The 52811-nt window shown below is 72.4% G+C and carries 47 protein-coding genes, 7 tRNA genes and 1 pseudogene; 37 read left to right on the top strand and 18 right to left on the bottom strand.

The features are described from left to right. Positions 1-159: 159 nt before the first annotated feature. Positions 160-831 carry a 1-acyl-sn-glycerol-3-phosphate acyltransferase gene (locus tag ACFW9Z_RS19440; RefSeq protein WP_028420049.1) on the bottom strand — a complete coding sequence of 224 codons (672 nt, stop codon included), beginning with the start codon at positions 829-831 and terminating at the stop codon, positions 160-162. Positions 832-1107: 276 nt separating this feature from the next. On the opposite strand from ACFW9Z_RS19440, the gene ACFW9Z_RS19435 reads away from it, so the two are divergent. From ACFW9Z_RS19435 to ACFW9Z_RS19425, 3 genes are all read left to right on the top strand, one after another. Beyond that, positions 1108-2277, top strand: a complete 1170-nt coding sequence (locus tag ACFW9Z_RS19435; protein ID WP_384642091.1) for a glycerophosphodiester phosphodiesterase — start codon at positions 1108-1110, stop codon at positions 2275-2277. Positions 2278-2478: 201 nt separating this feature from the next. Further along, positions 2479-3033, top strand: a complete 555-nt coding sequence (locus ACFW9Z_RS19430) for a sigma-70 family RNA polymerase sigma factor (RefSeq protein ID WP_384642089.1) — start codon at positions 2479-2481, stop codon at positions 3031-3033. A gap of 37 nt (positions 3034-3070) precedes the next feature. Further along, positions 3071-3574 (top strand): GNAT family N-acetyltransferase, encoded by a 504-nt coding sequence (locus ACFW9Z_RS19425; RefSeq protein ID WP_384642087.1) that lies wholly within the window; start codon positions 3071-3073, stop codon positions 3572-3574. 33 nt (positions 3575-3607) lie between these two features. Here the strand turns inward: ACFW9Z_RS19425 and ACFW9Z_RS19420 are convergent, their stop codons facing one another. Continuing rightward, on the bottom strand, positions 3608-4042 hold the full coding sequence (locus ACFW9Z_RS19420; RefSeq protein ID WP_384642084.1) for a hypothetical protein: 435 nt from the start codon (positions 4040-4042) through the stop codon (positions 3608-3610). Position 4043: 1 nt separating this feature from the next. Beyond that, the gene (locus ACFW9Z_RS19415; protein ID WP_384642081.1) at positions 4044-4403 is read right to left on the bottom strand and encodes a hypothetical protein; all 360 of its coding nucleotides are present in this window, start codon (positions 4401-4403) and stop codon (positions 4044-4046) included. A 612-nt stretch (positions 4404-5015) separates the two neighbouring features. Between ACFW9Z_RS19415 and ACFW9Z_RS19410 the strand changes: the two genes are divergently transcribed. The 8 genes from ACFW9Z_RS19410 to ACFW9Z_RS19375 all read left to right on the top strand — a co-directional run bounded on the left by ACFW9Z_RS19410 (position 5016) and on the right by ACFW9Z_RS19375 (position 16722). After that, the gene (locus ACFW9Z_RS19410; protein ID WP_384642079.1) at positions 5016-6098 is read left to right on the top strand and encodes a methionine ABC transporter ATP-binding protein; all 1083 of its coding nucleotides are present in this window, start codon (positions 5016-5018) and stop codon (positions 6096-6098) included. Beyond that, the gene (locus tag ACFW9Z_RS19405) at positions 6095-6763 is read left to right on the top strand and encodes a methionine ABC transporter permease (protein WP_093687472.1); all 669 of its coding nucleotides are present in this window, start codon (positions 6095-6097) and stop codon (positions 6761-6763) included. The genes ACFW9Z_RS19410 and ACFW9Z_RS19405 overlap by 4 nt, the downstream gene beginning before the upstream one ends. 86 nt (positions 6764-6849) lie before the next feature. Further along, a complete protein-coding gene (locus ACFW9Z_RS19400) occupies positions 6850-7713 on the top strand; it encodes a MetQ/NlpA family ABC transporter substrate-binding protein (RefSeq protein WP_384642075.1) in 864 nt (287 codons plus the stop codon). A 201-nt stretch (positions 7714-7914) separates the two neighbouring features. Next, entirely contained in the window at positions 7915-8553 is a 639-nt protein-coding gene (locus ACFW9Z_RS19395; protein ID WP_384642072.1) for a GNAT family N-acetyltransferase, read from the top strand. A gap of 147 nt (positions 8554-8700) precedes the next feature. Beyond that, positions 8701-9939 carry a precorrin-6y C5,15-methyltransferase (decarboxylating) subunit CbiE gene (cbiE, locus tag ACFW9Z_RS19390; protein ID WP_384642070.1) on the top strand — a complete coding sequence of 413 codons (1239 nt, stop codon included), beginning with the start codon at positions 8701-8703 and terminating at the stop codon, positions 9937-9939. Positions 9940-10273: 334 nt separating this feature from the next. Next, on the top strand, positions 10274-13990 hold the full coding sequence (gene cobT, locus ACFW9Z_RS19385) for a nicotinate-nucleotide--dimethylbenzimidazole phosphoribosyltransferase (protein ID WP_384642067.1): 3717 nt from the start codon (positions 10274-10276) through the stop codon (positions 13988-13990). A gap of 450 nt (positions 13991-14440) precedes the next feature. Next, a complete protein-coding gene (cobA, locus tag ACFW9Z_RS19380) occupies positions 14441-15769 on the top strand; it encodes a uroporphyrinogen-III C-methyltransferase (protein WP_384642065.1) in 1329 nt (442 codons plus the stop codon). A gap of 134 nt (positions 15770-15903) precedes the next feature. Then, positions 15904-16722, top strand: coding sequence for a TrmH family RNA methyltransferase (locus ACFW9Z_RS19375; RefSeq protein WP_384642061.1), 819 nt, complete (start codon positions 15904-15906; stop codon positions 16720-16722). Positions 16723-16797: 75 nt separating this feature from the next. On the opposite strand, the gene ACFW9Z_RS19370 is transcribed toward ACFW9Z_RS19375, so the two are convergent. After that, positions 16798-18186 carry a protein kinase gene (locus ACFW9Z_RS19370; RefSeq protein WP_384642057.1) on the bottom strand — a complete coding sequence of 463 codons (1389 nt, stop codon included), beginning with the start codon at positions 18184-18186 and terminating at the stop codon, positions 16798-16800. A gap of 593 nt (positions 18187-18779) precedes the next feature. Between ACFW9Z_RS19370 and ACFW9Z_RS19365 the strand changes: the two genes are divergently transcribed. The 3 genes from ACFW9Z_RS19365 to ACFW9Z_RS19355 all read left to right on the top strand — a co-directional run bounded on the left by ACFW9Z_RS19365 (position 18780) and on the right by ACFW9Z_RS19355 (position 21096). Continuing rightward, the gene (locus ACFW9Z_RS19365; RefSeq protein ID WP_384642054.1) at positions 18780-18986 is read left to right on the top strand and encodes a hypothetical protein; all 207 of its coding nucleotides are present in this window, start codon (positions 18780-18782) and stop codon (positions 18984-18986) included. Positions 18987-19643: 657 nt separating this feature from the next. Next, positions 19644-20723 carry a phosphotransferase gene (locus ACFW9Z_RS19360; protein ID WP_384642102.1) on the top strand — a complete coding sequence of 360 codons (1080 nt, stop codon included), beginning with the start codon at positions 19644-19646 and terminating at the stop codon, positions 20721-20723. 64 nt (positions 20724-20787) lie between these two features. Continuing rightward, entirely contained in the window at positions 20788-21096 is a 309-nt protein-coding gene (locus tag ACFW9Z_RS19355) for a zf-TFIIB domain-containing protein (RefSeq protein WP_384642052.1), read from the top strand. Between the two features lie 70 nt (positions 21097-21166). On the opposite strand, the gene ACFW9Z_RS19350 is transcribed toward ACFW9Z_RS19355, so the two are convergent. The 5 genes from ACFW9Z_RS19350 to ACFW9Z_RS19330 all read right to left on the bottom strand — a co-directional run bounded on the left by ACFW9Z_RS19350 (position 21167) and on the right by ACFW9Z_RS19330 (position 21655). Then, positions 21167-21241 (bottom strand) — tRNA-Val (locus ACFW9Z_RS19350). A gap of 48 nt (positions 21242-21289) precedes the next feature. Then, a tRNA-Val gene (locus ACFW9Z_RS19345) sits at positions 21290-21361 on the bottom strand. A 36-nt stretch (positions 21362-21397) separates the two neighbouring features. Beyond that, positions 21398-21469: transfer RNA gene (locus ACFW9Z_RS19340), tRNA-Val, on the bottom strand. A 1-nt stretch (position 21470) separates the two neighbouring features. Then, positions 21471-21544, bottom strand: a tRNA-Cys gene (locus ACFW9Z_RS19335). A gap of 38 nt (positions 21545-21582) precedes the next feature. Continuing rightward, a tRNA-Gly gene (locus tag ACFW9Z_RS19330) sits at positions 21583-21655 on the bottom strand. A gap of 174 nt (positions 21656-21829) precedes the next feature. Here ACFW9Z_RS19330 and ACFW9Z_RS19325 point away from each other — a divergent pair. The 3 genes from ACFW9Z_RS19325 (at position 21830) to ACFW9Z_RS19315 (ending at position 24653) form a co-directional block, all read left to right on the top strand. Then, entirely contained in the window at positions 21830-22882 is a 1053-nt protein-coding gene (locus tag ACFW9Z_RS19325) for a chorismate-binding protein (protein ID WP_384642100.1), read from the top strand. Further along, a complete protein-coding gene (locus ACFW9Z_RS19320; protein WP_384642049.1) occupies positions 22879-23700 on the top strand; it encodes an aminotransferase class IV in 822 nt (273 codons plus the stop codon). The genes ACFW9Z_RS19325 and ACFW9Z_RS19320 overlap by 4 nt, the downstream gene beginning before the upstream one ends. Positions 23701-23816: 116 nt before the next feature. Continuing rightward, positions 23817-24653 carry a GNAT family N-acetyltransferase gene (locus tag ACFW9Z_RS19315; protein ID WP_384642046.1) on the top strand — a complete coding sequence of 279 codons (837 nt, stop codon included), beginning with the start codon at positions 23817-23819 and terminating at the stop codon, positions 24651-24653. Positions 24654-24851: 198 nt separating this feature from the next. Here ACFW9Z_RS19315 and ACFW9Z_RS19310 read toward each other — a convergent pair whose 3' ends face one another. After that, the gene (locus ACFW9Z_RS19310) at positions 24852-25367 is read right to left on the bottom strand and encodes a DsbA family protein (RefSeq protein WP_384642043.1); all 516 of its coding nucleotides are present in this window, start codon (positions 25365-25367) and stop codon (positions 24852-24854) included. Between the two features lie 216 nt (positions 25368-25583). Between ACFW9Z_RS19310 and ACFW9Z_RS19305 the strand changes: the two genes are divergently transcribed. Both ACFW9Z_RS19305 and ACFW9Z_RS19300 read left to right on the top strand, forming a co-directional pair. Continuing rightward, entirely contained in the window at positions 25584-26054 is a 471-nt protein-coding gene (locus ACFW9Z_RS19305; protein WP_384642040.1) for a hypothetical protein, read from the top strand. Positions 26055-26205: 151 nt separating this feature from the next. Further along, on the top strand, positions 26206-26361 hold the full coding sequence (locus ACFW9Z_RS19300) for a hypothetical protein (RefSeq protein ID WP_164711272.1): 156 nt from the start codon (positions 26206-26208) through the stop codon (positions 26359-26361). A 40-nt stretch (positions 26362-26401) separates the two neighbouring features. On the opposite strand, the gene ACFW9Z_RS19295 is transcribed toward ACFW9Z_RS19300, so the two are convergent. Both ACFW9Z_RS19295 and ACFW9Z_RS19290 read right to left on the bottom strand, forming a co-directional pair. Beyond that, complete coding sequence (locus ACFW9Z_RS19295) at positions 26402-26998, bottom strand: CGNR zinc finger domain-containing protein (protein ID WP_384642037.1); 597 nt, start codon at positions 26996-26998, stop codon at positions 26402-26404. A 269-nt stretch (positions 26999-27267) separates the two neighbouring features. Continuing rightward, entirely contained in the window at positions 27268-27681 is a 414-nt protein-coding gene (locus tag ACFW9Z_RS19290) for an SsgA family sporulation/cell division regulator (protein WP_003959770.1), read from the bottom strand. Between the two features lie 190 nt (positions 27682-27871). Between ACFW9Z_RS19290 and ACFW9Z_RS19285 the strand changes: the two genes are divergently transcribed. Beyond that, positions 27872-28327 (top strand): TIGR02611 family protein, encoded by a 456-nt coding sequence (locus tag ACFW9Z_RS19285; protein ID WP_384642034.1) that lies wholly within the window; start codon positions 27872-27874, stop codon positions 28325-28327. 79 nt (positions 28328-28406) lie between these two features. Beyond that, positions 28407-28478: transfer RNA gene (locus ACFW9Z_RS19280), tRNA-Val, on the top strand. A gap of 63 nt (positions 28479-28541) precedes the next feature. On the opposite strand, the gene ACFW9Z_RS19275 is transcribed toward ACFW9Z_RS19280, so the two are convergent. Beyond that, a complete protein-coding gene (locus ACFW9Z_RS19275) occupies positions 28542-31211 on the bottom strand; it encodes an SCO7613 C-terminal domain-containing membrane protein (RefSeq protein WP_384642031.1) in 2670 nt (889 codons plus the stop codon). A gap of 201 nt (positions 31212-31412) precedes the next feature. Here ACFW9Z_RS19275 and ACFW9Z_RS19270 point away from each other — a divergent pair. Continuing rightward, positions 31413-31484 (top strand) — tRNA-Val (locus tag ACFW9Z_RS19270). A gap of 64 nt (positions 31485-31548) precedes the next feature. On the opposite strand, the gene ACFW9Z_RS19265 is transcribed toward ACFW9Z_RS19270, so the two are convergent. After that, the gene (locus tag ACFW9Z_RS19265) at positions 31549-32274 is read right to left on the bottom strand and encodes a 3'-5' exonuclease (RefSeq protein ID WP_384642029.1); all 726 of its coding nucleotides are present in this window, start codon (positions 32272-32274) and stop codon (positions 31549-31551) included. 194 nt (positions 32275-32468) lie between these two features. Here ACFW9Z_RS19265 and ACFW9Z_RS19260 point away from each other — a divergent pair, with 194 nt between their 5' ends. The 3 genes from ACFW9Z_RS19260 to thrS all read left to right on the top strand — a co-directional run bounded on the left by ACFW9Z_RS19260 (position 32469) and on the right by thrS (position 36389). Then, positions 32469-33062 (top strand): DUF4365 domain-containing protein, encoded by a 594-nt coding sequence (locus ACFW9Z_RS19260; RefSeq protein ID WP_384642026.1) that lies wholly within the window; start codon positions 32469-32471, stop codon positions 33060-33062. Beyond that, positions 33062-34312 (top strand): hypothetical protein, encoded by a 1251-nt coding sequence (locus tag ACFW9Z_RS19255; RefSeq protein WP_384642023.1) that lies wholly within the window; start codon positions 33062-33064, stop codon positions 34310-34312. The genes ACFW9Z_RS19260 and ACFW9Z_RS19255 overlap by 1 nt, the downstream gene beginning before the upstream one ends. Before the next feature lie 100 nt (positions 34313-34412). Then, a complete protein-coding gene (thrS, locus tag ACFW9Z_RS19250; RefSeq protein ID WP_384642021.1) occupies positions 34413-36389 on the top strand; it encodes a threonine--tRNA ligase in 1977 nt (658 codons plus the stop codon). A gap of 76 nt (positions 36390-36465) precedes the next feature. Here the strand turns inward: thrS and ACFW9Z_RS19245 are convergent, their stop codons facing one another. Continuing rightward, the gene (locus tag ACFW9Z_RS19245; protein WP_384642018.1) at positions 36466-37143 is read right to left on the bottom strand and encodes a potassium channel family protein; all 678 of its coding nucleotides are present in this window, start codon (positions 37141-37143) and stop codon (positions 36466-36468) included. Positions 37144-37209: 66 nt separating this feature from the next. On the opposite strand from ACFW9Z_RS19245, the gene ACFW9Z_RS19240 reads away from it, so the two are divergent. Then, complete coding sequence (locus tag ACFW9Z_RS19240; protein ID WP_384642015.1) at positions 37210-37770, top strand: HIT family protein; 561 nt, start codon at positions 37210-37212, stop codon at positions 37768-37770. 54 nt (positions 37771-37824) lie between these two features. Here ACFW9Z_RS19240 and ACFW9Z_RS19235 read toward each other — a convergent pair whose 3' ends face one another. The 3 genes from ACFW9Z_RS19235 to ACFW9Z_RS19225 all read right to left on the bottom strand — a co-directional run bounded on the left by ACFW9Z_RS19235 (position 37825) and on the right by ACFW9Z_RS19225 (position 42978). Further along, positions 37825-38859 (bottom strand): phosphotransferase family protein, encoded by a 1035-nt coding sequence (locus ACFW9Z_RS19235; protein WP_384642012.1) that lies wholly within the window; start codon positions 38857-38859, stop codon positions 37825-37827. A 56-nt stretch (positions 38860-38915) separates the two neighbouring features. Then, positions 38916-40586, bottom strand: a complete 1671-nt coding sequence (locus ACFW9Z_RS19230) for a hypothetical protein (RefSeq protein WP_384642009.1) — start codon at positions 40584-40586, stop codon at positions 38916-38918. A gap of 157 nt (positions 40587-40743) precedes the next feature. After that, complete coding sequence (locus tag ACFW9Z_RS19225) at positions 40744-42978, bottom strand: elongation factor G-like protein EF-G2 (RefSeq protein ID WP_384642007.1); 2235 nt, start codon at positions 42976-42978, stop codon at positions 40744-40746. A gap of 271 nt (positions 42979-43249) precedes the next feature. Here ACFW9Z_RS19225 and pgsA point away from each other — a divergent pair, with 271 nt between their 5' ends. The 11 genes and pseudogenes from pgsA to yajC all read left to right on the top strand — a co-directional run bounded on the left by pgsA (position 43250) and on the right by yajC (position 52662). Then, positions 43250-43912 carry a phosphatidylinositol phosphate synthase gene (gene pgsA, locus ACFW9Z_RS19220; protein WP_384642004.1) on the top strand — a complete coding sequence of 221 codons (663 nt, stop codon included), beginning with the start codon at positions 43250-43252 and terminating at the stop codon, positions 43910-43912. Further along, positions 43909-44820 (top strand): phosphatidylinositol mannoside acyltransferase, encoded by a 912-nt coding sequence (locus ACFW9Z_RS19215; RefSeq protein WP_384642001.1) that lies wholly within the window; start codon positions 43909-43911, stop codon positions 44818-44820. The genes pgsA and ACFW9Z_RS19215 overlap by 4 nt, the downstream gene beginning before the upstream one ends. A gap of 161 nt (positions 44821-44981) precedes the next feature. Continuing rightward, positions 44982-46142: a glycosyltransferase family 4 protein gene (locus ACFW9Z_RS19210; protein ID WP_384641999.1), complete on the top strand. Its 1161-nt coding sequence runs from the start codon at positions 44982-44984 to the stop codon at positions 46140-46142. A 111-nt stretch (positions 46143-46253) separates the two neighbouring features. Then, on the top strand, positions 46254-46802 hold the full coding sequence (locus ACFW9Z_RS19205; protein ID WP_356835664.1) for a hypothetical protein: 549 nt from the start codon (positions 46254-46256) through the stop codon (positions 46800-46802). Positions 46803-46934: 132 nt separating this feature from the next. Then, positions 46935-47855: a pyridoxal 5'-phosphate synthase lyase subunit PdxS gene (gene pdxS / locus ACFW9Z_RS19200; RefSeq protein WP_019765392.1), complete on the top strand. Its 921-nt coding sequence runs from the start codon at positions 46935-46937 to the stop codon at positions 47853-47855. 6 nt (positions 47856-47861) lie between these two features. Next, entirely contained in the window at positions 47862-48455 is a 594-nt protein-coding gene (pdxT, locus tag ACFW9Z_RS19195; RefSeq protein WP_384641995.1) for a pyridoxal 5'-phosphate synthase glutaminase subunit PdxT, read from the top strand. A 61-nt stretch (positions 48456-48516) separates the two neighbouring features. Then, positions 48517-49269 carry a YebC/PmpR family DNA-binding transcriptional regulator gene (locus ACFW9Z_RS19190; RefSeq protein WP_359145608.1) on the top strand — a complete coding sequence of 251 codons (753 nt, stop codon included), beginning with the start codon at positions 48517-48519 and terminating at the stop codon, positions 49267-49269. A 162-nt stretch (positions 49270-49431) separates the two neighbouring features. Next, positions 49432-50043, top strand: a pseudogene (ruvC, locus tag ACFW9Z_RS19185) (crossover junction endodeoxyribonuclease RuvC); the annotation flags it as partial. 215 nt (positions 50044-50258) lie between these two features. Then, positions 50259-50885 carry a Holliday junction branch migration protein RuvA gene (gene ruvA / locus ACFW9Z_RS19180; protein ID WP_384641992.1) on the top strand — a complete coding sequence of 209 codons (627 nt, stop codon included), beginning with the start codon at positions 50259-50261 and terminating at the stop codon, positions 50883-50885. Between the two features lie 29 nt (positions 50886-50914). After that, complete coding sequence (gene ruvB / locus ACFW9Z_RS19175) at positions 50915-52000, top strand: Holliday junction branch migration DNA helicase RuvB (RefSeq protein WP_384641990.1); 1086 nt, start codon at positions 50915-50917, stop codon at positions 51998-52000. 167 nt (positions 52001-52167) lie between these two features. After that, positions 52168-52662 carry a preprotein translocase subunit YajC gene (gene yajC / locus ACFW9Z_RS19170; protein WP_384641987.1) on the top strand — a complete coding sequence of 165 codons (495 nt, stop codon included), beginning with the start codon at positions 52168-52170 and terminating at the stop codon, positions 52660-52662. Positions 52663-52811 lie beyond the last annotated feature (149 nt).

Raw genomic sequence — 52811 nt, 5'->3', positions numbered from 1 at the left:
GTCCTGGGGGGGGCTGCGGTCGCCGCCTGGTACCTGCTTACGGCCCAGACGCTGGTGGCGGGGGCCGCGCCCCCTTAGTCCTTACTGGGGTCCGGGCCCGCCCCCCGCCCGCGGGGGTGCGGGCCCTTCCCCGTAACAGGCGTATCAGGCTCTACGGGCTCAGGCCGCCTTGGCCTTCGTCGCGTACATGTCCACGTACTCCTGGCCGGAGAGCCGCATCACCTCGGACATCACCGAGTCGGTCACCGCCCGCAGCACATAGCGGTCGCGGTCCATGCCCTCGTACCGGGAGAACTCCATCGGCTCCCCGAAGCGGACCGTGACCTTGCCCGGCCGGGGCAGTCCGGCGCCGCCCGGCTGGAGCTTGTCGGTGCCGATCATCGCGAACGGGACCACCGGGGCGCCCGTCATCAGCGTCAGCCGCGCGATCCCCGTACGGCCCCGGTAGAGCCGGCCGTCGGGGGAGCGGGTGCCCTCCGGGTAGATCGCGAAGGCCTGGCCCTCCTCCAGCACCCGGCGCCCGGTCATCAGCGCCGCGACCCCGCCCCGGCCGCCGTCCCGGTCCACCGGGATCATTCCGGCGCCCGTGAAGAACCAGGCCATCAGGCGGCCCTTGAAGCCCTTGCCGGTCACGTACTCGTCCTTGCCGATGTAGAACACCGGCCGGTCGACGCAGACCGGCATGACCATCGAGTCGATGAAGGTGAGGTGGTTGCCCGCGAGGATCACCGGCCCGGTCCCGGGGATGTTCTCCACGCCCTCCACCTGGGGGCGGAACATCAGGCGCAGAATCGGTCCGAGCACTGCCTTGAAGACCGTGAGACGGGACAACGGGTTCCTCCGGTGTCATGGCCGGGCCGGCCGGGGTCGGGTGAGGTGGTGCGGGGTGATGTCCGGTGGTGCGCGTGTTGGACTGTGCAGGTGAGGACGATACTCGCGGGTATGCACTGATCGCACATCGGGTTCACGGAGCGGATACGTGGTGTTGACGTGTGTTTCCGCCGTGTTCGCCCCGGAGCCGCTCCCCGGACCCGCCCGCCTGCCTACGATCGGCCCCGCCCGACGGAGCGCGGGACCGTCCAGGACAGTACCGAGCGAGGAGTATTCATGACGGAGCGTGTGACCGGCAGTCCCGGCCGACGGACCCTTCTGGGCGCCGCCGTCCTCTCCGCGGCGGCCCTCGGCCTGACCGGCACCGCCGCCCAGGCCGCCCAGGCCACCGAGCGGGGGCGCGGCGGGCACGGCGGCCACGGCTCGCTGCGGGACCTCCCCGTGCCGACGGTGATCGGCCACCGGGGGGCCAGCGGCTACCGGCCCGAGCACACCCTCGGCTCCTACCAGCTCGCGCTGGACCTGGGGGCGCACATCGTCGAGCAGGACCTCGTCCCCACCAAGGACGGCCACCTCGTCTGCCGCCACGAGAACGACATCACCGCCACCACGGACGTCGCCGACCACCCCGAGTTCGCCGGCCGCAGGGCCACCAAGAGCATCGACGGCGTCTCCTACACCGGCTGGTTCACCGAGGACTTCACCCTCGCCGAGCTCAAGACCCTGCGGGCCAAGGAGCGCATCCCCGGCAACCGCCCGGACAACACCCTCTACGACGGCCGCTGGACGGTCCCCACCTTCGAGGAGGTCCTGCGCTGGGCCGACAAGGAGGGCCGCAGGCGCGGAAAGCCCGTCTGGCTGTACGTGGAGACCAAGCACCCCACCTATTTCCGGAAGCTGGGCCTCGGCCTGGAGGAGCCGCTGGCCCGGCTGCTGCGCCGCTACGGCCGGGACCGCAAGAACTCCCCACTGATCCTCCAGTCCTTCGAGCCCAGCTCCGTCCAGCGCCTGGCCCGGCTGGTCGACACCTCGCGCATCGTCCTGCTCTCCGGCCCCACCAGCCGCCCCTGGGACTTCGTCGAGTCGGGCGACCCGCGCACGGTGGCCGACCTCGTGAAGCCCGCCGGGCTGAAGTGGATCGCCTCCTACGCCCAGGGCATCGGCCCCACGCTCGACCTGGTCATCCCCAAGGACGCCGCGGGCCGGCTCACCACGCCGACCACCCTGGTGAAGGACGCGCACGCCCGTGGCCTGCGCCTCCACCCGTACACCCTGCGGAACGAGAACAGCTTCCTGCCCGCCGACTTCCGGCGCGGCACCGACCCCAACGCCTACGGTGACGTGTTCGGCGCCTACGCCGCGTACTTCGCCACCGGTATCGACGGCATCTTCACCGACCACCCGGACACCGCGCTCCTCGCGGCGGCGGACTTCAACGGGCGCTGAGCCCTTCTCCGTACGGGCCCGGTGACCGCTGCGTCGGCCACCGGGCCCGTACGCGATCAGACACCGCGCGGCGGGCGCGTGAGCCGCGTCGGGCGCGTTGGCCGTGTCAGCAGCGTCAGCCACCGGGCCTGCACGTGCTCCGGTCGGGTGGTGCGGTACGCCGGGGGCAACCGGTCGCGCCACCACCACGTTTGCCGGGGCATGACGCTTCTCGATCATGAACCCGACCGGGCCGCCGCCACCGCGCTCGCCGTCCGCGCCTTACAACCCCTGGTGCGCGCGGAGGCGAGAGCCGAGGCCCCGGCCGCCGGACTCGACCCCGCCGACCTCGAACAGAGCGTGTGGCTCCGGCTGCTGGAGCGTCCCGCCGGGGCCGTGCCGCCCCGCGACCCGGCCCGCTGGGTGCGTGACACCGTACGGGCGGAAGCCCGTCGGGGGCGCCGCACGGTCCGGCGGGAACGCCCGTACGCCGGAACGGAACCCGCGGCTCCGCCCACCGCCGGACCGGAACGGATCGTGCTCGGGGCCGCCGAACGCCGGGCGTTGCGCGCCGCGGTGGCCCGGCTGCCGGAGCGCTGCTCCCGGCTGCTGGAGGCGATGCTGGCGCCCACCGACCCGACGTACCGAGAAATCGCAGGGGAGTTGGGTATGTCACAGGGGAGTTTGGGCCCGATCCGTTCCCGTTGCCTTGGATGTCTGCGCAGAATGCTCGCGGCGGAGGTTGCCGTCCCTGAACTGCGGGGAAGAGGGCGATAGGCAACCGGGCGGACAGGTGAGCGGGAGGCGTGCACACATGGGCATGAGCGTGATCATCTCGGCGGCGACGGCACAGGACGTGGAGCAGATCTTCCGGCTCCAGTACCTCTGCTTCCAGCGCGAGGCCGAGCTGTACGACAACTACCGGATCGACCCGCTCGTCCAGACTCTCGACGCGGTACGCGACGAAGTCGCCGACGACCTGGTGTTCGTGGCCCGCCTCGGCGACGAAGTCGTCGGCTCGGTACGCGGTTTCACCGATCCGGACGGTACGGGACAGATCGGCAAGCTCTGTGTGCACCCCAGGCTCCAGGGCCACGGGCTCGGCACCCGGCTGCTGAACGCGGCGGAGGCGGCCCTCGCGGCCGACCGCGCGGCCACCCGCTTCCGGCTGCACACCGGACACCGCAGCGAGAGCAACCTCCGGCTCTACCGGCGGGCCGGATACGCCCAGGTCGGAGATGTGACGGGGACGGACGGCGTCCGGCTCATCCTGCTGGAGAAGGAAGCGGCGGCCCAGGAGTTCGTGACCAGCGCCTGACCGGACCTGCCCGGGCCTCCGACCTGCCCGGGCTCAGGCCTTCTTGGCGCGGCGCAGCCAGATCATCCCGGTGACCGGCAGGATCACCGGGATGAACAGGTACCCCATCCCGAAGTCCGACCAGACGGTGGAGTCGGGGAAGGCGGACGGCTCGGCGAGCGTCCAGGCCCCGACGACCAGGACCCCGAGCAGCTCGGCGGCGCAGCACACCAGCGCCGCCCGGCGCGCCTTCTCGCCGCCGCGCACCAGCGAGTACGTGATGAAGCCGTATACGACGGCGGCGAAGGCCGAGAGCGTGTACGCGAGCGGCGCCTTGTCGAAGCCCCGGACCACCTCGACGATCGAGCGCGAGGCCGCCGCCACCGTGAACACCCCGTAGAACCAGACGAGCACCCGGCCCGGACCGGTACCCAGCTCGAAGGACGGCTTGGCCGCCGTGTCCACCTCGGGGCGGTCGGTGTCACTCACGTCAGTTTCCCCAGATGTCGTAGAGCCGTACTTCGAGGACCGCCAGCACGAGAGCGCCCGCCGCCACCGTCACCGAGCCCCAGCGGGTCCGCTCGGACAGCGACAGGACGCCGGCCGCCGGTACGGCCGCGAACGCGCCGATCAGATAGGCGACGAACACCGTCGTGCCCTGCTCCGGCCGCTCCCCGCGAGCCAGCTGCACGATGCCCACCACCAACTGGGCCAGGGCCAGGACGGTCACGACGGCCATCCCGATGAAGTGCCAGTCCTTCGTCGGCTGGTCCTTGTAGGCGGCGTGTCCGCACCAGGCGGCGAGGGCGAGCGCGGTCACGGCGACCGCGACCGTCAGGGCGTCAAGCATGAAGCGAGGGTATTACGGCGGGACCTCCCGCCCGCGTGCGGCCCCTTCCGCCCGCGTCCGGCGCCGTACCCGTCCCGCCGGGCGGCCGTGATCGTGGCCTTGGCCACAGCGAACGCCCGGACCGGACCCGCGGGCCGCCGCCCCCAGGGCCGTACGACCTCCCCGGTGACCCCTGTAAGTGCAGGTCAGAACCTTGCGGTCGTACGTCGGCGAGGTGGCCCGGACCGTCGCCGCAGACCATCCACGGCTGTCCGCTATTCGGACAGCCGGGTTCGCGCCCAGGTGGACGTCTGTTTTACTTGGCCCATGACCACGACGAGCAGCCGCACCCTTGCGACCGAGGCGATCAGTACGCCCGGTGCTCGTTGTATGTGTCGAATGCGCGCCTTCTGAGGGCCCCCGCCTGAGTCTCACGCCCCGAAGCGAGACCGAGCCTGAGCCGTTCGCCCCCTGTGGAACGAGCCGCCCGAGCATGCGCTGTTCCCGGCCGACCGCCGTACACAGCCGTGCTGAGACGTAAACCGGCCGACCAGCCCGCATCAGTCTCTTCAGACGTTTGCCCCGTGCCCGGCGGACACCGCGCCGCGCACTCGACAGTGACGGAAAACCCCTGTGATCACCACGACGGGCCTCACGAAGGTCTACCAGTCGCGCGACCGTGAGGTCACCGCACTCGACGGAGTCGACCTCCACGTCCGCGAGGGCGAGATATACGGCGTCATCGGACAGAGCGGCGCCGGGAAGTCCTCCCTGATCCGCTGCGTCAACCTGCTGGAGCGCCCCACCTCCGGCACGGTCACCGTGGCCGGGCAGGACCTCACGGCCCTCGCCGGGCGGGGGCGGCGGGCGAGCGCGGAGCTGCGCGCGGCCCGCACCCGGATCGGCATGGTCTTCCAGCACTTCAACCTGCTGGACTCGCGCACCGTCCTGGACAACGTGGAACTCCCGCTGGAGATCCTCGGAGTCTCCGGCCAGGAGCGCACCCGTAAGGCCAAGGAGCTCCTCGACCTGGTCGGCCTCGCCGACAAAGGCAAGTCCTACCCCAAGCAGCTCTCCGGCGGCCAGAAGCAGCGCGTGGGCATCGCCCGCGCCCTGGCGGGCGACCCCAAGGTGCTGCTCTCGGACGAGGCGACCTCCGCCCTCGACCCGGAGACCACCCGCTCGATCCTCCAGCTGCTGCGCGACCTCAACCAGCAGCTCGGCCTGACCATCCTGCTGATCACCCACGAGATGGACGTCGTCAAGACGATCTGCGACTCCGCCGCCCTCATGCAGCGGGGCCGGATCGTGGAGTCCGGCACGGTCGGCGGACTGCTCGCCACCCCCGGCTCCGAGCTGGCGGGCGAGCTGTTCCCGGTCGGCGGGACCGCCTCCGGGCCCGACCGTACGGTCGTGGACGTCACCTTCCACGGGGAGGCCGCCACCCAGCCGGTGATCTCCCAGCTCTCGCGTACGTACAACATCGACATCTCGATCCTCGGCGCGGCGATGGACACCGTCGGCGGCAAGCAGATCGGCCGGATGCGCATCGAGCTGCCCGGCCGGTTCGAGGAGAACGTCGTCCCCATCGGCTTCCTGCGCGAACAGGGCCTCCAGGCCGAGGTCGTCGAGGACGAGAACGGCCCCCGGGCCCGTACCGCCGTGACCGTTCCCGAGCAGACGCCCGCCGCGATCACCAAGGAGGTCGTCAAGTGACCTGGTCCGAAATGCAGCCCCTGCTGACCCAGGGCACCTTCGACACCCTCTACATGGTGCTGTGGTCGGCGCTGGTCACCGTCATCGGCGGACTGCCGCTCGGTGTCCTGCTGGTCCTCACGGACAAGGGCGGACTGCTCCAGAACACCGTGGTGAACAAGGTCATCGGCGTGATCGTGAACATCGGCCGCTCGCTGCCGTTCATCATCCTGCTGATCGCCCTGATCCCCTTCACCACCTGGGTCGTCGGCACCTTCATCGGCCCCACCGCGATGATCGTCCCGCTCGCCGTCGGCGCCATCCCGTTCTTCGCCCGGCTCGTCGAGACGGCGATCCGGGAGGTCGACCACGGGCTCGTCGAGGCGGTGCAGTCGATGGGCGGCTCCATCCCCACCATCGTCCGCAAGGTGCTCCTGCCGCAGGCCCTGCCCTCGCTGGTCTCGGGCGTCACCACCACCCTCATCGTGCTCATCGGCTACTCCGCGATGGCCGGTGCGGTCGGCGGCGAAGGGCTCGGCTCCAAGGCCGTCACCTACGGATTCCAGCGCTTCGACAACCAGTTCATGCTGATCACCGTCGCGCTCCTCATCGTCCTCGTCAGCGTGATCCAGCTGATCGGCGACATCGCCGTCCGGCTGCTGGCCCGCCGCGGCCGCACCGCGTAGGCCGTCGGCCCCCTGAACCTCCCGTCCCCACCAAGCCCGAACTCCTTGTCCGGGCGCACCACCACCACAAGAAAGAGGCACTTTTCGTGCGTAAGAACATCAAGATCACCGCAGCTGTCGCTTCCGCCGCCGCCCTCGCCCTGGGGCTGAGCGCCTGCGGTACGGACTCCGACCCGGCCTCCTCCGCCAAGAGCGACGGGGCCAAGGCCGACACCTCCAAGGCGCTCGTCGTCGCCGCGTCCCCGACGCCGCACGCCGACATCCTGAACTTCGTCAAGAAGAACCTGGCGGAGAAGGAGGGCCTCAAGCTGGAGGTCAAGGAGTTCACGGACTACGTCCTGCCGAACACCGCCACCCAGTCCGGCCAGGTCGACGCCAACTTCTTCCAGCACAAGCCCTACCTGGACGACTTCAACAAGAAGAACGACACCACCATCGTCCCGGTCGTCAACGTGCACCTGGAGCCCCTGGGTCTCTACTCCAAGAAGATCAAGGACCTCAAGGACATCAAGTCCGGCCAGACCATCGCCGTCCCCAACGACACCACCAACGGCGGCCGCGCCCTCCAGCTGCTCGCCGAGAACGGCCTGATCACGCTCAAGGACGGCGTCGGCACCGCCGCCAAGCTGAGCGACATCACCGACAAGAAGGGCCTGGAGTTCAAGGAGCTGGAGGCCGCCACCGTGCCCCGCGCCCTGAACGACGTGGACGCCGCCGTCATCAACGGCAACTACGCCCTGGAGGCCAAGCTCTCCCCGGCCAAGGACTCCCTCGCCCTGGAGAAGGCCGAGGGCAACCCGTACGCCAACTTCCTGGCGGTCAGGGACGGCAACGAGAAGGACCCGCGCGTCGAGAAGCTGGCCAAGCTCCTCAACTCCGACGAGGTCAAGAAGTTCATCGAGGACACCTACCAGGGTTCGATCGTCGCGTCCTTCGGCGCCACGGCCTGACCTGGACGCAAAGACCGTGGTCCTGACCCCCGCCAAGTCCTGAGCCCCATCAGGTACTTGCTCGACGGAGCCCCGCCCTTCCCCTCGGAAGGCGCGGGGCTCCGTCGTGCGGACCCGCCCATGCGCAACACGGACCCGATGCTGCATGCTGTGCTTTTACCCGGTCTTCGCTTTTACCCGGTCTTCTGCATGGAGCTGCGCATGACTACCACCTTTCCGTCCGTCTCCATCAGCACGGACAGGTTGGTGATGCGCCCCTTCGACATGGCCGACATCCCCGCGTACATCGAGATGATGAACGACGAGCTGGTCACCGCCTGGACCGACGGACCGCACCCCTACACCCAGGTCGACGCCGAACGCTGGGTCCGCAGAATCGCCCCCGGGGAACGCACCTCGGGCCACGGCATCGCCCTCGCCGTCACCGAGTTCCTCACCCAGCGGCTCGTCGGGACCGTCCGCCTCCTCAACACCGACTGGCGCACCCTGTCCACCGAGGTCCGCTACATCACCGCCCCCTGGGCGCGCGGCGAGGGTTACGCCACCGAAGCCGTGCTGGCCGTCGCCGAATGGCTCTTCCGCGACCAGGGCTTCGAACGCATCGAGCTGCGCACCCCCGCCGACAACACCGCAGCCCAGCAGGTCGCCCAGAAGCTCGGCTGCATCAGCGAGGGCGTCCTGCGCAACGCCCGGATCGCCCGGACCCAGACGGAGGACGGCGGCTGGACCGACATCCGTACCGACCTGATCGTCTGGGGCCTCCTCCCCGAGGACCTCGAAGGCGTCGCCGAACAGCTCGCCGACGCCGGGGGCTACGGCACGTACAACGACTGGAACTGACCCTCGGGGGCCTGCCCCGGCCACCCGGTAGGACCCCGGTCCGGACCAGGTACTCTCACCCCTGCCCGCCAACCGCACGGGCAGCAGCCCCACTCCCTCCGACACCCCACTCCTTCCGCTACCAGCCACCCGAGGAGACAGACGACGATGGCCGACCGGGTCACGGTGATCGGCTGGGACGGCTCGCCACTGACCAGAGCGGCCACGGCCGCGCTCTCGGCCGCCACGCTCGTCGCGGGCGCCGCGCACCACCTCGCCCTGCCCGAAGTGCCCCGGGACGCCGAGCGCATCCGCCTCGGCAGCGTCGACCTGGCCGCCCGCCGCATCGCGGGCCACCGGGGCAGCGCCGTCGTCCTCGCCGACGGCGACCCCGGCTTCTTCGGCGTCGTCCGCACCCTGCGCGCCCCCGAGCACGGCCTCGAAGTCGAGGTCGTCCCCGCCGTCTCCGCCGTGGCCACCGCCTTCGCCCGGGCCGGGATGCCCTGGGACGACGCCCAGGTCGTCGTCGCCCACCCGCGTACGCTGCGCCGCGCCGTCAACGTCTGCCGGGCCCACCACAAGGTCGCCGTCCTCACCTCACCGGGCGCGGGCCCCGCCGAACTGGCCCTCCTCCTCGAAGGCGTCCACCGCACCTTCGTGATCTGCGAGGAGCTCGGCACCGACCGCGAACGCGTCACCGTCCTGACCTCGGACAAGGCCGCCGACCACGCCTGGCGCGACCCGAACGTCGTCATCGTCATCGGCGGCGGCCCCGAGACCACCGCCACCGGCGCCTGGATCGCCGGCCGCGAGCCCGCCTACCCCCAGGGCGTCCGGGGCTGGGCCCTGCCCGCCGAGGCCTACCGCGAGGCGGGCGCGGAACGGATGCGGGAGTCCGGCGAGGGGGAGTCCCCGGCCCTGCGCGCCGCCCAGCTGGCCCGCCTCGGCCCCCGCACCGGTGACCTGGTCTGGGACATCGGCTCCGGCAGTGGCGCCCTGGCCGTGGAAGCGGCCCGCTTCGGCGCGGCGGTCCTCGCGGTCGACGCCGACCCGGGAGCCTGCTCCCGTACGGATGCCGCCGCCCGCGCCTTCGGCGTACCGCTCCAGATCGTCTGCGGCCGGGCCCCGCACGTGCTGGAACGGCTGCCCGAACCCGATGTCGTACGGGTCGGGGGCGGCGGCGTCCCGGTGGTCCGGGCCGTCGTGGACCGGCGCCCGGAACGCATCGTCACGCACGCCTCCACCCGGGACGAGGCCGAGGCGCTCGGCGCGGCGCTCACCGGCAACGGCTACACCGTCGAGTGCTCGCTGCTCCAGTCCGTCGACCTGGACACGAGCGTGTGGACCGAGCGCGAACGGTCCGTCGTGTTCCTTCTCTCCGCACGGCGTTCGGACCTCGCCCCCTGACCTTTCGGCCCGGTACGGGAGGTAGGCTGGCCGATTGTTGTACCGCGCCCGGACGTTCGTCGGTTCGTTCGTCAATGTCCGGAAAAGTGGACGGTTTTGTTCCGCTCTGTGGTACGGCACCAACCGGGGGACGCGCGACGTGGCGCAGTCCACAGCGAGCCGTGGCGGAACTGCCTGCCGCGGCGGCGAACGGCCGCGAGAATAAGAAGAGGTCCGCGGGCGTTTCGTGCCGCGCGGTGAGCCCGCTCGTTCTTGATGACGAGCACCGGCGTGCCGTGGTTCGGCGTCCCGGGCGAAGGGCCGAAGGAGCACTGACGATGGGCGAGGGGTACGCATGACTGACACCGGCCAGATCCCGGGCGAGGGACTGCCGGAGAACGCAGGCATGGTGGAGCAGCCGGGCATCCCCGCCCCGGACGCGTACACCTTCCTCGACCCCTCCGAGCACGCCCCCGAGGACGACGACCTTCTGCTGATGCCGACCTCCCAGGGCGCGTGGAGCGATCCCCAGACGGTCCAGGCCCCGGCTGCCCCTGCCCCTGCCCCGGCCGCAGCTGCGCAGGCTCCGGTCTCCGCTTCGGCTCCGGTGTCCGGTCCGGCTTCCGCTTCCCCTTCCGCTGTGTCTCCGCCTCCCGCCTCCGCCGTGTCTTCGGCTCCCGCTCCGGAGCAGGCCGTACCGCAGGTCCAGGCCCAGCAGCCGGTTGCGGTGGCGGAGCCGCAGCCGCAGGTTCCCGCGCAGGGCCAGGAGGCCGCCCAGGTTCCTGGTGGGACGCACGGGACGCACGGGACGCACGAGTCCGGAGGCCGTGACACCGGCTCCGTCGACCTCAACGGCGTACGTATCCCGGCTCCGGCCCCCGCCCCCGTGCAGACGCCCGCTCCGGTGGGCGCGCACGCGGCGGCCCCCGCCCCGGCCCGCCGCCCCCTGCACCGGGGCCCGGCTTCGGCCGAGGCACCGTCGTACGGCGGCGGTACGCAGGGCGGCGGTGTGGTCCGCTCGCTGGCCGACCGCGGCCCCGCCGGAGCCGTCAGGACCGCGCCCCCCGCCCGTCACGCGGGCCCGCCGACCACCGCGGGCCCCGAGTACTTCGAGGCGCCGTCCCCGGAGGCTCCGGTGCTCCCGGGACCGCAGCTGGGCGAGATCCCGCCGCAGGGCGCGGCGATGTGGGGCGCCCCGCCGCCGCAGCCGCAGCCCGAGCCGGAGGTGACGGCCGAGCCCGCGCCCGCCGCCGCATCCGAGCAGCCGGTGGACGAGGCCGAGCAGTCCGTCGAGGCCGAGGCGGCTGCCGAGGTGGCTGGGGAGCCTGAGGTGGTGGATCAGCCCGAGCAGGCCGCGGAGGTTGCTCCGCAGGTGGAGGCGCAGACGCAGGAGCCGGTACAGCCCGAGGCGGTGGTGGAGGAGCCCGAGGCTCCCGCCGAGCCCGAGCCCGAGCAGCAGCCTGCCGAGACTGCCGAACAGCCCGTCCAGGCCGAGGTGGCCGCTGAGCCGGAGGCAGCCGATCCGGTCGCGGTGGCTCCGGTGGAGGACGCTCCCGTCGAAGCCGTGCCGGTTGAAGCCGCTCCTGTTCAGGTGGAGCAGCCGGTCGCTGTGGCGCAGCCCGAGGTGGCGGTGGAGCCTGAGCAGGTCGCTCCCGAGCAGGTAGTTCCCGAGCAGGTCGCTCCCGAGCCCGAAGCGGTGCAGCAGGTGGCCCCGGCAGAAACGGTCGTCCCCGAGCCGGTCGCTGTCGTGCAGCCCGAGGTACCGCAGCCGGAGGTTGCGCCGTCTGCGGAAGCGGTGGCGCCGGTCCCGGACGAGGCCCCGGCCGAGCCGGTTGCCGAGGCCCCGGCCGAGCAGCCTTCCGAGGAGCCCGTGGCGGCGCCGGACGTTCCGGCCGAGCCGGGCACGGAGTTCGTCCTGGTGGACGCCCCGGCCCCGGCCGCCGAGCCCCAGGCCGCCACCCCCGTACAAGCGGCCCCCGTAACCGAACCGGAGCCTGCTGCCGCCCCCGTACAGCCGATCGAGCCGGTTGAGGCGACGGAGCCGACGGAGGCGATCGAGGTTGCTTCGGCCCCGGCCCCGGTGGCTGAGGAGAGCACGACGGTCGCAGAGTCCTCCGAGCCTGCCGCCGCCACGATCCAGCACGCCGAGCCGGAGCCGGAGCCGGAGCCCGAGCCGGTAGCGGTGGCAGCGGCGGCCGAGCCGGTGGCCGCCCCGGTCGTGCCGGAGCCCGTACAGCTCTCCGCCGCACCGGACCCCGACGACGGCACCGGACCCGAGGTCATCGAGACCCCGGAGCTGGAGGAGCAGCCGGTGGCGGAGGCCCCCGCAGAGCCGTTCACCCCGCCCGCGCCCGGCTACGACGACGCGGAGCGCGAAGCGGTGCTGCGGGTCATGCGCGAGCGCCGGGACATCCGCAACGGCTTCCGCAGCGACCCCATCCCGCACGAGGTCCTGCTCCGGGTGCTGGAGGCCGCGCACACCGCGCCGAGCGTCGGCCACTCGCAGCCGTGGGACTTCGTCGTCATCCGCTCCGCCGAGACGCGCCGCTCCATGCACGAACTGGCCCAGCGCCAGCGCGACGCCTACGCCAAGTCGCTTCCCAAGGGCCGGGCGAAGCAGTTCAAGGAACTGAAGATCGAGGCGATCCTCGACACCCCGGTCAACATCGTCGTCACCGCCGACCCCACCCGGGGCGGCCGGCACACCCTCGGCCGCCACACCCAGCCGCAGATGGCCCCCTACTCCTCGGCGCTCGCCGTGGAGAACCTGTGGCTGGCCGCCCGCGCCGAGGGCCTGGGCGTGGGCTGGGTGAGCTTCTTCGACGAGCGCGAGATGGTCCGCGCGCTGGGCCTGCCGGAGCACCTGGAAGTGGTCGCGTACCTCTGTGTCGGTTACGTGGACGAGTTCCCCGAGGAGCCCGAACTGCTCCAGGCGGGCTGGTCGAAGCGCCGCCCGCTGTCGTGGGTCGTCCACGAGGAGACGTACGGCCGCCGCGCGCTGCCCGGCGAGGAGCCGCACGACCTGCTCCAGGAGACGATCTCCGCCATTCGGCCGCTGGACGCGAAGGCGCTCGGGGAGGCGTGGGAGCGGCAGAAGCGGATGACGAAGCCCGCCGGGGCGCTCGGCATGCTGGAGATCATCTCCGCGCAGCTCTCCGGGCTCTCCCGGATGTGCCCGCCGCCGATCCCGGAGCCCGCGGCCGTCGCGATCTTCGCGGGTGACCACGGGGTGCACGCCCAGGGAGTCACCGCGTGGCCGCAGGAGGTCACGGCGCAGATGGTGGCGAACTTCCTCGGCGGCGGAGCCGTCTGCAACGCGTTCGCCGCGCAGGTCGGCGCGGAGGTCTGCGTCGTCGATGTCGGCGTCGCCTCGGACCTGCCCGCCACTCCGGGGCTGCTGCCCCGCAAGGTACGCAAGGGCACGGCCGACTTCACCACCGGCCCCGCGCTCAGCCGGGAAGACGTCCTCGCCGCGATCGAGGTGGGCATCGAGACCGCCCGCGACCTGGTGGCGGCGGGCAACAAGGCGCTGCTCACCGGAGAGATGGGCATCGCCAACACCACCGCGTCGGCCGCGCTGATCTGCGTGTACACCGGGATCGACGCCTCCGAGGTGACCGGCCGGGGGACCGGCATCAACGACGAGATGCACGCCCGCAAGGTCGACGTCGTACGCCGCGCCCTCGACCTCCACCAGCCGGACGCGGCCGACCCGATCGGCGTCCTCGCGGCGGTCGGTGGCCTGGAGCACGCGGCGATGGCGGGCTTCCTCCTCGGCGGAGCCTCCCTGCGTACGCCGGTGATCCTGGACGGCGTCAGTGCGGGCGCGGCGGCCCTGGTCGCCCGGGCCATCGCCCCCGAGGCCCTGGCCGCCTGCATCGCCGGCCACCGCAGCGCGGAACCGGGCCACGTGGCCGCCCTCAACAAGCTGGGCCTGCGCCCCCTGGTCGACCTGGACCTGCGCCTCGGCGAGGGAACGGGCGCTCTGCTGGCGCTGCCGATCGTGCAGAGCGCGGCACGGGCGATGCATGAGGTGGCGACGTTCGACGCGGCGGGAGTGACGGAGAAGTAGCCCGGGGCCCCCGGGCCCCGCTCCACCTCTCACCCCTTCCCGGAACCCTTCCGCCCTTCGGAGCTCACCACTCCAGCTCCTGTCCCTGCTCCCTCCGCCCTCTCCCAGTCCCTCCGCCTCTCTTGCTCTGTCCGGGGCCTGCCATTCCAGCCTCTCCGGCGTTTGAGGAGCGGGGTCCGGGGCGGAGCCCCGAAACCCCAGCCCGTCCGGCGCTTGAGGACAAAACGGGGCCCGGGGCGGAGCTCCGGTTTCGGGAAGGGGCGGGGAGGGGACAGGCCCGCCGCAGGCGCCCCACCCCGCCGGGCCCCACCCAGGGCCCCGGCCCCAGGCCCCACCCCCCACCACCCCGTATCGTGTTCCCCACCCAGGAACCCCCACTTCCGCACGTCACAGCCGCTCCACCGCCGCAGCGGCCCTAGGCAGCACCCCGCACGAGGAGCCCGCACCGCCATGGCCGAGCACGCAGATCACGCAGGTCACGCCGACCGCGAAGGTCACGCAGATCAGGCAGATCGCGCTGATCGCGCCGATCACCCCGCGTACCCCGTCGGACTCCGCCTGCACGGCCGCCGCACCGTCGTCATCGGCGGCGGCCAGGTCGCCCAGCGCCGCCTGCCGCAGCTCATCGCCACCGGTGCCGTCATCACCCTGGTCTCCCCCTCCGCGACGCCCTCCGTCGAGGCCATGGCGGACGCCGGTGAGATCCGCTGGGAGCGCCGCCGCTACCAGGACGGCGACCTCGCCGACACCTGGTACGCGCTGGTCGCCTCCTCCGACACCGCAGCCAACGACGCCGCCTCCGCCGAGGCCGAACGTACCCGCACCTGGTGCGTCCGGGCCGACGACGCCGAGGCCGCGACCGCCTGGACCCCGGCCACCGGCCGCAGCGAGAACGTCACGGTCGCCGTCCTCACCACCACCTCCCAGGGCCGCGACCCCCGGCACTCCGCCGCCATCCGCGACGCCATCGTCGAGGGCCTGCGCGACGGCACCCTCGCCGCCCCGCACCACCGCACCCGCGCCCCCGGCGTCGCCCTGGTCGGTGGTGGCCCGGGCGACCCGGACCTGATCACGGTGCGGGGCCGCCGCCTCCTCGCCGAGGCCGACGTGGTCATCGCCGACCGCCTCGGCCCCCGCGACCTGCTCGACGAACTGCCCCCGCACGTCGAGGTGATCGACGCGGCGAAGATCCCGTACGGCAGGTTCATGGCCCAAGAGGCGATCAACCAGGCGCTGATCGAGCACGCCAAGGCGGGCAAGGCCGTGGTCCGGCTCAAGGGCGGCGACCCGTTCGTCTTCGGCCGCGGCATGGAGGAGGCCCAGGCGCTGGCCGCCGAGGGCATCCCCTGCACGGTCGTCCCCGGCATCTCCAGCACCATCTCGGTCCCCGGAGCGGCCGGTATCCCGGTCACCCACCGGGGGGTGGCCCATGAGTTCACCGTGGTCAGCGGCCATGTGGCCCCCGAGGACCCGCGCTCGCTGGTCGACTGGGAGGCCATCGCCCGGCTGCGCGGCACCCTCGTCCTGCTGATGGCCGTCGACAAGATCGGCGCCATCGCCGCCGCCCTGATCGCCCACGGCAAGGACCCGGCCACCCCGGTCGCCCTGGTCCAGGAGGGCACCACCGCCGCCCAGCGCCGGGTCGACGCGACCCTCGCGGACGTCGGTGAACGCGCGGTCGCCGAGGACGTGCGCCCGCCCGCAGTAATCGTGATCGGCGAGGTCGTGGCGGTCGGCCCGGACTCCGCACCGCCCTCGGCCGAGGCCCCGCCCGAGTAACCACGTACCCCAGGCACCCCACATATCCCAGGGAACCCACGTAACCCAGAGAACCCTGTTACCCGGGTAACCCGCGGTTACGCATCTTCACCCCAGGCGTTGGCACCACACACCGGACAAGGCAGTATCACCCTGTGGCAGACATCATCACCGTCGACGACCCCGACGACCCGCGCCTGAGCGACTACACCGGCCTGACCGACGTCGAGCTGCGGAGACGGCGCGAACCCGCCGAGGGCCTCTTCATCGCCGAGGGCGAGAAGGTCATCCGGCGGGCCCGGCACGCCGGGTACGAGATGCGCTCCATGCTGCTCTCCGCCAAGTGGGTCGACGTCATGCGCGACGTCATCGACGAGGTCCCGGCCCCGGTGTACGCCGTCGCCCCCGACCTCGCCGAACGCGTCACCGGCTACCACGTCCACCGGGGCGCACTCGCCTCCATGCAGCGCAAGCCGTTGCCCACCTCCGACGAACTGCTCGCCACCGCACGCCGGGTGGTAGTCATGGAGTCGGTCAACGACCACACCAACATCGGGGCGATCTTCCGCAGCGCGGCCGCCCTCGGCATGGACGCCGTCCTGCTCTCCCCGGACTGCGCAGACCCGCTCTACCGGCGCTCGGTCAAGGTCTCCATGGGCGCGGTCTTCTCCGTTCCGTACGCCCGGCTCGAAGCCTGGCCCAAGACGCTGGAGACCGTACGGGAAGCGGGCTTCCGGCTCCTCGCCCTCACCCCCGACGCCAAGGCCACCAGCATCGACGAGGCGGCCCCGCACCGGCTGGAGCGGGTCGCGCTGATGCTCGGCGCGGAGGGGGAGGGACTGTCGACGAAGGCCCTGATGGCCGCCGACGAGTGGGTCCGCATCCCGATGGCGCACGGGGTCGACTCGCTGAACGTGGGCGCGGCGGCGGCCGTCGCCTTCTACGCGGTGGCGACGGGCCGCCCGGAGAGCTGAGACAGGGCTATGACCGGGCTATGACAGGGCTATGACCGGTTCCGCATCGGGACCCACTGAGCGGTGCCGTACTGCTCAGGTGGGCCGAGCGGTGCCGGTGCCGCTCATGGGGCCGAGCGATGCCGTACCGCTTACGAGGGCGGGCGCGGCCTGTGCCTGCGGTGCCCGGTCCCGGCCCCGCTCCGGCTGTGCGTTCTGTACGTTTCCGCCCAGCCCGCGCGCCGGCCCCTGGCACCCCTGCGCGGCCGCGATCCCCAGCGCCACCAGCAGTGTCACCACCACGAACACCACCAGCCGCTGCCGCAGCAGCCGAGGATTGGCCGGCCGCCGCCCCGCCGAGGTCGTCCGGGCCCCGGGCCGCGTTCCGGAACGCGGCCCCGGCCTGCCGTTCGTCCCTTTCACCGCGCCCGGCCGCTTCCCGGACCCCGTGGTGGAGCGCGGCGCCCGCTGCGGCCGAGAGCCACCGGTGCGCGGCGCCCCCGAACGCGAGGGCGTGGGGCGCCGCCCCTGCTGCGGGCGGCCGGTCGAAGGGCCCTCCGCACGGCGGGTCTGCTGCTCGGTGTACGGGCCGTCGAGACGGCCGGTCGGCCGGTCCGGGTCCTGCGCCGAGCGCTGGGCGGGCGGCCGCCCCTCGTGCAGGCCCTGCGCCTCGCGCGCCGCGATCTCCTTGAGCCGCATGGACAGTTGGAGGGTGCTCGGCCGCTCCTCCGGGTCCTTCGCCAGACAGGCGCTGATCAGCGGGGCCAGCGCGTCGTGCACCCCGTGGAGCTGCGCCTCCTCGTGCACCACGCGGTAGAGCATCACCTCGGAACTGCCGTGCCCGAAGGGGGAGTCGGCCATCGCCGCGTACGCCAGGGTCGCGCCGAGCGAGAAGACGTCCGTCGCGGGGGTCACCGCCGCGCCTCGGACCTGCTCGGGCGCCAGGAAGCCGGGCGACCCCACCGCCGTACCGACATGGGTCAGCGTGCTGGCTCCCGTCGCCCAGGCGATACCGAAGTCGATGATGCGGGGGCCCTTGGGGGAGAGCAGGATGTTCGACGGCTTCAGATCCCGGTGGACCACGCCCGCCTCGTGCACCGCCACCAGGCCCTCGGAGAGCGCCGCGCCGATCGAGGCCACCTCGGCCGCGGCCAGGGGCCCTTCCTCGGCCACCTTGTCGTGCAGCGAGGGGCCGGGGACGTACTGCGTCGCGAACCAGGGGCGGTCCGCCTCCAGGTCGGCGGCGACCAGCCGGGCCGTACAGCCGCCGCGGATCCGCCGCGCGGCGGACACCTCGCGCGCGAACCGCGAACGGAACTCCTGGTCCTCCGCCAGATCGGGCCGGATCACCTTGAGCGCCACCCGCTGGCCGCGCCGGTCGGAGCCGAGATAGACGACGCCCATGCCGCCCGCGCCGAGCCGCCGGTGCAGCCGGAACGAGCCGACGAGACGCGGGTCCTCGCGCCGGAGCCGCATCATCGCCATCGTCTGCCCATCCCCGCTGCCTGGTCTGCCTGACGAGGCACAGCTTACGTACCCGGCGCCCGGTGCGCTCAGAGGCCGCGCCCTCGCCCGGTATTCGATTGTCGGTGCCGGACGCGGGACGTGAAGCGCGGTCAGGGAGCGGTGGTTCCAGGCCCGTCGGCCCGCACCGGTCCGCAAAGGGCCTTCGCACAAGGGGTGTTGGATCGAGCCAAGGTGGCCGGGAAGGGGCGTTCGTGGTGAGCGCGGATACCACCGGGACGTACGTGGCGAGGGCCTCCGGCCCCGACCGCAGAAGGCAGGGCCGCCTCCCTCAGGGGGCGGGTGGAGTGAGTGAAGTCACCCACTGGGGCGCGGCTGATGCGGGTGTCCCCCCTGCGTCCCCTCCGGGATGACCCCAAGGCCCGGTGGGCGGTCTCCACCCAGGGGAGTACATCCACGGCCGACGGCTCATCCTCCGGGAGGCCCGGGATTCGGTACGCGGGCATGACGCCCCGTGCTCACCGGTTACCTAATGTTGAGGTCAAGCGGCGGGCGCAGCACTCGTCCCCCGAGGTCACACGCCCGTCGCTCCCATTCAGGTCAGGAGAGGAACCATGTCGGACACGGCAACGCGGACGATGATCCGCACCCAGGGCAGCAAGGCGTACGCCGCCTTCGGCCCCCGCCCGTCCGGCACCCGCCACCCCTTGGTGGCGACGGCGATGGTCCTTCCCCTGGCGGCCCTGCTCGTAGTCGTCTTCGGCGGCTGGGACGCGGTGGTCACACAGGCGTCGTCCGTGGCGGTGATGCTGGGGCGCTGAGCGGCGCCCAGGGTCCGGAAGAGCGGTCCGGACCCGGTATCGGGCCAACAGCCCCGTGGGGACGGGGGTGCGGCGGACGGCAGCGTTTGTCCGGTCAGCTGGGGAGCTGACCGGGCATCGCGCTGTCCGGGCCTGTTTGCCCGGGCGGACGGCCCGGAGCGGTTCGGCGTGCGACCCGGGGTGGTCCGGCCTGTGGCCTGGGCTGGTTCGGTGTGCGGCCCGGCGTGGTCCTGCCTGCGGCCCGGGGCGGGGTTCAGCGTACGGACGTGGTCGGTCCGGCGTACGGGTGCGGCCGGTCCGGCGGCAGGGGGGCGGTGCGAGGTCGCGTACGGGGCCGGGGCCGACGGGGTCCGTCCCGGCGAACGTCCTCCCGGCGAACGTCCCCCGCGCTCGGCTCCCCCTCGTGCCCGGACCCCCCGCGCCCCATGCCCGGCGCGGCCCCCGAATGGGCGCGCCTCCACCGCCCTGCGACCTCGTCCGCCGCGTACGCTCGGCGGGGACCGGTGGCAGGGCCGGGACCGACCGCCGCCGGAGGAGCCGTTGCGTACCACCTCAGTCGACCGTCAGTCGGCCGACCGCGAGCCAGCCGACCATCAGCCAGTCGCTCCCGACTCGGCCGCCCATGATGTGGTCGCCCCAGACCCGGCCGCCCATGCTGTGGTCGTCCCGGACCCGGCCACCCACGAATCCGTCATCCGCGACCTGGGCACCCTCGCGCACCGCCTCCACCACCCGCCGGGAACCTTCTGCTCCTGCGACCCGCCCCAGCTCCTGGTGGACCGGCCGGACGGTGCCGTGGTCCGCAGTGGCCCCGTCGTCGCCAAGGCGCACGCTGCCGACACGGACCGTGCGGCCCTGGCAGCCCGGCTCGCCCTGGCCTCGGCGCCCCAGCTGGCGGGCATCCTCCTCCCGCCGCTCACCGCCCCGGGCAGGTCCGGTACGCCGCTCACCGTCCCGAGCGCGCCGGGCACCAGGGACCCCGCCCCGGGCGCACCCAACACGCCGCTCACCGTCCCGAGCCCACCCGGCACCGAGCGACCCGCCCCGCGCCCCGTCACCTTCTGGCCCTACGGCGTCCCCGTCGACCCCACCGACCCCGGCGCCGCCCCCTGGGCCGAGGCTGCCGTTCTGCTCGCCCGGCTTCACCGCACCCCGCCCCCGCATCCCCTCCCGCCGATGCGCGGTCCCCTCAAAGCGGCCCGGGCGGTTGCCCGGATGTGCGGTGCCCTGCCCGGCGACGGCGCGGTGCTCCCCGTACAGGCCGCATGGCGGGCCCTTCCGGCCTGGGCCCGGGGCGAGGCCGCTCCTCCCGCCGCGCGGTCCGGGTTCCTCTGCCACGGGGACCTGCACCTGGGGCAGCTCGTCCGCCATCCCGCCCCGCACGGGCCCTGGTTGCTCATCGACATGGACGACGCGGGGGAGGGGGACCCGGCCTGGGACCTCGCCCGGCCCGCCGCCTGGTTCGCGGCCGGGGTGCTGGCCCCGGACGACTGGCTGCTGTTCCTGGACGCCTACCGGTCCGCCGGGGGACCCGCCGTGCCCGCGGCGGCGGACGGCGACCCCTGGCCCCAACTGGACGTCCCCGCCCGTGCGCTGACGGTCCAGACCGCCGCCGTCGCCCTCGCCAAATGCGCGGCGGAGGGCCGGGAACCGGACGAGATGGAGCAGCTGATGATCGATTCCTGTGCCCGAATCGCTACGCTCCCGCCCGAGTTGGCGGCCGAGCGCGCATCGTAGGCTGAACGGACCGCGGCCGGACAGGCATCCGGCGGCGGCACGACGAGGGCGAGGAGCCGAGCCGATGATGCAGTGCCCCAAGTGTCATGCGCCGATGCAGACGTACAACCGCAACGGCGTCCAGATCGAGCAGTGCGGCGGCTGCCGGGGGATATTCCTCGACTACGGCGAGCTGGAGTCGCTGACCCGCCTGGAGTCCCAGTGGGCGCAGCAGGCCCCGCCCCCGCCGCCCGCCCCGCAGCAGGCCTACCCGCAGGCGGCTCCTCCGGCCCACGCTCCCGCCTGGGGTGCCCCGCAGTACGGTCAGCAGCACGGCGGGCACTACGGCCACCGCCGCCAGAAGGGCTTCGGCCGGATGCTCTTCTCCTCCTGAGAAACAGCCCGTACGAACCACCCGCACAACGAGAGAACCCCCGGCCGTCGGAACGGCCGGGGGTTCCCGGTGGTGCGCGATACTGGGATTGAACCAGTGACCTCTTCCGTGTCAGGGAAGCGCTCTCCCGCTGAGCTAATCGCGCGGGCTGACCTGCGTGTACTGCTGTACTCCTGTGCTGCGTGGTACTGCGTGCGCGATACTGGGATTGAACCAGTGACCTCTTCCGTGTCAGGGAAGCGCTCTCCCGCTGAGCTAATCGCGCGGGGATCCTTGCGGACCGGTGATCCTTGCGGATCAGTGGACGATACTGGGATTGAACCAGTGACCTCTTCCGTGTCAGGGAAGCGCTCTCCCGCTGAGCTAATCGTCCTTGGAGGTGGAGACGGGATTTGAACCCGTGTAGACGGCTTTGCAGGCCGTTGCCTCGCCTCTCGGCCACTCCACCAGGGATGGGAGCTCGGGAAAAATCCCCCACCTTCTGCGAGCGGACGACCAGGTTCGAACTGGCGACCTCAACCTTGGCAAGGTTGCGCTCTACCAACTGAGCTACGTCCGCTTGTCTTTCCCGGACCGCTTGCGCGTCCCGGCGACGTGTTGAACTCTAGCGGATTCCCGGGCCAGTACAAAAACGCGTTTGCGCAGATGGTCGCCGTAGCGCCGCCGTACCGTCGCCCCGGCGCAGGTCACCGTGGGCGGTCCTAGACTCATCAGCGTGTTCCCCCTCGCTCCCATGGCCCGCTTCGGCGGCCTCGTCGCCTCCGGTCTCCAGGACGTGACCCACGATCCCGCGGCCCTGGACTCGTCCGGTTTCTGGGCGGTCTGCGCCGATTTCGAGGGCCGTACGGTCTGCGCCCGCTTCTCCTCCGTACGTAGGGAGGAGGTGCCCGCCCCCGTGCCCGGAGCCTGGCGCGGGCCCGGTGCCGGGGAGTGGGCGACCTCGCTGGACCGCGACGCCTACACGGCGGGCGTACGGCGGATCCGTGAATACATCGCGGCGGGCGAGGTCTATCAGGCCAACCTCTGCCGGGTCCTCTCCGCACCGCTGCCCGACCCCGGCCGGGCCGACGTCGACGCCCTGACCGCCCTGCTCGCGCGCGGCAACCCGGCGCCGTACGCAGGAACGATCCGCCTGCCCGAGCACGGGGTGGAGGTGGCCACCGCGTCCCCCGAGCTGTTCCTCCGCCGGGACGGGCGGACCGTCGAATCCGGGCCGATCAAGGGGACCGGGCGCACGGAGGGCGATCTGCTGGAGAAGGATCACGCGGAGAACGTGATGATCGTGGACCTGGTCCGCAACGACCTGGGCCGTGTCTGCGCGACCGGGAGCGTCACCGTGCCCGACCTCTGCGTGGTCGAGAAGCACCCGGGCCTCGTCCATCTCGTCTCCACCGTGCGCGGTGAGCTGGCCGAGGGGGCGGGGTGGCCGGAGCTGCTGACGGCGGCGTTCCCGCCCGGCTCCGTCACCGGGGCGCCGAAGTCCAGCGCGCTGCGGATCATCGAGGAGCTGGAGCGGTCCCCGCGCGGTCCGTACTGCGGCGCGGTCGGCTGGGTCGACGCCGACCGGGGAACGGCCTCCCTGGCGGTGGGCATACGGACCTTCTGGATCGACCGGACCGGCTCCGTACCGCTCCTGCGGTTCGGGACCGGGGCCGGTATCACCTGGGGCTCCGATCCGGAGCGCGAATGGGACGAGACCGAACTGAAGGCGTCGCGGCTGCTCGCTGTAGCGTCGGGCACGTTCGAGCAGACAGGGTTCGAGCAGACAGGAAGGACCGCGTCATGAGGATCTGGGTCAACGGCGGGCTGCGGGATGCCGATGATGCCCGGCTGTCGGTGCTCGACCACGGGCTGACCGTGGGCGACGGCATCTTCGAGACGGTCCGCACCAGCGAGGGCCGGCCCTTCGCCCTCACCCGCCACCTCGACCGCCTCACCCGGTCCGCGCGCGGCCTCGGCCTGCCCGCCCCGGACCTGGACGAGGTCCGGCGGGCCGCGACGGCGGTCATCGATGCCAACCCCGTACGGCTGGGGCGGCTGCGGATCACCTACACCGGCGGGCTCTCCCCGCTCGGCTCGGACCGGGGCACCGCCGGGCCCAGCCTCGTCGTCGCGCTCGACGGGGTGAGCCGCCGCCCGGACACCACCGCGGTGATCACGGTCCCCTGGACCCGTAACGAGCGCGGCGCGCTCACCGGGCTCAAGACCACCTCGTACGCCGAGAACGTCGTCGCCCTCGCCCGGGCCCGCGAGCGGGGCGCCTCCGAGGCGCTGTTCCCGAACACGGCCGGCCGGCTCTGCGAGGGGACCGGGTCCAACGTGTTCGTCGTGGTGGACGGCCGCATCCACACCCCGCCGGTCGCCTCCGGGTGCCTCGCGGGGATCACCCGGGCGCTGGCCGTGGAGTGGACCGGGGCCGAGGAGAGCGACCTGCCGATGGAGGTGCTCGCCGAGGCCGACGAGATCTTCCTGACCTCCACGCTCCGGGACATCCAGGCCGTGCACCGCGTGGACGACCGGGAGCTGGCGCCGGAGCCCGGTCCGGTGACGGCGAAGGCCATGCGGATCTTCGACGAGCGGTCCGGGAACGACCTGGACCCGTAGGGCCCCGCAGACCTGACGGGGACGGGCCGCTGGACGACCGGACGGGGACGGACCGCTGGACCGGGACGGGCCGGAAAGCGCGTGACGTGGGGCCGTCCAGGGGATACAACCTCTTGATGACCACGACACTCCGGCCGTCCGGGCCGCTTCAGCAAGGCGCCGACGGAGCGCGTGCGCGCCGTTACGACGTGTGCGACAACGGGCGGCGCGTCGGGGCCGTATCGATCAGCACCGACGACGCGTTCGGCGCCTCGGCCGGGGTGGTGCGCTCCCTGACCGTCGACGAACCGCAGCGCAGGCGCGGGCGCGGCATCATCGCGGTCCTCGCCGCCGAGGAGGTGCTGCGGGGGTGGGGGTGCACCCATGTGCGGGCCGAGGTCCCGGCGGAGAACGAGCCCGCCCGGCGGCTGGCCGCCGCCCTCGGCTACACCGAACGCAGCCGCAACATGGTCAAGACCCTCGGCCCGGACCCCGCCCCGCTGCCCGAGGGGCTCAGCTCGCGTGCGATGAGCGAGGAGGAGTACGCGGAGTGGCTGCGCGAGGCGGTGCGGGCGTACGCGCAGCAGTGGACCGACCGGGGCGTACCGCCCGAGCAGGCCCGGCTCAAGTCCGAGGCCGACCATGCCGGGAACCTCCCGGACGGGCTGGCGACCGAAGGCGTACGGTTCCGGGTGCTGGTCCACGGCGGCGCGGTGGTCGGCCATGTCTGGCTGGCCCTGCGGGAGCTTGAGCCGGGCCGGACCGCCGGGTTCGTCTTCGACGTCGAGGTGCGCGAGGAACACCGGGGCCGCGGCTTCGGGCGGGCCCTGATGCTCCTCGCCGAGGACGTCACCCGCGCCCGGGGCCACGACCGGCTCGGCCTGCACGTCTTCGCCGCCAACACTCCGGCGCTGCGGCTGTACGAGTCCCTCGGCTATGCGACGACGCGGTACAACCTGGCGAAGGCGCTGTAGGGGCAGTCGGCCGCCCGGGCCGCTGTGTCAGCCCGCCGGGCGCCCTGCTCAGCCGGCCGGCACCGGTGTCAGCCCGCCCGGGCCTCTGCGTCGGCGTGAGCCCGCCGGGCCTCTGCGTCAGCCTGCCGGGACCCCTGCTCAGCCCGCCCGGCCCCCGCGTCACCGCTGTGTCAGGCGTCAGCTCTCCCGAGGCCGGTGTCAGACCTGTGCGGCCAGGCGGCGGTCGATGATCTCCTCGATCCGCTCGCGCAGCCCTTCCTGGCTCTTGCCGCCGTCCAGCCGCTCGTCGCCGATCACATAGGTGGGCGTGCCGGTGACACCGATCGCCTTGCCCTCGGCCTGGTCCGCGTCGACGATCAGCAGATGGCGGCCGTCGATGAGCGCGGTGTCGAACTCCTCGGCGTCCAGACCCAGTTCGCGGGCCACGGCGAGCAGCACCGGTTCACCGGCCCGGCCGAGCTCCTCGGTCCTGGCCAGCAGTGCCTCGATGTACGGCCAGTCCTGGCCCTGGACTGCGGCCTCCTCGGCGGCCTGCGCCGCGGCGTAGGCGTGCTGGTGCTTCTCCAGCGGGAAGTGCCGCAGCCTGGTCTCGACGCGGTCGCCGTACCGGGCGCGCACGGCGCGCACATCGGTGAGGGCCTGGTGGCAGTCGGGGCATTCGAGATCGCACCAGATGTCGAGGACGACCGGTGTCGCAGGGGTGGAATCGCTCATGGAGCCAGTCTTCCAGGCCGTGCGGACAGCTCCCAATCGGCACCCGTGCGCGGTCTCCGCGGGCGCCTGTGACCAGGTGCGCGGCGGCCGTGCGGACCGGCACCTGCGGAGGAGTCCGGCCCTGAAATGTCCCTGAGGTGGACCGGCACCGTGGCCCCGATGCCGGTGGTCGGTGCAGGATGGAAGGGACGTTCCCCTGTGCGCCTGGAGGCCCTGATGCTTGCCGAGACCATCTGTTCCGCGGCGTCGGCGGCGGGCCTGGGCATCGCCGCGATCACCGCCTACCGCAAGCGGTTCCTCACCGCGACGAGGATCGCCGCCTACTCCCTCGTACCGGTCGGCCTCGTCCTGACCGGGGTCGTCCAGTGGGTCTCCGGCATCGCGTTCAAGCCGAGCGTCTGGGTCGGCTTCGGTGTGCTCGGCCTCGCCTGGCTGCTCTTCATGACCACCCGGGCCATCGAGCGCCGCACCGGCACCACCCGCGCGGAACGGAAGGCGGCGCGGGCCGCCGAGCGCAACGAGGCCGTGGCCCCGGGGGCCTCCGCGCCCTCGCTCGGCGCCGGAAGCCAGGCCGCCCGGCCGACGGCGGCTCCGGCGGCGGCGAAGCCGAAGAAGAAGCAGGAGGCCGCCGCGCCGGGCGAGGACTTCAGCGACATCGAGGCGATCCTGAAGAAGCACGGCATCTGAGTGCGTGCGGATTTGGCGGGCCGGGGTCCGAATGCCTGACGGAAACTCGGATGCCGGAGCGAATCCCGGGGGCCACGGGACGGTGAACTCCCGGGGCAATGAGGCTGGTTGATCGCCAACCGGGCCCCGGGTGCGTCATGATCGCCCCGAGATGGTGGACACATCCCGGGGCGAAGCCCCTGCACCCCCTGCCGAAGAGCCCCGTGGCTGCCTCTTCGCGCTCTCCCAGCCACCCCTGATGATCTTCCTGACGGTGATCGGGAGCCTGCTGCTGATGGCGGCGCTGCACGACCTCTTCCTGTTATGACCCGGCCTCCCGGCGGCTCACGCCCCGGCCTCCCGGCGGCTCACGCCCCGGCCTCCCGGCGGCGCGCCCGGTACGCGGCGACGTGGAGCCGGTTGCCGCAGGTGCGGCTGGAGCAGTAGCGGCGGGAGCGGTTGCGCGAGAGGTCGACGAAGGCGCGCCCGCAGTCCGGTGCCTCGCAGCGCCGCAGCCGCTCCTGTTCGCCGGCCACGATGATGAAGGCCAGGGCCATGCCGCAGTCGGCCGCGAGGTGGTCGGCGAGCGAGGCGTCCGGGGCGAAGTAGTGCACATGCCAGTCGTAGCCGTCGTGATCGGTGAGCTGGGGCGTGGTCCCGGCCGCGGCGACGAGCCGGTTGACGAGGTCGGCCGCGGTACGGGCGTCGGGCGCCGCGAAGACCTCCGCGAACCGGCTCCGTACGTCCCGCACGGCGTTCAGGTCCTTCTCGCCGAGGGTGCCGACGCCGCTGATGTGGTGCCGCTCGGCGAAGGCGTACAGCGCCGCGACATCGGCGATCCCGTCGTCGAGCCCTTCCACGAGTCCGTCCGTCGGGCCGTCCTCGGGCGGCTCGCTCTCCGGTGCGGTGTTCACCAGATCGACCACCGTGTCGAGGGCGCTCCGGGTGTCGTGAGGGATCAGCACGCTTCGCTCCCTGGCCTTCCGGCGGGCGGGCGCCTGCCGGTGGCGGCTGACTCTACTGGCTCGCCGCGCCGCTGCCCGGCCCGGTGCGGGCCTGCGGGGGAGTGGGACGTCCCGGAAAGCCACCACCCCGCTCCCGGGGCCGTGGCGCACGCACAGGCGCCGTCCCCGCGGTGGATTCCGCGGCGGCGGCGCCTGTGTCTGCCCTATGAGGTTGTCCGCGCGACGCCGTCTCCCCGAGTCGGACGGCGTAGCGCAGCTCTCGGCCTGGCTCAGCTCTCGGCCAGGATGTGTGAGAGCTCCGTGTCGAGATCGAAGTGGCGATGCTCGGTGCCGGGCGGAACCGCGGCGTCGGTCCTTTTCAGGAACGACTCCAGGGCTCGTGCCGGAGCTTCGAGCAGGGCTTCGCCCTCTGGGGAGCTCAGTGCGATGCAGACGACGCCTTGACCGTGACTACGTGATGGCCAGACGCGGACGTCTCCGGTGCCGGTGGGCCGGTGCAGCCCCTCGGCAAGGAGGTCACGGGCGAAAACCCATTCGACCGTCTCCTCCGCTCCGGTGTGGAAGGTGGCGTGCACGGCATAGGGATCGGCCGTGTCATACCGCAGGCCCGCGGGTACAGGCAGTGAGGACTCGCTCGACACAACGAGGCGCAGGTGCAGCTCGCAGCTGACCGTGGTGTTCATAAGCGCCAGGGCCTTTCGCTCAGTGTGCGCTCGGGGATTCGCACGTCGGCGAAATCGACATGCCACCTACGGTGGCGTTGTAAACCCCTCTGACCTATTTGTGATGCTTCGGGTCCCTCGCCCAGCGGTGTGTAACTTTGAGTCATGCGCCCATTCAAGTGACGAGTCCGGGTCGGGTAGGTTGAGCTGCATGAACGCGGAGAGTGACGAGCGGATCAAGACCGCCGAAGAGGCGGCCTCGGGGTCCGCTCCGGGGGGCACGGCCAAGGCGGAACGCGCGCTGGGATCGCGGGCGCCGGGTTTCATCAAGGCGTCCCGGCCGCTCCACCTGAGCTGGCAGGTCGGCGTCTTCGTCGTCGGCCTGGGCGTCGTGGTGGCCGGTGCGCTGATGCTGGTGCTGCCGGGGCCCGGCTGGCTGGTGATCTTCGGTGGCATGGCGATCTGGGCGACCGAGTTCGTCTGGGCCCAGCTGGTGCTGCGCTGGACGAAGCGCAAGGTCACCGAGGCCGCCCAGCGGGCCCTCGACCCCAAGGTCCGGCGGCGCAACATCATCCTCACCACGGTGGGGCTGGTGATCATGGCGGTGCTGGTCGGGATCTACGTCTGGAAGTTCGGCCTGGCCCTGCCGTGGACCGTCGGCCAGTAGCGCCGGGAACGGCCGCCGCGCACAGCGCCGGGACGGTCCAGGGGCACCGCTGACATGGGGTAATGTTTGCGGTGCGCCCGGGCGATTAGCTCAGTGGGAGAGCGCTTCGTTCACACCGAAGAGGTCACTGGTTCGAACCCAGTATCGCCCACCCGGACAGAGGCCCCCGAGACTTTCCGAAGTCTCGGGGGCCTCTGCGTTTCCCCGGGGGGACTCACCTCATCCGCCCCACGATGTCCTTGAGCCGCCGGGCGTCGCGCAGCCGCTGCTCGTACGTGGCCCCCACGGCCAGCAGGAGCAGCCCGGCCAGCGCCGGGGGCAGCCAGCGCGGCAGGGCTCCGGCCACCTGGACGACGTACGGCGCGAGCTCGTGCAGGGTGTCCAGGGCCAGCACCGCACCGCCGAGCAGCAGCAGCGCCTGGAGCCGGTACTTGGCCCCCAGCAGCGTGATCACCAGCGCCGCCACCCCCAGCAGCAGCGGCCGCAGCCAGTCGGGGTCGGTCCAGGCCACGGCCAGGCTCGGCAGCAGCGTGGCCGCGAGCCCGGGACCGTACGCCGTCCAGGAGGACGCCTCGGGGTCCTTGCGCCGCCGCAGTACGCCGATCACCAGCGCGGGCACCGTCACCGGCAGGGTGTACGCCTCCGGCGCCGACACCTCCGAAGCCGCCAGCCGGACCCAGGTGGCCGCCACGAACAGCACCGCCGCCACGTACCCCGCCACCGGCCGCCGCTCCGGGCGCACCGCCGCCCCCGCCGCCAGCACCCCGCACAGGGCGAGCACCAGGGCCAGGAACGGCGCCTCCCGCACCGCCAGCCCGACCGCGACCAGCGCCCCCAGCGCCCCGGCCAGCTCCACCGGCAACGCCACCGGGTGCAGCCGCAGCCGGGCCCCCAGCGCCACCGTCAGCGCGGGCACCACGAGCAGCAGCGGGGCGGCCTCGTGCGGCGCGAGCCCCAGGGAGGCGGCCGCGCATCCGGTCAGCGCCGTGCCCCACACCACCGCGGCCACCGCGAACACCGCCTGCGCCACCACCGCCCGGCTTTGCAGCGCCGCCCCCGCGAACAGCACCAGCAGCGCCCCGAACACCGCGTACGTGGCCGCCTCCGTCGCCAGCGACAGCAGCCCCACGCTGACCGCGCCGCCGACCGCAACGACCAGCGCACTCACCGTCACGGCGGACCAGCCGCCACCGCCGACCCCGGCACCGACCGAGGAGCCTCGGCCACCGCCCGCCCAGGTGCTCCCGCCCGCTCCGGCCGTACCGGCACTCCCGCCCGCCCAGGCGGCCCCGGCCGTCCCCGGGCCCCCGACGTTCCCGACGTTCCCGGCCGTCCCCGAGCCCCCGGTCCCCTCTCCAGCACTCTCAGCCGACCCCGACCCCGACCCCGACCCCACACCCACACCCCGGACCGCCACCGCCAGCAGCCCCGCCACCAGCGCCGTCTCCAGGGCCAGCGCGGCCGGGTACGGCACCCCCAGCGTCGCCGCCGCGAGCAGCAGCGTTCCCCAGCCGAGGACCAGCGCCCCCGCGCCCGCCGCACCGCGCACCCTCACGCCCGGCGAGAGCAGCGGAGCGGCGGTCCGCACCAGCGACGGCCACCAGCGGTACGCCGCTGCCAGCCCCCCGGCCACCACCGCGAGCACCACCGGGGCCCCGGCCAGCCGCGACCACGCCATCGACTCGCCGAGCGCGCCCCGGAACCCCTCCGGCGCCCCCGTCCACACCTCGGCGACCAGCGTGACGGGACCCAGCACCACCGCCGCGACCGGCGGCAGCGCCCACACCAGCGCACCGGCCACCACCGCGCCCGCCGCCAGCAGCACCCCGCGCCCGGCGCCCTGCGGCAGCCGGACCCGTACGACGTACAGCAGGGCGAGACCGCAGAGCAGGTACGCCGGAACCTGCCAGGTGCCCGGCACCGCCGACCGCAGCACACCGCCGACCGCCGCCACGGCGGCCAGACCGGCCACCGCGCCGCCCACCTGCGCGAAGCCGTTCGGGGCGTGCCGGGCCCCGGCCAGCGCCGCCACGGCCGCCGTCAGCAGCAGCGCGCCCGGCAGCACCGCCTGGAGCGGACCGTCGGCCGTCATCGACTCCGCCAGCCCCACCAGCAGCGCGGCCGACCCCATCACCGCCAGACCGATGCCCGCCGTGACCCGTACTCCCAGGCCCTTGCCCCACAGCGCGACCGCCCCGTCCAGCACGGCCGTCGCCAGCAGCGCCCAGCCGACCACGATCGCCGGGGCACCGGCGGCCCAGGCCCCCAGCAGCAGCGGCCACTGGACGAGGACCACGGCTGCGGGCAACGGCAGGTGCAGCTTGCCCAGAGCCAGCCCGTAGGCCGCCCAGAGCGCCGCGAGCACCGCTGATGCCCCCGCCGTGAACGCGAGCCCGTCCGTCTCCGGAGCCGCCACCGCGTGGACCGCGTAGGCGTCCAGCAGCGTCAGCACCAGGGCGAGCGCGGCCAGCGCCTCCGCCGTCGCCGCGAGCTTCCGGCGCAGCAGGACCGCCGGGGCCGCGAGCGCCGCCACCGTCACCAGGGCCAGGACGGCGGACCGGCCGGCGATCCCCATCGAGCCCCAGCTGACGAGGGTGAACGCGACGGCCGCGACCGTCAGCAGGAGACCGCCCAGCGTCAGCAGCACGTTCTGCGCGCTGCGCGGCGCGGACGGCGCCTTGGGCTGCGGAGGGAGCCCCCACGGCTGCCCCGGCGGGCGGCCCGCGGGCGGGCCCCAGTGGGGGGCGCTCGGGGCCTGCGCCCGCAGTACGCCGACCAGCCAGGCGCGGCGGGTCAGCAGATGGGCCCTGCGGGCGTCCAGCTGAGCCAGTTCTCGGTCGAGGAGCGCCAGTTCCTCGGCGGGCGGCGGCGGCACGTGTTCCATGTACGGGAGTGTGGCCCGGCCCCCGGGGTCGTACATGCGCTCGGATACTCAGTTTCCGAGTTTCCCGAGGGGCTGTGTCTGTGTACGTCCCTGGTACGTCCCTGGTGCGTTCCGGATGCGTTCCGGGTGTGCTCCGGAGCCGTCCCGGCGGAACCGGTTTGAACGAAGCCCGCCGATCCCTGTATGGTTCAACCCGTTCCCGGGCGATTAGCTCAGTGGGAGAGCGCTTCGTTCACACCGAAGAGGTCACTGGTTCGAACCCAGTATCGCCCACCGGGGAAAGCCGGTCCGCCAGCATCACGGCGGACCGGCTTTCGCATGTTCGGGCCGTGAACTCCTAGGCGGCCGCGGGCAGTTCCGGGCGCAGCGGCCACGCCGGATCGACCGCTTCCGGCGTCCCGCTCTTCGCGAACCACGCCTCCAGGCCGCGCGCCTGCGCCGCGTGCCAGGTGGCCTGGAGAGCGTGCAGCTCGGCCGGGGAGAGCCGCTCCAGCCGGGACGAGAAGCGCCGGCAGATCGCGCGCACCAGCTCCAGCGAGGCGGTGGCGTCGGCCGCCGCGTCATGGGCCCCGTCGAGCGGGATCTCGTACAGCTCGCACAGATCCGTGAGCGTGCGGCGGCCCTTGCGGTAGCGGTCCAGATGTTTGTCCAGCACCCGGGGGTCCACCACCCGCAGTGGCGCATCCGCCATGTACCCGGCCAGCGACGAGGCCCGGTGCCGCTTCAGCTCGCGGTCCAGCAGGGTCAGGTCGAACGGTGCGTTCATCACGACCAGCGGGCGGCCCGTGGCGCACTGCTCGGCCAGTGAGCGCGCCACCTCGTCCATCACCGGCGCGGGCCAGCGGCCGTTGCGCTGAAGGTGGTCGTCGGTCAGACCGTGGATCTCGGTCGCCCCCGCGGGCACCGGGATCCCCGGGTTGACCAGCCAGCGGGTGACGCGGACGCGCCCACCCGTCGTGTCCTGCGCGACGAGAGCGGCCGAAACGATCCGGTCCTGCTCGACGTCCACGCCTGTCGTCTCCGTGTCAAAAGCGGCCAGTGGCCCTTCGAACCAGTGCATCATCCCCGAACTCCTCGCACCTGCACGGCAGATGGAGTGATTCCCCTGCCCGATATCGGTGATACCCGTGCTGTTTGCCTGATACGCCGTTTGCGGGCGTTCTCCTGCGGTGACAACACAGGTGAGGGGGAAGGACGTTGCTCCCCTGTCACCTCTGACGTCACTTCTGACGGCACGTCCGGAAGGCATACGGAGCCATGGCGCTCGCGCAGCCCGACCCGGGGGGCCCGCCTGCCCGCGCCGAAGGGTTCGGGCCGGCGGAACAGCGGAACGCACCGCTGCGCGGCTCCCTCGCCACCACCGCCTGTATGGAGACCCTTCAGGTGGGCTACCTGCACGCCGTCGCGGCGGCGGCCGGGTGCTCGCTCTCCCAGCCCTTCCCCGACAACGGCATCGACTGGCACGTCAGCCACGGCGCCGCCGCCCACACCGTCGACGACGAGGTGACCATCAAGGTGCAGCTCAAGTGCACCTATCAGATACCGCCGCACCCGGCGGGCGGGGCGTTCTCTTTTACGCTCGACAACGCCCATCTCGTCAAGCTGGCCCGCACCCCGGTCTCGGTGCACAAGATCCTGGTGGTGATGCTCGTGCCCCGCAGCCAGGACGAGTGGCTGAGCGCCGGGCCCGGCAGCCTCGATCTGCGGCACTGCTGCTACTGGACCAACCTGGCCGGCCACGCGGTGACGGGCCGGTACCGGACCACCGTGCGCATCCCGACCTCACGGATCTTCGACGACCGCGCACTCTGCGACATCATGGCCCGGGTCGGGGCCGGAGGGAGACCCTGATGCACCGGTCGATGGACGAACCCACGGGCCCGGCGGAGCTGTTCGGCGCCCGGTCGCACCCGGCGGCGGTCGGTGAGTACGCCGAACCCGGCCGGGACGGCACCCCGCTGCCCGACCCGGCGGTGCTCACCGCGCTCCTGCACCGGTACGGCTGGCAGCGGCGCGGGGGAGCGGCCGGGCGGTACAGCCGCTGGGCCCCGCCCGGACCGGCCGCCGGGGCCAGCCTGCTGGTGCCCGAGAACACCGCCTTCCCCGACACCGAGGACCTGCTCGCCGAGGCGCTCACCGCGCTCTCCCGCAGCGCCGCCCCGACCGCCCGCTCCATCCTCGTCTCCCTCGCCGTCCCCAGCGACGAGATCCGCTGGTGGCGGGAGGCGCCCGAGTCGGCGGCCGGGGCGGCGGGCGCCTCGGGGTGGGCGGAGGCGGAGGAGCTGCGGTCGGCGGCCCGGCAGATCCTCCTCGCCGGGGCGCTCGCGGCGCGCGGCCGGGCCGGCTACCACGGGGCCCGGCACCGCAGGAAGGCCCGGGCGGCGCTGGACGGTGCCCTCATCGGGCCCGCGCCGGACGGCCGCAGGCTCACCGCTTTCGTCCCCGTCGACTCCGGACGCGCCGTCGCCGTACAGCTCTGCCACGCCCTGCACGCCACCCGGGAGGCCGTGGACTACCAGCGGGCCACCGGCGGCATGGAGGCCTTCGACAGCGCGGTGGCGGCGGGCGTCAGCCGGGAGCTGACCGAGGCCCTGGTGACCCTGGTGCGCGGTACGGAGGGGGCCGGGATCGATGTGCGGTGGGCGCCCGCCGCGGGCACCCCGGACGGCTGCCCGGCCCGCCCCGCGCCCGTCGAGTTCTCCCCGGGCGACCTGCCCGCCCTGCGCTCCGCCGGGGCCCGCTACCTCCGCGAGGAGCCCGCCGTCCCGGTCCGGATCACCGGGGCGGTGGTCCGGCTGCGCCGCTCGGGGCCGCGCGGCGCCGGGATCGTACGGCTGCGGGTGCTGGCGGGGGCGGAGGTCGCGCACGTACGGGTGGAGCTGGACGAGGAGGCGTACCGGATCGCGGGCCACGCCCACCTCGTCGGGCTGCCGCTGCGGGTGGAGGGGAGCCTGGAGCGGCGGGGCGGGTTCCGGCGGCTCACCGGGGCCTCGCAGGTCGCGCCCGTCCAGGTCGACGAGGCCGAGCGGGACCGGCTGATGAAGTCGCTCCAGGAGAACGTGGACTTCTTCGAGGAGGCGTGCGCGGGGGAGGAGCCGTAGGGCCTGCGGTTAGGCGTTCGCATCGGGGGTGTACGGCTCGGTACGATCCATGGTGACCAACCGATCAGTGTTGGACATCCCCCTCAGTCAGGAGAGACCGGTGTCAGACGTCCGTGTGATCATCCAACGCGATTCCGAGCGGGAAGAGCACGTGGTGACGACGGGCACGACCGCCGGCGAGCTCTTCCCCGGTCAGCGAACCGTCGTCGCCGCGCGCATCGGCGGCGAGCTGAAGGACCTCTCGTACGAGCTCCGGGACGGCGAGAGCGTCGAGCCGGTGGAGATCTCCTCCGAGGACGGCCTCAACATCCTGCGCCACTCCACCGCGCACGTCATGGCCCAGGCCGTGCAGGAGCTCTTCCCCGAGGCCAAGCTCGGCATCGGCCCCCCGGTCAAGGACGGCTTCTACTACGACTTCGACGTCGAGAGGCCGTTCACGCCCGAGGACCTGAAGGCCATCGAGAAGAAGATGCAGGAGATCCAGAAGCGGGGCCAGAAGTTCTCCCGCCGCGTGGTCTCCGACGAGGCCGCCCGCGAGGAGCTGGCCGACGAGCCGTACAAGCTGGAGCTCATCGGCATCAAGGGCTCCGCCTCCTCGGACGACGGCGCGGACGTCGAGGTGGGCGGCGGCGAGCTGACCATCTACGACAACCTGGACCCCAAGACCGGTGACCTGTGCTGGAAGGACCTCTGTCGCGGTCCGCACCTGCCCACCACCCGGTTCATCCCGGCGTTCAAGCTGATGCGCAACGCCGCCGCGTACTGGCGCGGCAGCGAGAAGAACCCGATGCTCCAGCGCATCTACGGGACCGCCTGGCCGACCAAGGACGAGCTGAAGGCGCACCTGGAGTTCCTGGAGGAGGCCGCCAAGCGCGACCACCGCAAGCTCGGCAACGAGCTGGACCTCTTCTCCTTCCCCGACGAGATCGGCCCCGGCCTCGCGGTCTTCCACCCCAAGGGCGGCGTCATCCGCCGGGCCATGGAGGACTACTCGCGCCGCCGTCACGAGGAGGAGGGCTACGAGTTCGTCTACAGCCCGCACGCCACCAAGGGCAAGCTCTTCGAGAAGTCCGGCCACCTGGACTGGTACGCCGACGGCATGTACCCGCCCATGCAGCTCGACGACGGGGTGGACTACTACCTCAAGCCGATGAACTGCCCGATGCACAACCTGATCTTCGACGCGCGCGGCCGCTCCTACCGTGAACTGCCGCTGCGCCTCTTCGAGTTCGGCACGGTGTACCGGTACGAGAAGTCGGGCGTCGTGCACGGCCTGACCCGCTCGCGCGGCTTCACGCAGGACGACGCGCACATCTACTGCACCAAGGAGCAGATGGCGGAGGAGCTCGACCGCACGCTCACCTTCGTGCTGAACCTGCTCCGCGACTACGGGCTCACCGACTTCTACCTGGAGCTCTCCACCAAGGACCCGGAGAAGTACGTGGGCTCCGACGAGACCTGGGAAGAGGCCACCGAGACCCTGCGCCAGGTCGCCGAGAAGCAGGGCCTGCCCCTGGTCCCGGACCCGGGCGGCGCCGCGTTCTACGGCCCGAAGATCTCCGTGCAGTGCAAGGACGCCATCGGCCGCACCTGGCAGATGTCGACCGTGCAGCTCGACTTCAACCTGCCGGAGCGCTTCGACCTGGAGTACACCGGCCCCGACGGCTCCAAGCAGCGCCCGGTGATGATCCACCGCGCCCTGTTCGGTTCCATCGAGCGCTTCTTCGCCGTGCTCCTGGAGCACTACGCGGGCGCCTTCCCGGTCTGGCTCGCCCCGGTCCAGGCGGTCGGCATCCCGATCGGTGACGCCCACATCCCCTACCTCCAGGAGTTCGCCGCCAAGGCGCGCAAGCAGGGGCTGCGGGTGGATGTGGACGCCTCGTCCGACCGGATGCAGAAGAAGATCCGCAACCAGCAGAAGAACAAGGTCCCGTTCATGATCATCGCCGGTGACGAGGACATGGCCAACGGTGCCGTCTCCTTCCGCTACCGCGACGGTTCGCAGGAGAACGGCATCCCGGTCGACGAGGCCATCGCCAAGATCGCGAAGGCCGTCGAGGACCGCGTACAGGTCTGATCCGTACGACAGGGTCCGTACGGCAGGATCCGTACGGCAGGATCCGTACGGCAGGAACGGAACGGCCCCCGGAGCGCTAACCCCGCTCCGGGGGCCGTTTCTCGTCCTCCCGCGCGAACACCTGGATCAGCCAGGACGAGAACGAGCCCGTCACCGCGCCCAGCAGTGCCAGACCGCACGCCATCAGCCCCGCCGCGACCACCCGCCCCCAGAACGTGACCGGGGTGGCGTCCCCGTAACCGACCGTCGTAAGCGTCGCGCACGCCCACCACACCGCGTCCCCGAACGTGCGGATGGAGGCGTCCGGGGCCCGGTGCTCCAGGTGGTAGACCGCGAGCGAGGCGGCGAAGCCGAGCAGGCCGACGGTGATGCCCGCGTACGCCATCACGCGCGCGTACAGGTTCAGCCGCGGCCGGTCGTGGCGCCGCTGCACCGCCTGGTAGACCTGCACCATCCGCAGCGGGCGCAGCAGCGGCAGGAGCAGGACCACGGTGTCGAGCCAATGGACCCGGAGGAAGCGCGAGCCCAGACCGCTGAGCCGCAGCCGCGTGACGTAGTCCACGAGGAAGAGCAGCCAGGTCGACCAGACGAGGGTCAGCGCGATGTCGTTCCAGGGCTCGGCCTCGTGCGAGGTCAGCACCCGGACCGCGTACCCGGTGAGGAAGAGCAGTCCCGCGGCGAAGAGCGGCACCTCCGTGCGCTGCTCCCAGCGGGTCAGCCGGGCGGGTGGCGCGGGGGCGGGTCGGTCGCTCATCGCCTCAGCATCGCGGGCGGCCGGGAGGTGCGGCCCCGGCGACACGCTCCGCGCGGGTGACGCAATATGCTGATCGGCATGACGAGTGAGCCGGAGCAGCAGATCGGCGTGGGGACGCCCGACGCGTTTCAGCGTCTGTGGACGCCCCATCGGATGGCGTACATCCAGGGTCAGGACAAGCCGAGCGGCCCGGGCGCCGAGGACGGCTGCCCGTTCTGTTCGATTCCGGCGAAATCCGACGAGGACGGGCTCGTGGTGGCGCGCGGCGAGCACGTCTACGCGGTGCTGAACCTCTACCCGTACAACGGCGGGCACCTCATGGTCGTGCCCTACCGTCACGTGGCCGACTACACGGAGCTGGACGGTCCCGAGACGGCCGAGCTCGCGGACTTCACCAAGCGGGCGATGGCGTCCCTGCGTGCCGCCTCCGGGGCGCACGGCTTCAACATCGGGATGAACCAGGGCTCGGTCGCCGGGGCCGGGATCGCCGCCCACCTGCACCAGCACCTGGTGCCGCGCTGGGGCGGGGACACCAACTTCATGCCGGTCATCGGCCACACCAAGGTGCTGCCGCAGCTGCTGGGTGACACCCGGAAGATGCTGGCCGACGCCTGGCCGACGGGCTGAGGGGGCGGACGGGCTGAGCGGGCGGGGGCGCGCGGCGTTCGCCCCGGCGGTGGTTCAGGCGTAGCGGTCGAATAGGGATTCCAGGTAGCCCTCCAGCCGCCGGGTCAGGACACCGGCCGTCAGATCGTCGCGGCCCAGTTCCCGCCAGGGAACGGCGACCTTCTCCGCGTCCGGAGCGAATCCCAGCGCGTCCAGCAGCCGCCAGTAGAGGTGGGCGGTGCCGTCCTCCGCCAGGGTCCCTCCCGCGGCGGCGTAGTGGTCGGCGAAGCTCATGCCCGCCGGGACCCCGTGGAGCAGGGCGAGGGCCGTCGAGCAGTGCGCCACGTCCAGGTCGGCCGGTCCCCAGGAGGTCTCCACCCAGTCGACGACACCGCTGATCCGAAGTTCGCCGTCGCCGTTGGTGTCGCCATCGGTGCCGGTGTCGGGGCCCGTGCCGTCGTCGGTGCCGGTGAAGAGGACGTTGCCGGGGTGGAAGTCCCGGTGCAGGAAGCACCCCTGATAGGCGGGGGCCTCCCGGCGGATGACGTCGACAGCCCGCTCCCAGAGCTCGGGCCGCCCGGTCCCCGCAGGCGGGGTCACCCGCTCGGGAGAGGTCCACGCCTGGTAGGTGCGGGGCCGTCGCGGCGCGGGCACCGGCAGCCGGTGGATACGTACCAGTTGCCGGGCCAGCAGGTCGGCGCGGGCGTCAGCACCCCGATCGCCCAGGCGCACGGCCCCCGGCAGCAGGGACATCAGCAGGGAGGGGTGGTCGCAGTACCGCGCCGTCGCGTCCACGGCCACCGGCTTCGCCGCGGGCACGTCCGTGTCGTCGAGCAGGCGCAGGACGGCCGCCTCACGGTTCAGCAGGCCCTCCGCGTGGCGAACGTAGAAGGGCTTGACGAAGGACCGCAGCACGACCGAGCGCCTGCCGTCCGGACCGCGGAGATCCAGGCGGCGCATCTCCGAGGTCCAGCCGCCGCGCAGCCGCACCACCTCGTCGACGCGCTCCGCCCCGGGCAGCACCTTCTCCACCCAGGAGCGCGTCGCACCCCAGCCCTCACTGTCCAACTCCACGCCGATTCCCCCGGCTTCCTCATCCGTAAAGCCCATAAAGCCCATCGAGCCCATGAGCCAGGCTAGGCGTTTCCGCGCGTCCGTACGGAGACCTACGCGTCGTAGACGTCGGCCTTGCGCGGTGACGGGTCCTGGACCAGGCCGCTCAGTATCATCGAGCGGTTGTCGAAGCGCTCGGTGTCCACACCGTTCTCCGCGAGGACCCGCATCGCCGCCGAGTGGACCACCCGCAGCACCGGCGTGGCCGCGCGCATCGCGTCGTCCGCCATGAAGCGGTGGTTCCACGGCTTGGCGGCCCAGGCGTGCCGCAGTCCGAAGGGCTCCGGAAGCACTATCTTCCCGCCCAGGTAGTCCAGCAGCGGCGGATACCAGGTGAAGGGCGCCCGCAGAGCCAGCCGGATCACCTCCCTGTCCTCCACCACCGGCAGCTGGATGTCCCGGGTCTCCCAGAACTTGACGGTCTTGTTGACCGTCTTGGTCCGGGCCGCGGGCTTGGCGAAGAACAGCCCGTGCACCGGGCCCAGCGCATGTCCGGTGACCTCGATGCGCAGCGTCTCGTGGAGCACGGTGACCGTGATCATCATGGTGATCACCAGCTGGCCGTCCCAGAGCGTGAACTGCACGCCCAGATAGTGCCGGTCACCACTGCCGAACTGCTGGTGGTTGCAGATCCGCTGTATCTCGTGCGGCTTGACCTGGAAGGTCGCGACATCCTCCCCGTCGGGGCGGGAGACGGAGTCGGCGCCCTCGCCGATGGGGGAGACGATCCAGTGCTTCACCGACGGCTTGGGGAAGCCGCCGGTGTTCAGCGGTCCGCGCTCCAGCATCTTCAGCTGGTCGTGGATGATCCGGATCAGGTCCCAGCTGCGGAAGCTGTGGATCTCCTTCGTCGGGTCCTTCGGGGTCAGCTCCTCGGCCAGCTGCCAGCTGCCCCACCGGGTGCCCATGCCGAGGATGCCCTTGGGACCGGCGTAGAAGACCGCGTTGGACTGCTGCTCGGCGGAGAGCTTCTCCAGCCCCTGCCGCAGGGCTTCGCGCGCGGTCTCGTTGGGGTTCTTCGGCACCGCCTCCGGGATCTTGGCGATGACCCCGGTGCCGGACAGCAGCCCCTCCCACCGGGCCCGCAGATCCCGGGCGGAGGTCTCCGCGATCCTCTTGGCGATGAACCAGCCGAGCAGCGGGGCGACGATCGAGCACCGGACGTAGAGGTGCAGCAGACCGCCCATGGGCAGCTTCCACAGCAGGATCAGCGCGCCGACCCCGAACGCGGCGAGCAGCACCGTGCCGACCGCCCGGAACGCGCCGTCCTTCGACTTGGCGAGCGCGTCCTTGACGCGGAAGGCGATGACCCAGGCGATCATCCCCGGCAGGAACAGGAAGCCGAGCACGGCCGTCACCATCGTGAGGCGGGTGTCACGGGCCTTGCGCAGGTTGGTCGCCGACAGGCAGTGCTCCACCACCGTCTGCGGATCGGTGCCGAAGGACTGGATCAGCGCCGCCCGGGAGCCGCCCAGCATGCGTTCCTGGACGGCACGGGCGAAGGCCTCGCCGAGATTCGGCTTGAAGTAGTCCGACTTGAAGAGCTTGGAGGCCCCCGGCTTCACCGTGGATTTGTGCCACTCGCTGTTGGCGTCGAGGATCGTCTCCACCGGGCTGTCGCGGTACGCGGCCGAGGCCAGGGCGTTGGTCGCCACGGACTGGCCGCCGGACCCCTGGATCGGGATCTGCGCCCCGGGTGAGAAGTCGAATACGTCGTCGGCCACTGTCTGTCGCCCCCACTCGCCGCACGGTCTGCTCCTGCGGTGTGCCCAACTACCGTACGCGGCATACCTTCTGAGCTGCGACCACAGCGTATCGTCCGGAGCCCCGCACCGTCCGTCACCCACCGGGACGCGGGCGCTGTTTGCGACAGTGCGCCGGTCACGCGCCGGGTGATGCGTTCCCCCGCTCCGCCCGGACCCTCTCGGCCAGTTGCGGAGGCATCGCCTCGAACCGGGCGTGCGTACGGTCGAAACGGCCGGTGCCATGGGTCAGGGAGCGCAGGTCGAGCGCGTACCGGCCGATCTCCGTCTCCGGCACCTCGGCCCGTACGAGGGTGCGTCCGCCCGGACTCTGTTCGGTGCCCACCACCCGGCCGCGCCGCCCCGACAGGTCGCTCATCACCGGGCCCACGTAGTCGTCGGGGACCAGCACGGCGACCTCGCACACCGGCTCCAGGAGCTGGATGCGGGCCGCAGCCGCCGCCTCCCGCAGGGCGAGCGCCCCGGCGGTCTGGAAGGCGGCGTCGGAGGAGTCCACCGAGTGCGCCTTGCCGTCCAGCAGGGTTACGCGTACGTCGACGAGCGGGTGTCCGGCGGCCAGGCCCCGGGCGGCCTGCGCCCGGACGCCCTTCTCCACCGAGGGGATGAACTGACGCGGCACCGAACCGCCGACGACCTTGTCCACGAACTCGATGCCACTGCCCGCCGGCAGCGGCTCCACCTCGATCTCGCAGATCGCGAACTGCCCGTGGCCGCCGGACTGTTTGACGTGCCGCCCGCGCCCGGCCGCCCGGCCGCCGAACGTCTCCCGGAGCGCGACCCGGTGCGGTTCGGCGTCGACCTGGACGCCGTACCGGCTGCGCAGCCGCTCCAGGGCGACCTCCTGGTGGGCCTCGCCCAGACACCACAGGACGACCTGGTGGGTGTCCGGGTTCTGCTCCAGGCGCAGGGTCGGGTCCTCCGCGACCAGCCGGGCCAGACCGTGCGACAGCTTGTCCTCGTCTGCCTTCCCGTGCGCCTTCACGGCCGTCGGGAGGAGCGGGTCCGGGGCCGACCAGGGCTCGATCAGGACCGGGTCGCCGGAGGCGGAGAGGGTGTCGCCGGTCTCCGCCTCGCCCAGCCGGGCCACGCAGACCAGATCACCCGCGACGCACCGGTCCACCGGGTGCTGCTGCTTGCCGAACGGCGAGGTCAGCGCGGTGACCCGGAGCTCCGCCTCATGACAGGGACGCGGCTCCTGCCCCGCCGCGTCCAGACCGTGGCCGCACAGGTGCACGGTGTCGTCGGGCCGCAGGGTGCCGGAGAAGACCCGGACCAGCGAGATACGGCCCACGTACGGGTCGGACGACGTCTTCACGACCTCCGCGAGCAGCGGGCCCTCCGGATCGCAGGCCGGGGCGCTCCTGGGGGCGCCGGAGGGGGTGGTGGCGGTGGGCGGGGTGCGCTCCAGCGGGGTCGGGAAGCCCCGGGTGATCAGCTCCAGCAGCTCCACGGTGCCGATGCCCTGCCGGGCGCCCTCGGCGGCGGGGGCGGCTGCCAGCACGGGGAAGAAGGTGCCCCGGGCCACGGCCCGCTCCAGGTCCGCGATCAGTGTCGATATGTCGATTTCACCGCCGCCGTCGCTGTCGAGGTAGCGGTCCATCAGGGACTCGTCCTCGCTCTCCGCGATGATTCCCTCGATGAGCCGGTCGCGGGCCTCCCGCAGCGGCTTCTCCTGGCCGGGTGCGGGCGGCAGTTCGGCCCGCTCGCCGGAGGAGTAGTCCAGGACGCGCTGGGTGAGCAGCCCGGTCAGCCCGGTGAGCGGGGCGTGCCCGTCGGCGCCCTCGGGCCCGAGCACCGGCAGATAGAGGGGGAGTACGGCATCGGGGTCGTCCCCGCCGAACGTCTCCGCGCAGATCCGGGTCATCTCCTCGAAGGAGGTGCGGGCGGTGTCGAGATGCGTGACGACGATCGCCCGGGGCATCCCCACGAGCGCGCACTCCTCCCACACCGCCCGGGTGGTCGCCGCCACCGACTCGGCCTCCTGGGCCGCCGATACGACGAAGAGGGCCGCGTCCGCCGCGCGCAGACCGGCCCGCAGCTCCCCGACGAAGTCGGCGTAACCGGGGGTGTCCAGCAGATTGACCTTGCAGCCGTCCCAGGCCACCGGGACCAGCGAGAGCTGTACGGAGCGCCGTCGGCGCCGCTCGATCTCGTCGTGGTCGGAGACGGTCGCCCCGTCCTCGACCCGGCCCGCCCGGTTCACGGCCCCCGCCGTCAGGGCCAGCGCCTCGACCAGGGTGGTCTTGCCCGATCCGCTGTGGCCGACCAGCACCACGTTCCGTACGTCTGCGGGGTGGCCGGCCGCCGGTACTCCTCCGGCGGCTCCGGTGTGTGCGTGCGTCTTCTCGCCCATGGTGTGCCTCCCGGTGGGTGGCGCGGTACGGACAACGGGAGAGGAGGCGACCGCGCCAGGTGGCGGGTACGGGGGTGAGCCGCCGAGACGGCCCCGGTCCTTCGAGCTTGGCACCGGGGCGCCGACGCGTCCATAGGCCGGGCGCGGGCGCGGGCTTCCCGGGACACCCCTGCCGGAGGGTGCCCGTCCGGTGGCGGGTGCCGGTCGTGACTACGATGGGCCAGCCGGTGGCCGAAGGGGCCGCTCGGCCAACCGAACCCTCGGGAAAGCCATGCTGAACAAGTACGCGCGTGCATTTTTCACGCGTGTCCTCACACCGTTCGCCGCCCTGCTGCTCCGCCTCGGGGTCAGCCCCGACGCGGTCACTCTCATCGGTACGGCCGGAGTGATGGCGGGTGCGCTGGTCTTTTTCCCGATGGGGGAGTTCTTCTGGGGCACCATCGTCATCACCGTCTTCGTCTTCTCCGACCTCGTCGACGGCAACATGGCGCGGCAGGCCGGGATCTCCAGCCGGTGGGGCGCGTTCCTCGACTCGACGCTGGACCGGGTCGCCGACGGGGCGATCTTCGCCGGCTTCGCCCTCTGGTACGCGGGCGGCGGTGACGACAACGTGATGTGCGCCGTCGCGATCTTCTGCCTGGCCAGCGGCCAGGTGGTCTCGTACACCAAGGCGCGCGGCGAGTCGATCGGCCTGCCGGTCGCGGTGAACGGGCTGGTGGAGCGCGCCGAGCGGCTCGTCATCTCGCTGGTCGCGGCCGGTCTCGCCGGACTGCACAAGTTCGGCGTCCCCGGCATCGACGTGCTGCTCCCGATCGCGCTGTGGATCGTCGCCGTCGGCAGCCTGGTGACGCTGATCCAGCGTGTGGTGACCGTACGCCGCGAGTCCGCCGAGGCCGACGCGGCCGCCGCCACCAACGGTCCGGCCGACCGGTGAGCGCGCTGAAGGGCCGGATCACCGACGGTCTGTACGGGCTCGGCTGGGGCGCGGTGAAGAAGCTGCCCGAGCCCGCCGCCGAGGCCCTTTTCCGTACCATCGCGGACCGGGTCTGGAAGCGGCGCGGCAAGAGCGTGCTGCGCCTGGAGTCCAACCTGGCGCGGGTGGTGCCGGACGCGGGCCCGGAGCGGCTGGCCGAGCTGTCCAGGGCCGGGATGCGCTCGTACATGCGGTACTGGATGGAGTCGTTCCGGCTGCCCACCTGGACCCCGGAGCGGATCAGGGCGAGCATCGACGTCAAGGACGCCCACCTCCTGACCGAGGGCCTGGACACCGGGCGCGGTGTCGTCCTGGCCCTGCCGCACCTGGGCAACTGGGACCTGGCCGGCGCCTGGGTCACGACCGATCTGAAGGTCCCCTTCACCACCGTCGCCGAGCGGCTGAAGCCCGAATCGCTCTACGACCGGTTCGTCGCCTACCGCGAGGGCCTCGGCATGGAGGTCCTGCCGCACAGCGGCGGAGCGGCCTTCGGGACGCTGGCCCGGCGGCTGCGCGCGGGCGGCCTGGTCTGCCTGGTCGCGGACCGGGACCTCTCCGCCTCCGGGGTGGAGGTGTCGTTCTTCGGCGCCACCGCCCGGATGCCCGCGGGCCCGGCCCTGCTCGCCCAGCAGACGGGCGCGCTGCTGCTGCCGGTGACCCTCTGGTACGACGGCACGCCGGTGATGGGCGCCCGAGTCCACCCGGCGGTCGAGGTGCCGGAGGAAGGCACCCGGGCCGAGAAGACGGCCGCCATGACGCAGGCGCTGGCCGACGCCTTCGCCGGTGGCATCGCGGAGCATCCGGAGGACTGGCACATGCTCCAGCGGCTCTGGCTGGACGACCTGGAACCCCGGGGGGAACGCGAGTGAAGACCGCAGCCTGGGGAGAGTGCGAGTGAAGACCGCAGTCCGGGGAGAGCACACGTGAAGACCGAAGCCCGGGGAGAGCATGTGAAGGCCGGACTCCGGAGAGGGCACATGAAGAGACTCCGGAGAGGGCCCATGAAGACCGGACTCCCGGGAGAGCGCACGTGAAGATCGGCATCGTCTGCCCGTACTCCTGGGACGTCCCCGGCGGCGTCCAGTTCCACATCCGGGACCTGGCCGAGCACCTCATCGGGCTCGGCCACACCGTCTCCGTGCTGGCCCCGGCCGACGACGAGACCCCGCTGCCCCGTTACGTCGTCTCGGCGGGCCGGGCCGTCCCGGTCCCGTACAACGGCTCCGTCGCCCGGCTGAACTTCGGCTTCCTCTCGGCCGCCCGGGTCCGCCGCTGGCTCCACGACGGCACCTTCGACGTCATCCACATCCACGAGCCGACGTCCCCCTCGCTCGGCCTGCTCGCCTGCTGGTCCGCGCAGGGCCCGATCGTGGCCACCTTCCACACCTCCAACCCGCGTTCCCGGGCGATGATCGCCGCGTACCCGATCCTCCAGCCCGCGCTGGAGAAGATCAGCGCGCGAATCGCGGTCAGCGAGTACGCGCGGCGCACCCTGGTCGAGCACCTGGGCGGGGACGCCGTGGTCATCCCGAACGGCGTCGACGTCGGCTTCTTCGCCAAGGCCGAGCCGAAGGCGGAGTGGCAGGGGCAGACCCTCGGCTTCATCGGCCGCATCGACGAACCCCGCAAGGGCCTGCCCGTCCTGATGAAGGCGCTGCCCGCCATCCTCGCCGCCCACCCCGAGGCCCGGCTGCTGGTCGCGGGGCGCGGGGACGAGGAGGAGGCGGTGGCATCGCTGCCGAAGGAGCTGCGCGAGCGCGTGGAGTTCCTCGGCATGGTCAGCGACGAGGACAAGGCCCGGCTGCTGCGCAGCGTCGATGTGTACGTGGCCCCGAACACGGGCGGCGAGAGCTTCGGCATCATCCTGGTCGAGGCGCTGTCGGCGGGGGCGCCGGTCCTCGCGAGCGACCTGGACGCCTTCGCCCAGGTGCTGGACCAGGGAGCGGCGGGCGACCTCTTCGCCAACGAGGACGCCGACGCGCTGGCCGCCGCCGCGATCCGGCTGCTGGGCGACCCGGAGCGCCGGGCCGGGCTGCGGGAGCGGGGCGAGGCCCACGTACGGCGGTTCGACTGGTCGACGGTCGGGGCGGACATCCTCGCGGTGTACGAGACGGTGACCGACGGGGCCGCCTCGGTGGCGGAGGACGAGCGGTCGGGGCTGCGGGCCCGGTTCGGGCTGGCCCGGGACTGAGGGCGGGCCGGGGCGGGGGCTGCCCGTTGCGGCCGGGGGCCTCCTGCTGAAGGCGGGGCCGGGGACGCCCGTTGAAAGGACCGGGCCCCGGCGGCGGTAGCGTGTGCGACCGTGACCGTAACCCTCATTGTCTGGATCGTCGTCGCCCTCATCGCGATCGGCGTCTACCTCAGCTGGACCGCCGGCCGGCTCGACCGCCTGCACTCCCGGATCGACGCCGCCCGCGCCGCCCTCGACGCCCAGCTCCTGCGCCGCGCCTCGGTCACCCAGGAGCTGGCCACCTCCGGCGTCCTGGACCCGGCCGCCTCCATCGTGCTGTACGAGGCCGCGCACGCCGCCCGGCAGGCCGAGGAGGACCACCGCGAGGTCGCCGAGAGCGAGCTGAGCACCGCCCTGCGCGCCGTCTTCGGCGAACCGGCCCAGGTGGAGGCGGTGAAGGAGGTGCCCGGCGGGGAGGACGCGGCCACCGAACTGGCCGCCGCCGTACGCCGCGTACCGATGGCCCGGCGCTTCCACAACGACTCCGTACGCGCGGCCCGCGCCCTGCGCCGGCACCGTACCGTCCGGCTCTTCCGGCTGGCCGGGCACGCGCCGTTCCCGCTCGCCTTCGAGATGGACGACGCGCCTCCGGTGGCCCTGGCGGACCGCCCGGGGACCTGAGCCCGGACCGCTCCGGGAACGGATACGGGCCAAAACGATCCACGGGCTGCCTATTGGCCCTTGCTGTGGACCGGTGGCACAGCGTTTGCTCGGCGATGCAGTAATTCAGCGTCTTTCACCGAGTGAGGTCCCGTGTCCACGCTTCCCAGCACCCCGCAGTCCGCTGAGTCCCCCGCCACCGGCACCGCCCGCGTCAAGCGCGGCATGGCCGAGCAGCTCAAGGGCGGCGTGATCATGGACGTCGTCGACGCCGAGCAGGCGAAGATCGCCGAGGACGCGGGCGCCGTGGCCGTCATGGCCCTGGAGCGGGTGCCCGCCGACATCCGCAAGGACGGCGGCGTGGCCCGGATGTCCGACCCCAACATGATCGAGGAGATCATCGGGGCCGTCTCCATCCCCGTGATGGCCAAGTCCCGCATCGGCCACTTCGTCGAGGCCCAGGTCCTCCAGTCCCTCGGCGTCGACTACATCGACGAGTCCGAGGTCCTGACCCCGGCCGACGAGGTCAACCACAGCGACAAGTTCGCCTTCACCACCCCCTTCGTCTGTGGCGCCACCAACCTGGGCGAGGCCCTGCGCCGCATCGCCGAGGGCGCGGCCATGATCCGCTCGAAGGGCGAGGCCGGTACCGGCAACGTCGTCGAGGCCGTCCGCCACCTGCGTCAGATCAAGAACGAGATCGCCAAGCTGCGCGGCTTCGACAACAACGAGCTGTACGCCGCCGCCAAGGACCTGCGCGCCCCCTACGAGCTGGTCAAGGAGGTCGCCGAGCTCGGCAAGCTGCCGGTCGTGCTGTTCTCCGCCGGTGGTGTGGCCACCCCGGCCGACGCCGCGCTGATGCGCCAGCTCGGCGCCGAGGGCGTCTTCGTCGGCTCCGGCATCTTCAAGTCCGGCGACCCGGCCAAGCGCGCCGCCGCCATCGTGAAGGCCACCACCTTCTACGACGACCCGAAGGTCATCGCGGACGCCTCCCGCAACCTGGGCGAGGCCATGGTCGGCATCAACTGCGACACGCTGCCCGAGTCCGAGCGCTACGCCAACCGTGGCTGGTAACCACCGATGAGCGACACCCCTGTGATCGGCGTCCTGGCTCTCCAGGGTGACGTACGGGAGCATCTGATCGCCCTGGCCTCGGCTGACGCCCTGGCCAGGCCGGTCCGGCGCCCCGAGGAGCTCGCCGAGGTCGACGGCCTGGTCATTCCCGGCGGCGAGTCGACCACCATGTCCAAACTGGCCGTCCTCTTCGGCATGATGGAGCCCCTGCGCGAGCGGGTCCGGGCCGGGATGCCGGTCTACGGCACCTGCGCCGGGATGATCCTGCTGGCCGAGAAGATCCTGGACCCGCGCTCGGGCCAGGAGACCGTCGGCGGCATCGACATGATCGTGCGGCGCAACGCCTTCGGCCGGCAGAACGAGTCCTTCGAGGCGGCGGTCGAGGTCGCCGGCATCGACGGCGGTCCCGTGGAGGGCGTCTTCATCCGCGCCCCCTGGGTGGAGTCCGTCGGGGCCGAGGCCGAGGTCATCGCCGAGCACGGCGGCCACATCGTGGCCGTACGGCAGCGAAATGTCCTCGCCACGTCGTTCCATCCCGAACTGACCGGCGACCATCGCGTACACGCTCTGTTCGTGGAGATGGTGCGCGCAGTGAAGTGAGCGGACCCCGGTAGGATCTCTCGGGTTCGACTCGATTTTGGTGACGCGAAGGAGAAGGCAGATGTCCGGCCACTCTAAATGGGCTACGACGAAGCACAAGAAGGCCGTGATTGACGCCAAGCGCGGCAAGCTCTTCGCGAAGCTGATCAAGAACATCGAGGTCGCGGCGCGTTCCGGCGGCGTGGACCCCGATGGCAACCCCACTCTCGTCGACGCCATCCAGAAGGCGAAGAAGAGCTCCGTCCCCAACAAGAACATCGAGTCCGCCGTCAAGCGCGGTGGCGGTCTCGAAGCGGGCGGCGCCGACTACGAGACGATCATGTACGAGGGTTACGGCCCCAACGGTGTCGCGGTGCTCATCGAGTGCCTCACCGACAACCGCAACCGTGCCGCGTCCGACGTACGTGTCGCGATGACCCGGAACGGCGGCTCGATGGCCGACCCGGGCTCGGTCTCGTACCTCTTCAACCGCAAGGGCGTCGTAATCGTCCCCAAGGGCGAGCTGGGCGAGGACGACGTCCTCGGTGCGGTGCTCGACGCGGGCGCCGAGGAGGTCAACGACCTCGGCGAGACCTTCGAGGTGGTCAGCGAGGCCACCGACATGGTCGCGGTGCGCACGGCGCTCCAGGAGGCGGGCATCGACTACGACTCCGCCGAGGCCAACTTCCTGCCGACCATGCAGGTGGAGCTGGACGAAGAGGGCGCGCGCAAGATCTTCAAGCTCATCGACGCGCTGGAGGACAGCGACGACGTGCAGAACGTCTTCGCCAACTTCGACGTGTCCGACGAGGTCATGGAGAAGGTCGACGCCTGAGGCGCGACCGGCAAGCTCGGTGCGACGTGACGACGGGCCGACGGGGACACACCCCGTCGGCCCGTCGTCTTGTCGGATGCGACGGTTTGTCAGTGCGAGCCGATAGCCTGCGGGAACAGATGAACGAGTGGGCAGGTCGAGCAGCGAGGACAGGGGGGCTCCATGCGGGTTCTGGGCGTTGACCCGGGGCTGACCCGGTGCGGTGTCGGCGTGGTCGAGGGGGTCGCGGGCCGCCCGCTGACCATGCTCGGCGTCGGCGTCGTCCGCACCTCGGCCGACGCGGAGCTGGGCGACCGGCTCGTCGCCGTCGAGCGCGGCATGGAGCAGTGGCTGGACGAGTACTCCCCGGGTTACGTGGCCGTGGAGCGGGTCTTCGCCCAGCACAACGTCCGTACGGTGATGGGCACGGCCCAGGCCAGCGCGGTGGCCATGCTCTGCGCCGCCCGCCGGGGCATCCCGGTCGCCCTGCACACGCCCAGCGAGGTCAAGGCCGCCGTCACCGGCTCGGGCCGCGCCGAGAAGGCGCAGGTAGGAGCCATGGTGACCCGGCTGCTGAGGCTGGACGCCCCGCCCAAGCCCGCCGACGCGGCCGACGCCCTCGCGCTCGCGATCTGCCACATCTGGCGGGCACCCGCACAGAACCGACTCCAACAGGCGATGGCGTCCCACCGCACGACAGGCACCCCCCGCACACCGGGCCTGTCCGGCGCACCGCGCACGTCCCGGACGGCAGGCACGGCCCGTACGCCCGGCACGCCCGGCGCATCCCGTACCGCAGTCACACCCGGAACACCCCGCACGCCTGACGGTTCCCGTACGCCGGGTGCGCCCGGGGAGTCCCGTACGTCCGGCTCCGCCCGTACGCCGGGTGCGTCCGCCACGCCCGGGGAGTCCCGGACCTCGGGCACGTCCGCCACGCCCGGGACACCCCGCACCTCCGGCGCGTCCAGCGCCCCCCGTACCCCCCGCACGCTGAAAGGCCCCGCCGTATGATCGCCTTCGTCTCCGGCCCGGTGGCCGCGCTCGCCCCGGCCACGGCCGTCATCGAGGTCGGCGGTGTCGGCATGGCCCTCCAGTGCACCCCGCAGACCCTCGCCGGGCTGCGCATCGGCCAGGAAGCCAGGCTCGCCACCTCCCTCGTCGTCCGGGAGGACTCCCTCACCCTGTACGGCTTCGCCGACGACGACGAGCGGCAGGTCTTCGAGCTGCTCCAGACCGCCAGCGGCGTCGGGCCCCGGCTCGCCCAGGCCATGCTTGCCACCCACAGCCCCGACGCCCTGCGCCTGGCTGTCTCCACCGGCGACGAGAAGGCGCTGACCGCCGTCTCCGGCATCGGGAAGAAGGGCGCCCAGAAGCTGCTGCTGGAGCTCAAGGACCGGCTCGGCGCACCGGTCGGCGCGCACATCGGCCAGCAGGGCGTCGGCGCTCCCGTCACCTCCGGGTGGCGCGACCAGCTCCAGGCCGCGCTGATCGGCCTCGGCTACGCGAGCCGCGAGGCCGACGAGGCGGTCAGCGCCGTCGCCCCGCAGGCCGAGGCGGCCGTCGCCGAGGGCATCGCACCCCCCGTGCCGCAGCTGCTGCGGGCCGCCCTGCAGACTCTCAACCGCGCACGCTGACCGGCACCGAACCACCGAAGAGGCCCTTGATGAACTGGGACGAGACCGGACCCGAGACCGACGAGCCGACCGGCCCGGTCTTCGATGACCGGCTGGTCGACGCGGATGCGGACGGTGAGGACACCGCCGTCGAGGCGGCCCTGCGCCCCAAGGACCTGGACGAGTTCGTCGGCCAGGAGAAGGTCCGCGAACAGCTCGACCTGGTCCTCAAGGCGGCCCGCGCCCGGGGCGCCACCGCCGACCACGTGCTGCTCTCCGGCGCCCCCGGCCTGGGCAAGACCACCCTCTCCATGATCATCGCGGCGGAGATGAACGCCCCGATCCGGATCACCTCGGGCCCCGCCATCCAGCACGCGGGCGACCTCGCGGCGATCCTCTCCTCCCTCCAGGAGGGTGAAGTCCTCTTCCTCGACGAGATCCACCGCATGTCCCGGCCCGCCGAGGAGATGCTCTACATGGCGATGGAGGACTTCCGTGTCGACGTCATCGTCGGCAAGGGCCCCGGCGCCACCGCGATCCCGCTGGAGCTGCCCCCCTTCACCCTGGTCGGTGCGACGACCCGGGCCGGACTGCTCCCGCCCCCGCTGCGCGACCGCTTCGGCTTCACCGGCCACATGGAGTTCTACGCCCCCGCCGAGCTGGAGCGCGTCATCCACCGCTCCGCCCGCCTCCTGGACGTCGGTATCGACGCGGACGGCGCCGCCGAGATCGCCGGACGCTCCCGGGGCACCCCCCGTATCGCCAACCGCCTGCTCCGCCGGGTCCGGGACTACGCCCAGGTCAAGGCGGAGGGCACGATCGACCGGACCATCGCGGCGGCGGCCCTGAAGGTGTACGAGGTTGACGCCCGAGGTCTCGATCGGCTGGACCGTGCGGTGCTCGGCGCGCTGCTGAAACTGTTCGGCGGCGGCCCGGTCGGCCTGTCCACCCTCGCGGTCGCCGTGGGGGAGGAGCGCGAGACCGTCGAGGAGGTCGCCGAACCCTTCCTCGTACGGGAAGGACTGCTGGCCAGGACGCCGCGCGGGCGGGTGGCCACCCCGGCCGCCTGGGCCCACCTGGGGCTGGTTCCGCCGCAGCACGGCGCAAAGGGACAACAGGGTCTGTTCGGGGCGTGATGCGTCACAGGTTGGCCCACAGCGGAACCGGGGTGCCATGCTGGGCGTTGTTCCAACGATGCGGACTCGCTTAGACTCCGCCGATGCCGCCCTTACCGGGTCGGTGTGCCCACCCCCGTATATACAGGCCGCATTCCAGCGCGGTCGTGCGAAGGAATTCCCGTCCCGTGGATCTCTTGACTCTCCTCCCCTTCATCGTGCTCATCGGGGCCATGTTCCTGATGACCCGCTCCGCCAAGAAGAAGCAGGCGGCGGCCGCGCAGATGCGCAACGACATGCAGCCCGGTACCGGCGTCCGGACGATCGGGGGCATGTACGCGACCGTCAAGGAAGTCCACGACGACACCGTCCTCCTTGAGGTCGCCCCCGGCGTGCACGCCATCTACGCGAAGAACGCGATCGGTGCCGTCCTGGACGACGCGGAGTACAACCGCATCGTGCACGGCGACGACGACGAGCTGGACGCGGATGGCACCGTCGTGCCCGACGACGCCTCCTCGCTGACCGGCGAGCACGTCGCGGACGAGGCGGACATCGCCAAGATCGACCTGGGCAAGGACGAGGCGGCCGACGACGCCGCCGAGCCCAAGGACGCGGCGGCCAAGGACGTCAAGGATGCCAAGGGCGACGGCAAGTCCGACGGCGAGGCCGGCACCAAGTAGTTCTCACGATCCCGGGGACGTCGCCGGCCCACCCGGGCCCGGCGTCCCCGGGGCCGGGGCGGTGGTCTGCGGGGGGAGGGACCCCCAACACGTCGGGGCCGCTCGGGCGGGTACCCGGCGCGGGGGGGGTGGGCAGGGAGAAAAGAGAA

It is taken from the genome of Streptomyces sp. NPDC059452, assembly GCF_042750035.1.
GTDB lineage: Bacteria > Actinomycetota > Actinomycetes > Streptomycetales > Streptomycetaceae > Streptomyces.
This window is presented reverse-complemented; position numbering and strand designations above follow the sequence as displayed.

Coding starts and splice junctions, on each gene's coding strand:
- ACFW9Z_RS19435 (WP_384642091.1), top strand. CDS start 1,108: ATGACGGAGCGTGTGACCGGCAGTCCCGGCCGACGGACCCTTCTGGGC.
- ACFW9Z_RS19430 (WP_384642089.1), top strand. CDS start 2,479: ATGACGCTTCTCGATCATGAACCCGACCGGGCCGCCGCCACCGCGCTC.
- ACFW9Z_RS19425 (WP_384642087.1), top strand. CDS start 3,071: ATGGGCATGAGCGTGATCATCTCGGCGGCGACGGCACAGGACGTGGAG.
- ACFW9Z_RS19415 (WP_384642081.1), bottom strand. CDS start 4,403: ATGCTTGACGCCCTGACGGTCGCGGTCGCCGTGACCGCGCTCGCCCTC.
- ACFW9Z_RS19395 (WP_384642072.1), top strand. CDS start 7,915: ATGACTACCACCTTTCCGTCCGTCTCCATCAGCACGGACAGGTTGGTG.
- cbiE (WP_384642070.1), top strand. CDS start 8,701: ATGGCCGACCGGGTCACGGTGATCGGCTGGGACGGCTCGCCACTGACC.
- cobT (WP_384642067.1), top strand. CDS start 10,274: ATGACTGACACCGGCCAGATCCCGGGCGAGGGACTGCCGGAGAACGCA.
- cobA (WP_384642065.1), top strand. CDS start 14,441: ATGGCCGAGCACGCAGATCACGCAGGTCACGCCGACCGCGAAGGTCAC.
- ACFW9Z_RS19370 (WP_384642057.1), bottom strand. CDS start 18,186: ATGGCGATGATGCGGCTCCGGCGCGAGGACCCGCGTCTCGTCGGCTCG.
- ACFW9Z_RS19365 (WP_384642054.1), top strand. CDS start 18,780: ATGTCGGACACGGCAACGCGGACGATGATCCGCACCCAGGGCAGCAAG.
- ACFW9Z_RS19355 (WP_384642052.1), top strand. CDS start 20,788: ATGATGCAGTGCCCCAAGTGTCATGCGCCGATGCAGACGTACAACCGC.
- ACFW9Z_RS19325 (WP_384642100.1), top strand. CDS start 21,830: ATGGCCCGCTTCGGCGGCCTCGTCGCCTCCGGTCTCCAGGACGTGACC.
- ACFW9Z_RS19320 (WP_384642049.1), top strand. CDS start 22,879: ATGAGGATCTGGGTCAACGGCGGGCTGCGGGATGCCGATGATGCCCGG.
- ACFW9Z_RS19315 (WP_384642046.1), top strand. CDS start 23,817: ATGACCACGACACTCCGGCCGTCCGGGCCGCTTCAGCAAGGCGCCGAC.
- ACFW9Z_RS19310 (WP_384642043.1), bottom strand. CDS start 25,367: ATGAGCGATTCCACCCCTGCGACACCGGTCGTCCTCGACATCTGGTGC.
- ACFW9Z_RS19305 (WP_384642040.1), top strand. CDS start 25,584: ATGCTTGCCGAGACCATCTGTTCCGCGGCGTCGGCGGCGGGCCTGGGC.
- ACFW9Z_RS19300 (WP_164711272.1), top strand. CDS start 26,206: ATGGTGGACACATCCCGGGGCGAAGCCCCTGCACCCCCTGCCGAAGAG.
- ACFW9Z_RS19290 (WP_003959770.1), bottom strand. CDS start 27,681: ATGAACACCACGGTCAGCTGCGAGCTGCACCTGCGCCTCGTTGTGTCG.
- ACFW9Z_RS19285 (WP_384642034.1), top strand. CDS start 27,872: ATGAACGCGGAGAGTGACGAGCGGATCAAGACCGCCGAAGAGGCGGCC.
- ACFW9Z_RS19275 (WP_384642031.1), bottom strand. CDS start 31,211: ATGGAACACGTGCCGCCGCCGCCCGCCGAGGAACTGGCGCTCCTCGAC.
- ACFW9Z_RS19265 (WP_384642029.1), bottom strand. CDS start 32,274: ATGATGCACTGGTTCGAAGGGCCACTGGCCGCTTTTGACACGGAGACG.
- ACFW9Z_RS19260 (WP_384642026.1), top strand. CDS start 32,469: ATGGCGCTCGCGCAGCCCGACCCGGGGGGCCCGCCTGCCCGCGCCGAA.
- ACFW9Z_RS19255 (WP_384642023.1), top strand. CDS start 33,062: ATGCACCGGTCGATGGACGAACCCACGGGCCCGGCGGAGCTGTTCGGC.
- ACFW9Z_RS19245 (WP_384642018.1), bottom strand. CDS start 37,143: ATGAGCGACCGACCCGCCCCCGCGCCACCCGCCCGGCTGACCCGCTGG.
- ACFW9Z_RS19240 (WP_384642015.1), top strand. CDS start 37,210: ATGCTGATCGGCATGACGAGTGAGCCGGAGCAGCAGATCGGCGTGGGG.
- ACFW9Z_RS19235 (WP_384642012.1), bottom strand. CDS start 38,859: ATGGGCTTTACGGATGAGGAAGCCGGGGGAATCGGCGTGGAGTTGGAC.
- ACFW9Z_RS19225 (WP_384642007.1), bottom strand. CDS start 42,978: ATGGGCGAGAAGACGCACGCACACACCGGAGCCGCCGGAGGAGTACCG.
- pgsA (WP_384642004.1), top strand. CDS start 43,250: ATGCTGAACAAGTACGCGCGTGCATTTTTCACGCGTGTCCTCACACCG.
- pdxT (WP_384641995.1), top strand. CDS start 47,862: ATGAGCGACACCCCTGTGATCGGCGTCCTGGCTCTCCAGGGTGACGTA.
- ACFW9Z_RS19190 (WP_359145608.1), top strand. CDS start 48,517: ATGTCCGGCCACTCTAAATGGGCTACGACGAAGCACAAGAAGGCCGTG.
- ruvA (WP_384641992.1), top strand. CDS start 50,259: ATGATCGCCTTCGTCTCCGGCCCGGTGGCCGCGCTCGCCCCGGCCACG.
- ruvB (WP_384641990.1), top strand. CDS start 50,915: ATGAACTGGGACGAGACCGGACCCGAGACCGACGAGCCGACCGGCCCG.